62 protein-coding genes and 1 pseudogene are annotated in these 55,516 nt (G+C 67.4%); 17 read left to right on the top strand and 46 right to left on the bottom strand.

Annotated elements, in window-relative coordinates:
- Positions 1–119: 119 nt before the first annotated feature.
- From QRN63_RS03670 to QRN63_RS03660, 3 genes are all read right to left on the bottom strand, one after another.
- On the bottom strand, positions 120–1,253 hold the full coding sequence (locus tag QRN63_RS03670) for a YeiH family protein (RefSeq protein WP_267318960.1): 1,134 nt from the start codon (positions 1,251–1,253) through the stop codon (positions 120–122).
- 4 nt (positions 1,254–1,257) lie between these two features.
- Complete coding sequence (locus QRN63_RS03665; protein WP_267318959.1) at positions 1,258–1,383, bottom strand: hypothetical protein; 126 nt, start codon at positions 1,381–1,383, stop codon at positions 1,258–1,260.
- A gap of 90 nt (positions 1,384–1,473) precedes the next feature.
- The gene (locus QRN63_RS03660) at positions 1,474–2,064 is read right to left on the bottom strand and encodes a TetR/AcrR family transcriptional regulator (RefSeq protein ID WP_267318958.1); all 591 of its coding nucleotides are present in this window, start codon (positions 2,062–2,064) and stop codon (positions 1,474–1,476) included.
- Between the two features lie 94 nt (positions 2,065–2,158).
- On the opposite strand from QRN63_RS03660, the gene QRN63_RS03655 reads away from it, so the two are divergent.
- Positions 2,159–2,812: an FMN-dependent NADH-azoreductase gene (locus QRN63_RS03655; protein ID WP_267318957.1), complete on the top strand. Its 654-nt coding sequence runs from the start codon at positions 2,159–2,161 to the stop codon at positions 2,810–2,812.
- Complete coding sequence (locus QRN63_RS03650; RefSeq protein WP_267318956.1) at positions 2,809–3,129, top strand: DMT family transporter; 321 nt, start codon at positions 2,809–2,811, stop codon at positions 3,127–3,129. Before QRN63_RS03655 ends, QRN63_RS03650 begins: the two co-directional genes overlap by 4 nt.
- Before the next feature lie 13 nt (positions 3,130–3,142).
- Here QRN63_RS03650 and QRN63_RS03645 read toward each other — a convergent pair whose 3' ends face one another.
- The 16 genes and pseudogenes from QRN63_RS03645 to rpsJ form a co-directional block, all read right to left on the bottom strand.
- Complete coding sequence (locus QRN63_RS03645; protein WP_267318955.1) at positions 3,143–3,868, bottom strand: hypothetical protein; 726 nt, start codon at positions 3,866–3,868, stop codon at positions 3,143–3,145.
- Positions 3,869–3,877: 9 nt separating this feature from the next.
- A complete protein-coding gene (locus QRN63_RS03640; RefSeq protein ID WP_285029504.1) occupies positions 3,878–6,229 on the bottom strand; it encodes an arylsulfatase in 2,352 nt (783 codons plus the stop codon).
- A gap of 118 nt (positions 6,230–6,347) precedes the next feature.
- Positions 6,348–7,034, bottom strand: a complete 687-nt coding sequence (locus QRN63_RS03635) for an anti-sigma factor (protein WP_285029503.1) — start codon at positions 7,032–7,034, stop codon at positions 6,348–6,350.
- Positions 7,031–7,594 (bottom strand): ECF RNA polymerase sigma factor SigK, encoded by a 564-nt coding sequence (gene sigK / locus QRN63_RS03630; protein ID WP_285029502.1) that lies wholly within the window; start codon positions 7,592–7,594, stop codon positions 7,031–7,033. Before sigK ends, QRN63_RS03635 begins: the two co-directional genes overlap by 4 nt.
- 30 nt (positions 7,595–7,624) lie before the next feature.
- Positions 7,625–8,797 (bottom strand): annotated as a pseudogene (locus QRN63_RS03625) (cytochrome c biogenesis protein/redoxin); the annotation flags it as partial.
- 117 nt (positions 8,798–8,914) lie between these two features.
- The gene (gene rpsQ, locus QRN63_RS03620) at positions 8,915–9,211 is read right to left on the bottom strand and encodes a 30S ribosomal protein S17 (protein ID WP_020101408.1); all 297 of its coding nucleotides are present in this window, start codon (positions 9,209–9,211) and stop codon (positions 8,915–8,917) included.
- Between the two features lie 2 nt (positions 9,212–9,213).
- Entirely contained in the window at positions 9,214–9,444 is a 231-nt protein-coding gene (gene rpmC / locus QRN63_RS03615; RefSeq protein ID WP_267318951.1) for a 50S ribosomal protein L29, read from the bottom strand.
- On the bottom strand, positions 9,444–9,860 hold the full coding sequence (gene rplP, locus QRN63_RS03610; protein WP_020101406.1) for a 50S ribosomal protein L16: 417 nt from the start codon (positions 9,858–9,860) through the stop codon (positions 9,444–9,446). Before rplP ends, rpmC begins: the two co-directional genes overlap by 1 nt.
- Before the next feature lie 2 nt (positions 9,861–9,862).
- Positions 9,863–10,678, bottom strand: coding sequence for a 30S ribosomal protein S3 (gene rpsC, locus QRN63_RS03605; protein ID WP_267318950.1), 816 nt, complete (start codon positions 10,676–10,678; stop codon positions 9,863–9,865).
- Positions 10,678–11,175, bottom strand: a complete 498-nt coding sequence (gene rplV / locus QRN63_RS03600) for a 50S ribosomal protein L22 (protein WP_285029501.1) — start codon at positions 11,173–11,175, stop codon at positions 10,678–10,680. The genes rpsC and rplV overlap by 1 nt, the downstream gene beginning before the upstream one ends.
- On the bottom strand, positions 11,175–11,456 hold the full coding sequence (gene rpsS / locus QRN63_RS03595) for a 30S ribosomal protein S19 (protein ID WP_020101403.1): 282 nt from the start codon (positions 11,454–11,456) through the stop codon (positions 11,175–11,177). Before rpsS ends, rplV begins: the two co-directional genes overlap by 1 nt.
- 18 nt (positions 11,457–11,474) lie before the next feature.
- Positions 11,475–12,311, bottom strand: a complete 837-nt coding sequence (gene rplB / locus QRN63_RS03590) for a 50S ribosomal protein L2 (RefSeq protein WP_061002785.1) — start codon at positions 12,309–12,311, stop codon at positions 11,475–11,477.
- Positions 12,312–12,340: 29 nt separating this feature from the next.
- The gene (gene rplW, locus QRN63_RS03585; protein WP_029119743.1) at positions 12,341–12,643 is read right to left on the bottom strand and encodes a 50S ribosomal protein L23; all 303 of its coding nucleotides are present in this window, start codon (positions 12,641–12,643) and stop codon (positions 12,341–12,343) included.
- Positions 12,643–13,290 (bottom strand): 50S ribosomal protein L4, encoded by a 648-nt coding sequence (rplD, locus tag QRN63_RS03580; RefSeq protein WP_267318948.1) that lies wholly within the window; start codon positions 13,288–13,290, stop codon positions 12,643–12,645. Before rplD ends, rplW begins: the two co-directional genes overlap by 1 nt.
- Positions 13,290–13,943 carry a 50S ribosomal protein L3 gene (gene rplC, locus QRN63_RS03575; protein ID WP_267318947.1) on the bottom strand — a complete coding sequence of 218 codons (654 nt, stop codon included), beginning with the start codon at positions 13,941–13,943 and terminating at the stop codon, positions 13,290–13,292. Before rplC ends, rplD begins: the two co-directional genes overlap by 1 nt.
- 13 nt (positions 13,944–13,956) lie before the next feature.
- Entirely contained in the window at positions 13,957–14,262 is a 306-nt protein-coding gene (gene rpsJ / locus QRN63_RS03570; protein ID WP_003883485.1) for a 30S ribosomal protein S10, read from the bottom strand.
- Positions 14,263–14,948: 686 nt separating this feature from the next.
- Between rpsJ and QRN63_RS03565 the strand changes: the two genes are divergently transcribed.
- Positions 14,949–15,422, top strand: a complete 474-nt coding sequence (locus QRN63_RS03565) for a hotdog fold domain-containing protein (protein WP_285029226.1) — start codon at positions 14,949–14,951, stop codon at positions 15,420–15,422.
- Between the two features lie 8 nt (positions 15,423–15,430).
- Here the strand turns inward: QRN63_RS03565 and QRN63_RS03560 are convergent, their stop codons facing one another.
- Together QRN63_RS03560 and QRN63_RS03555 are read right to left on the bottom strand one after the other, a co-directional pair.
- Positions 15,431–15,784, bottom strand: coding sequence for a nuclear transport factor 2 family protein (locus tag QRN63_RS03560; protein WP_285029224.1), 354 nt, complete (start codon positions 15,782–15,784; stop codon positions 15,431–15,433).
- A gap of 122 nt (positions 15,785–15,906) precedes the next feature.
- The gene (locus tag QRN63_RS03555) at positions 15,907–17,544 is read right to left on the bottom strand and encodes a carboxylesterase/lipase family protein (protein ID WP_285029222.1); all 1,638 of its coding nucleotides are present in this window, start codon (positions 17,542–17,544) and stop codon (positions 15,907–15,909) included.
- A 126-nt stretch (positions 17,545–17,670) separates the two neighbouring features.
- On the opposite strand from QRN63_RS03555, the gene QRN63_RS03550 reads away from it, so the two are divergent.
- A complete protein-coding gene (locus QRN63_RS03550; RefSeq protein ID WP_285029220.1) occupies positions 17,671–18,921 on the top strand; it encodes a cytochrome P450 in 1,251 nt (416 codons plus the stop codon).
- Here QRN63_RS03550 and QRN63_RS03545 read toward each other — a convergent pair.
- Positions 18,887–19,528 (bottom strand): TetR/AcrR family transcriptional regulator, encoded by a 642-nt coding sequence (locus QRN63_RS03545; protein ID WP_285029219.1) that lies wholly within the window; start codon positions 19,526–19,528, stop codon positions 18,887–18,889. The two genes, QRN63_RS03550 and QRN63_RS03545, sit on opposite strands and share 35 nt — an antisense overlap.
- 82 nt (positions 19,529–19,610) lie before the next feature.
- Between QRN63_RS03545 and QRN63_RS03540 the strand changes: the two genes are divergently transcribed.
- A complete protein-coding gene (locus tag QRN63_RS03540; RefSeq protein ID WP_350224429.1) occupies positions 19,611–21,188 on the top strand; it encodes an MFS transporter in 1,578 nt (525 codons plus the stop codon).
- 49 nt (positions 21,189–21,237) lie between these two features.
- Here the strand turns inward: QRN63_RS03540 and mftG are convergent, their stop codons facing one another.
- The 7 genes from mftG to mftA all read right to left on the bottom strand — a co-directional run bounded on the left by mftG (position 21,238) and on the right by mftA (position 27,806).
- A complete protein-coding gene (mftG, locus tag QRN63_RS03535; RefSeq protein WP_285029217.1) occupies positions 21,238–22,644 on the bottom strand; it encodes a mycofactocin dehydrogenase MftG in 1,407 nt (468 codons plus the stop codon).
- A complete protein-coding gene (gene mftF, locus QRN63_RS03530; protein WP_267318940.1) occupies positions 22,641–24,059 on the bottom strand; it encodes a mycofactocin biosynthesis glycosyltransferase MftF in 1,419 nt (472 codons plus the stop codon). Before mftF ends, mftG begins: the two co-directional genes overlap by 4 nt.
- A 16-nt stretch (positions 24,060–24,075) precedes the next feature.
- Positions 24,076–24,846, bottom strand: coding sequence for a mycofactocin biosynthesis peptidyl-dipeptidase MftE (mftE, locus tag QRN63_RS03525; RefSeq protein ID WP_285029687.1), 771 nt, complete (start codon positions 24,844–24,846; stop codon positions 24,076–24,078).
- Positions 24,847–24,983: 137 nt separating this feature from the next.
- Positions 24,984–26,159 carry a pre-mycofactocin synthase MftD gene (gene mftD / locus QRN63_RS03520; protein WP_285029214.1) on the bottom strand — a complete coding sequence of 392 codons (1,176 nt, stop codon included), beginning with the start codon at positions 26,157–26,159 and terminating at the stop codon, positions 24,984–24,986.
- A 2-nt stretch (positions 26,160–26,161) separates the two neighbouring features.
- The gene (gene mftC / locus QRN63_RS03515; protein WP_267318938.1) at positions 26,162–27,364 is read right to left on the bottom strand and encodes a mycofactocin radical SAM maturase; all 1,203 of its coding nucleotides are present in this window, start codon (positions 27,362–27,364) and stop codon (positions 26,162–26,164) included.
- Positions 27,361–27,696 (bottom strand): mycofactocin biosynthesis chaperone MftB, encoded by a 336-nt coding sequence (gene mftB / locus QRN63_RS03510; protein ID WP_502888073.1) that lies wholly within the window; start codon positions 27,694–27,696, stop codon positions 27,361–27,363. The genes mftC and mftB overlap by 4 nt, the downstream gene beginning before the upstream one ends.
- A 2-nt stretch (positions 27,697–27,698) precedes the next feature.
- Positions 27,699–27,806 (bottom strand): mycofactocin precursor MftA, encoded by a 108-nt coding sequence (mftA, locus tag QRN63_RS03505; protein ID WP_267318936.1) that lies wholly within the window; start codon positions 27,804–27,806, stop codon positions 27,699–27,701.
- Positions 27,807–27,907: 101 nt separating this feature from the next.
- Here mftA and mftR point away from each other — a divergent pair, with 101 nt between their 5' ends.
- The 3 genes from mftR (at position 27,908) to QRN63_RS03490 (ending at position 30,436) form a co-directional block, all read left to right on the top strand.
- Positions 27,908–28,540: a mycofactocin system transcriptional regulator MftR gene (gene mftR / locus QRN63_RS03500; protein ID WP_267318935.1), complete on the top strand. Its 633-nt coding sequence runs from the start codon at positions 27,908–27,910 to the stop codon at positions 28,538–28,540.
- Positions 28,541–28,616: 76 nt separating this feature from the next.
- A complete protein-coding gene (locus QRN63_RS03495) occupies positions 28,617–29,159 on the top strand; it encodes an RNA polymerase sigma factor (RefSeq protein ID WP_267318934.1) in 543 nt (180 codons plus the stop codon).
- Positions 29,156–30,436 carry a VOC family protein gene (locus tag QRN63_RS03490; protein WP_285029209.1) on the top strand — a complete coding sequence of 427 codons (1,281 nt, stop codon included), beginning with the start codon at positions 29,156–29,158 and terminating at the stop codon, positions 30,434–30,436. The genes QRN63_RS03495 and QRN63_RS03490 overlap by 4 nt, the downstream gene beginning before the upstream one ends.
- Before the next feature lie 45 nt (positions 30,437–30,481).
- Here QRN63_RS03490 and QRN63_RS03485 read toward each other — a convergent pair whose 3' ends face one another.
- Together QRN63_RS03485 and QRN63_RS03480 are read right to left on the bottom strand one after the other, a co-directional pair.
- Positions 30,482–31,657: an NAD(P)/FAD-dependent oxidoreductase gene (locus QRN63_RS03485; protein WP_285029207.1), complete on the bottom strand. Its 1,176-nt coding sequence runs from the start codon at positions 31,655–31,657 to the stop codon at positions 30,482–30,484.
- Between the two features lie 76 nt (positions 31,658–31,733).
- Entirely contained in the window at positions 31,734–32,195 is a 462-nt protein-coding gene (locus QRN63_RS03480) for an Rv2324 family transcriptional regulator (protein WP_267318931.1), read from the bottom strand.
- 121 nt (positions 32,196–32,316) lie between these two features.
- Here QRN63_RS03480 and ddaH point away from each other — a divergent pair, with 121 nt between their 5' ends.
- From ddaH to QRN63_RS03465, 3 genes are read left to right on the top strand one after another with little or no spacing between them, the layout of a single operon-like run.
- Positions 32,317–33,195, top strand: coding sequence for a dimethylargininase (gene ddaH, locus QRN63_RS03475; protein ID WP_267318930.1), 879 nt, complete (start codon positions 32,317–32,319; stop codon positions 33,193–33,195).
- Positions 33,189–34,427: an ornithine--oxo-acid transaminase gene (rocD, locus tag QRN63_RS03470; RefSeq protein ID WP_285029206.1), complete on the top strand. Its 1,239-nt coding sequence runs from the start codon at positions 33,189–33,191 to the stop codon at positions 34,425–34,427. The genes ddaH and rocD overlap by 7 nt, the downstream gene beginning before the upstream one ends.
- Positions 34,428–34,436: 9 nt before the next feature.
- Positions 34,437–35,198 (top strand): hypothetical protein, encoded by a 762-nt coding sequence (locus QRN63_RS03465; RefSeq protein WP_285029205.1) that lies wholly within the window; start codon positions 34,437–34,439, stop codon positions 35,196–35,198.
- On the opposite strand, the gene QRN63_RS03460 is transcribed toward QRN63_RS03465, so the two are convergent.
- The 9 genes from QRN63_RS03460 to QRN63_RS03420 form a co-directional block, all read right to left on the bottom strand.
- Positions 35,199–36,050 (bottom strand): mycofactocin-coupled SDR family oxidoreductase, encoded by an 852-nt coding sequence (locus QRN63_RS03460; RefSeq protein ID WP_285029203.1) that lies wholly within the window; start codon positions 36,048–36,050, stop codon positions 35,199–35,201.
- Positions 36,051–36,142: 92 nt separating this feature from the next.
- Positions 36,143–36,973 (bottom strand): SHOCT domain-containing protein, encoded by an 831-nt coding sequence (locus tag QRN63_RS03455; RefSeq protein WP_285029686.1) that lies wholly within the window; start codon positions 36,971–36,973, stop codon positions 36,143–36,145.
- Between the two features lie 52 nt (positions 36,974–37,025).
- Entirely contained in the window at positions 37,026–37,745 is a 720-nt protein-coding gene (locus tag QRN63_RS03450) for a PP2C family protein-serine/threonine phosphatase (RefSeq protein WP_267318926.1), read from the bottom strand.
- Between the two features lie 165 nt (positions 37,746–37,910).
- Positions 37,911–39,101: an elongation factor Tu gene (gene tuf, locus QRN63_RS03445; protein WP_020101374.1), complete on the bottom strand. Its 1,191-nt coding sequence runs from the start codon at positions 39,099–39,101 to the stop codon at positions 37,911–37,913.
- Between the two features lie 94 nt (positions 39,102–39,195).
- The gene (fusA, locus tag QRN63_RS03440; RefSeq protein WP_061001887.1) at positions 39,196–41,298 is read right to left on the bottom strand and encodes an elongation factor G; all 2,103 of its coding nucleotides are present in this window, start codon (positions 41,296–41,298) and stop codon (positions 39,196–39,198) included.
- Between the two features lie 110 nt (positions 41,299–41,408).
- Positions 41,409–41,879, bottom strand: coding sequence for a 30S ribosomal protein S7 (gene rpsG / locus QRN63_RS03435; RefSeq protein WP_020101372.1), 471 nt, complete (start codon positions 41,877–41,879; stop codon positions 41,409–41,411).
- A complete protein-coding gene (rpsL, locus tag QRN63_RS03430) occupies positions 41,879–42,253 on the bottom strand; it encodes a 30S ribosomal protein S12 (protein WP_020101371.1) in 375 nt (124 codons plus the stop codon). The genes rpsG and rpsL overlap by 1 nt, the downstream gene beginning before the upstream one ends.
- Positions 42,254–42,551: 298 nt before the next feature.
- A complete protein-coding gene (locus QRN63_RS03425) occupies positions 42,552–43,688 on the bottom strand; it encodes a SecDF P1 head subdomain-containing protein (RefSeq protein WP_285029201.1) in 1,137 nt (378 codons plus the stop codon).
- A gap of 15 nt (positions 43,689–43,703) precedes the next feature.
- The gene (locus QRN63_RS03420) at positions 43,704–44,345 is read right to left on the bottom strand and encodes a TetR/AcrR family transcriptional regulator (RefSeq protein ID WP_267318924.1); all 642 of its coding nucleotides are present in this window, start codon (positions 44,343–44,345) and stop codon (positions 43,704–43,706) included.
- Positions 44,346–44,632: 287 nt separating this feature from the next.
- Here QRN63_RS03420 and QRN63_RS03415 point away from each other — a divergent pair, with 287 nt between their 5' ends.
- Both QRN63_RS03415 and QRN63_RS03410 read left to right on the top strand, forming a co-directional pair.
- A complete protein-coding gene (locus QRN63_RS03415; RefSeq protein WP_267319040.1) occupies positions 44,633–44,956 on the top strand; it encodes a DUF3060 domain-containing protein in 324 nt (107 codons plus the stop codon).
- A gap of 48 nt (positions 44,957–45,004) precedes the next feature.
- Entirely contained in the window at positions 45,005–45,436 is a 432-nt protein-coding gene (locus QRN63_RS03410; RefSeq protein ID WP_285029200.1) for a DUF3060 domain-containing protein, read from the top strand.
- Positions 45,437–45,439: 3 nt separating this feature from the next.
- Here QRN63_RS03410 and QRN63_RS03405 read toward each other — a convergent pair whose 3' ends face one another.
- The 6 genes from QRN63_RS03405 to QRN63_RS03380 all read right to left on the bottom strand — a co-directional run bounded on the left by QRN63_RS03405 (position 45,440) and on the right by QRN63_RS03380 (position 51,821).
- On the bottom strand, positions 45,440–46,204 hold the full coding sequence (locus tag QRN63_RS03405) for a crotonase/enoyl-CoA hydratase family protein (RefSeq protein ID WP_285029199.1): 765 nt from the start codon (positions 46,202–46,204) through the stop codon (positions 45,440–45,442).
- On the bottom strand, positions 46,201–46,926 hold the full coding sequence (locus tag QRN63_RS03400) for a PaaX family transcriptional regulator C-terminal domain-containing protein (RefSeq protein ID WP_267318922.1): 726 nt from the start codon (positions 46,924–46,926) through the stop codon (positions 46,201–46,203). Before QRN63_RS03400 ends, QRN63_RS03405 begins: the two co-directional genes overlap by 4 nt.
- 5 nt (positions 46,927–46,931) lie before the next feature.
- The gene (locus QRN63_RS03395) at positions 46,932–47,849 is read right to left on the bottom strand and encodes a crotonase/enoyl-CoA hydratase family protein (protein WP_267319039.1); all 918 of its coding nucleotides are present in this window, start codon (positions 47,847–47,849) and stop codon (positions 46,932–46,934) included.
- A 104-nt stretch (positions 47,850–47,953) separates the two neighbouring features.
- Positions 47,954–49,576 carry an acyl-CoA dehydrogenase family protein gene (locus tag QRN63_RS03390; RefSeq protein ID WP_285029198.1) on the bottom strand — a complete coding sequence of 541 codons (1,623 nt, stop codon included), beginning with the start codon at positions 49,574–49,576 and terminating at the stop codon, positions 47,954–47,956.
- A 51-nt stretch (positions 49,577–49,627) separates the two neighbouring features.
- Entirely contained in the window at positions 49,628–51,040 is a 1,413-nt protein-coding gene (locus tag QRN63_RS03385) for an amino acid permease (RefSeq protein WP_267318920.1), read from the bottom strand.
- Positions 51,041–51,071: 31 nt separating this feature from the next.
- Positions 51,072–51,821 (bottom strand): deoxyribonuclease IV, encoded by a 750-nt coding sequence (locus QRN63_RS03380; protein WP_267318919.1) that lies wholly within the window; start codon positions 51,819–51,821, stop codon positions 51,072–51,074.
- Between the two features lie 73 nt (positions 51,822–51,894).
- Here QRN63_RS03380 and QRN63_RS03375 point away from each other — a divergent pair, with 73 nt between their 5' ends.
- From QRN63_RS03375 to QRN63_RS03360, 4 genes are all read left to right on the top strand, one after another.
- Positions 51,895–52,953, top strand: a complete 1,059-nt coding sequence (locus tag QRN63_RS03375; protein ID WP_285029197.1) for a type III polyketide synthase — start codon at positions 51,895–51,897, stop codon at positions 52,951–52,953.
- 4 nt (positions 52,954–52,957) lie between these two features.
- A complete protein-coding gene (locus tag QRN63_RS03370) occupies positions 52,958–53,467 on the top strand; it encodes an isoprenylcysteine carboxyl methyltransferase family protein (RefSeq protein WP_285029196.1) in 510 nt (169 codons plus the stop codon).
- A complete protein-coding gene (locus tag QRN63_RS03365) occupies positions 53,464–54,480 on the top strand; it encodes an NAD(P)/FAD-dependent oxidoreductase (protein ID WP_285029195.1) in 1,017 nt (338 codons plus the stop codon). The genes QRN63_RS03370 and QRN63_RS03365 overlap by 4 nt, the downstream gene beginning before the upstream one ends.
- 123 nt (positions 54,481–54,603) lie before the next feature.
- Positions 54,604–55,503: a type IV toxin-antitoxin system AbiEi family antitoxin gene (locus QRN63_RS03360; RefSeq protein WP_285029684.1), complete on the top strand. Its 900-nt coding sequence runs from the start codon at positions 54,604–54,606 to the stop codon at positions 55,501–55,503.
- The last annotated feature ends 13 nt before the right edge of the window (positions 55,504–55,516 follow it).

Below are 55,516 nucleotides of genomic sequence, written 5' to 3'. Positions count from 1 at the left end.
ATATATGTTTGCCACGAACGGACCGTTCCGTCGTATTACGTGGTCTACGCCCCGAAAACGACGAAATGGTCGCTGCCGATTCGTTGGCAGCGACCATTTCGTCGTTTTCGCGGTATCGGTCAGCCGACGACACCCCAGCCCAGCACGCGCGACGTCAGCAGCACCAGCGCCAGCGACACCGTCGCCACCACGACCAGGCCGATCACCGCGACCACGAGCGGGCGCCAGCCGGTGCGCGCGATCTGCCGGAAGTCGGTGGACAGCCCGACCCCCGCGAAGGTCAGCAGGAACGCCCACTTGGACACCGCGGCCAGGTTCGCGATCTGTCCCTTGCTCAACAGCCCGGCGGTGACGACAGCCGAGACCGCGAGGAAGCCAAGCACGAACTTCGGGAACTTCTGCCAGACGAATGCGGCCTTGGCGCGCACGCCGGACGCCACGGCGTCGGCCTCGCCCTTGGCTGCCCAGTAGATGGCGAAGCCGAGGACGACGAAGCCGATCAGCGCGTTGCGCACCGACTTCACCAGGACCGCGGTCTTACCGGCCTCGTCGGAGAACAGGTAGCCGGTGGCCGTGGTCTCGGCGGTGTTGTCGACCGCGAGGCCGGCCCACAACCCGAACTCGTGGTCGGTCAGCCCGATGGCGTGGCCCAGCGGCGGCAGCACGAACAGCGCGACGGCGCCGAGCGCCAGGATCGAGGCGATCGCGTAGCTGACGTCGGAGTTGCGCGCCCGGATGGCGCCCTTGGCCGCGATGATCGCCGAGACGCCGCAGATCGACGTCCCGATGGCCAGCAGGGAGCCGAGCTTTCCGGACAGGCCGAACCAGCGGGCCGCGGCGATGATGATGGCGCCCGCGACCGTCATGTCGATCAGGATCTGCACGAGGCTGGTGGCGCCGAGCTTGAGGACGTCGCCGAGGACGAACCGCGCGCCCAGCAGGACGATGCCGACCTTGAGCCAGAATTCGTACGTGGCGACACCGGGGCGGAAAATCCGGTGCAGACCAACGGTATTGGTGATGATCAAACCGAAGACGATGGCCCACAGCACGTATTCGATGTCGGGTACGCGCCAGTGCTCATGCTTGGCCAGGGCCAGCCAGCCGATCTGGGCGTATTTGCCGGCCAAGCCGACCGCCACCAGCAGCAGGAGGCCGGGCAGGTAATCGAGGAATCTCCGGGCCCCGGTGGATTCGCTGTGATCGCCGCCCGATTCGACGTGGTCGGCGGTATCAGCCGCATCGACGGTCATCGCGTCACCAACCGATCTTCGGCAGCACGCCGGCCACGGCCAGTGCCGTCACGGCCAGACCCAATATTGTTGCCCACCAATCAGTCCCGACACGGCTCACCCAGCCGTGCGTCGCCTCGGTCTCAGTCATCACGCCTCTCCCGTCACCCGATGTCGGCTCATCGTTGCCGGTGCCGCGACGCCTGCACAGGGATCTGCTCGCGCTGAATCTGAAGAGTCGTCAGCCGAGCATCGCGTACGCCAGCCGGGTCAGCGCATCACTGATCTGGGTGACGGACAGTCCGCGTTCGCGTTGATGCAGGAAATTCTCGGCAGCCAATGGCGCCAACAGGATGTCCACCAGCGCGTCCGGATCCTCGACTTCGCCCTGCACCAGCAGGGCGCGAACGTGCGCGGCCCAGAAACCGTAGGCCCCGGTGCTGAAGCGGGCGCCGCCGACCTCAGCGCCGAGCGCGAGATCCACGTGGCGGTCGAGAAGGTCGACCATGGCGGCATAGAACGCCGAAAGCCGTTCGGCCGGAGCAGCTCCCGGTCCGAGCGGGGGTTCTCCGGAGATCAGTTGGCGCTGCAGGGCGCGTTCATGTTCGTCGAGCAGTGCGACGGCGATGGCCGCGGTGTTCGGGTAGCGGCGATAGAGCGTGCCCCGTCCGACGCCGGCCGCAATGGCGATGTGTTCCATCGTGACGCTGCGTGGGTCACGACCGGCGAAGACTTCCGCGGCCGCAGCCAGTATCCGGGCGCGGTTGCGTGCGGCGTCGGCGCGCTCGGCGCCGGCGTCGCCAGTGCCGAGCAGGTCCGCACCGATGTCCACCTCCGCACGATAGCTCACCAATGGAATAAGTGGACACAACGTCCGGTTGCTTCCATCATTAACCGGACATTGTGTCCATTTTGAGAGGATCATCATGACCACGTTGCTTCACCTCGATGCCAGCGCCCGGAACACCTCGATCAGCAGGCAGGTCAGTGCCGCGTTCGCGCAGGCCTGGCGTGCGGCGGCGCCCGACGGCACCTACCGCTACCGCGACGTGGCGGCCGAGCCGGTGCCGTTCATCGACGCCGGCTGGACCGAGATCTGCGATGCGGCACTTGCCGCCGGAGTCACCGACCTCGGCGAGTTGGCGGGCCTGGCACGCACCCCCGCCCAATCCGCGGCCTGGGCCGTCGTCGAACCATTGCTGACCGAATTGCGCTCGGCCGACGTCGTGCTGATCGGTACGCCGATGTACAACTATTCGATTCCGGCCGCCCTGAAGGCCTGGCTGGACCAGGTGACGTTTCCGCGAATGTCGTTGGCACCCAGACGGTTCGTGGTTGCCACCGCACGGGGCGGCGCCTATTCGCCGGGCTCGCCCAAGGCGGCCTTCGACTATCAGGAGCGATTCCTGCGTGACTTCTTCGCCGGGCATTTCGCCGTCACCGACACCGTGTTCATCAACGCCGAACTGGCCAACGCCCGGGTGGATCCCACACTCGCCCAGTTCCGCGACGGGCACGACGCATCCCTGACGGCGGCGCTGAGCACCGCGCGCGCGTTGGCCGCGGAGTATGCGAAATGAGCTGGCTGATACTCGCTTTGGCCGGCGGCGTGGAGATCGCGTGGTCCCAGAGCATCAAACCGACCGACGGGTTCACCCGGCTGCTGCCGACGATCGTCTGCGTCCTCGTCGGCGCGTTGTCGGTGTACCTGTTGTCGCTGGCGATGCGGACCCTGCCGGTCGGCACCGCCTACGCGGTGTTCACCGGCATCGGTGCCGTCGGTGCCATCGCCATCGGCGTACTGGTCCACAACGATCCGCTGAACATCGGCCGGGCAGTGGCCCTGTCAATGATCGTCGGCGGAATCGTCCTGGCGCGGTTGACCAATCCCGAATGATGAGCCGCAGCAGTCAGCCCATCTGGATACCGAAGTCCCCCAGCAGCACCGGCTTCGCCGCATCGATGCCCTTCGAACCGGCGGGTCCCTGCAACTGCAGCGCGATCAGGTAGTTCCCGTTGTTGGTCCACACGTGCACGATGCGGTCGACGTAGTCGCTGCCGCCGCCGGGCTTTTCGGCAAGGACGCCCATCAGCTTCTGCCCGCTGTAACCGCACAGGTCGCCGGACAGGATGCTGACGCTGTTGAACTCGTGGCCCGCGGTGCGCGCATCGGCGTACTGCTGGAACGCAGCACCGGCATCGAGGGGCGTCGGGCTGATCTTCACGGTGCCGGCGACGCCGTCGGGTCCGGCCAGGTTGAGAGCAACATCGCCCGATGCCGGCGCCCCTTGGCTGAATCCGTCGGGAACCGCGACGACGACGCTCGGCGAGCCGGGCGCTCCGGTGGTCGCGGTCATGGTCTGCGCCGGCGGGCCAGGCGGGTCGCAGACCTGCTCCCCTGCCGCGAGGGGACGTTTGGTGGTCTCGAGCACGCCGTACGCTGGCAGGTCGGGCAGCTTCGACCCGGACGCCGCCGTCGACGACGTAGCCGACGTCGACGACGAACTGATGGCCGTGGTCGTGGTGCCGTCGGATTTGGTTGTACTGGTTGGCTTCTCGTCGGCCTTGCCGCCACAGCCCGCCATCAGCATCGTCGCCGACAGCACGGCGGCGCACCGGATGATCGTTCCGCTCATCTCGGTCCCCTAGTCCTTGCAGAAGGCCTTGGCCAGCTCCTGTTCGACGTCAACATACGGCGTGCCCGAGATGTCGACGACGACTTTGGCGATGGTGCCGCCGACGAAGGGGTAGGGCGCCCGGTAGCGGTTGGACACCGGTTGGCCGGCGTTGCGCCCGACCGCGACGCCGCCACCGGCGAGGCCGAAGGTACCCGGGTGTGCGCGGACGTCCGGTCGGGCTGCCACCACTGCGTCGTCGATGCGCAGTTCGATTGTGCCGAGCGGTGTGTGGCTGCCGTCGACGGTGCCGGTCCGCTCGTATCGCACGCCGAAGACATGCCGCCCCAAGGGCAATGGATCGAGCGCGGATACCAACTGCTCGTCCTCGCCCATGAAGTTGTAGACGTACTGCAGCCGGCCATCCTGTACGAACAGCACGTGTCCGCCGTGGCCGGCGCCCTGTTTGAAGAGCACCCCTTCGGCGGCCGACGATTCGACGTCGACCTCTGCCAGCACCGAGAACGACTGTCCCCGCAATTCGACGCCGGCACCGATGCCCACCTCGGCGGTGCCCGGGTAGTAGGTGAAGGTCTTCCGGTCCTGCATGAGGTAGGGGCGGTCGCGCAGCAGCGTCTCGAACACGTTGAGGTCGGCCAGCGGCAGGCCGTTGTACTTTGCCGCCTCGGCGAACCAGAGTTCTTGCATTTCAGCGAGTTTCGCGGGATTCTCCGCGGCGAGGTCATGGCACTGGCTGCGGTCCGATTCGATGTGGAACAGCTCCCAGCGGTCCTTGTCGAAGTGCGACCAGCCCGACGGGGTGGCAGCGTGCACGGTGTTGGCGAACCAGCCGTCGTACCAGATGCCACGCGTGCCGAGCATCGCGTAGAACTGCGTCGTCTTGCCGGTGTCGGCAGCCGAGTCTGCCAGGGCCGCTTTGAAACTCACGCCCTCGAGCGGCCGCTGCGGCACGCCGCGCACCTCGGCGGGCGGTTCGATGTCCAGCAGGTCGTAGACGGTCGGGGTGATGTCGGCGACGTTGACGTAGTTGTCGCGCACTTCACCATGGGCGGGGATTCCGTTGGGCCAGCTGATGATTGCAGTGTCGGCGATGCCGCCCTCATGGGAGGCATAGCGCTTGAACAGCTTGTAGGGCGTGTTGAAGGCCATCGCCCAGCCGATCGGGTAGTGGTTGTAAGTGTCCGGCGAGCCCAGGGTGTCGAAGTACCGCATGCTCTCTTCGACGGTGTCGATATAGCCGTTGAAGAATTTGTTCTCGTTGACCGAGCCGTTCGGGCCGCCCTCGCCGCTGGCCCCGTTGTCGGAGATGACGACGATGAGCGTGTTATCCAGCTGTCCCGACTCCTCCAGGTAGTCGAGAATCCGGCCGATCTGCGCGTCGGTGTACGACAGGAAGCCCGCGAACACCTCGGCCATACGGGCGAACAACCGCTTCTCGTCGTCGCTGAGCCCGTCCCAGGGACGCACGGTGTCCTGCAATGGCCACGGCTCGCCGTTCGGGCCTTTGACGTCCAGATAGGGATTCATCGGCGAGAGCTCGGTGTCGGGCGGCACGATGCCGAGGCGCTTCTGGTTCTCCAACACCAGGTCGCGGTACGCCTCGTAACCCATGTCGAATTTGCCGGCGTACTTGTCGGCCCATTCCTTGAACACATGGTGCGGCGCGTGCCCGGCGCCGGGACAGACGTACGAGAACCACGGCTTGTCCGGTGCGATGACCTTCGCGTCACGGATGAACTCGATGGTCTTGTCCGCCAGGTCTTTTGACAGATGGTAGCCCTCTTCGGGCGTGGCCGGTGGCGCGACGGGATGGTTGTCGTACACCAATTCCGGGTACCACTGATCGGTCTCGCCGCCCATGAACCCGTAGAAGCGTTCGAAGCCGCGCGACAGCGGCCAGTGCCGTTTGGTGGACGCGAGGTTCGATTCCTCCAGCGGCGTCAGGTGCCACTTTCCGACGCAGTAGGTGTTCCAGCCCCGCTCGGCCAGCACCTCGGACAGGAGTGCCGTCTCAAAAGGTATGCGGCCGTGGCAATTCGGGAAGCCGTCGGTGAACTCCTCGATGGTGGCCATACCTACCGAGGTGGCGTTGCGCCCCGTCAGCAGCGACGCCCGCGTCGGCGAGCAGAGCGCGGTGGTGTGGAACTGCGACAACCGGACGCCCTTGTCGGCAATGCGGCGCATGGCCGGCATGTCGACGAGGCCGCCGAAGCAGTCCCAGGTGGCGATGCCGGTGTCGTCCCACACCAGGTACAGCACGTTGGGCGCACCGGGTGGGGCGGTCGGCGCGGCATACGGCGCCCAGTCGGGCTCCGAGTCGCGGATGTCGAGTTTGATCGTGCCCTGAAATTCAGTTGCCATGACGCCTCGTCCCAGTCAGCATTCGCCCGATATCGGCGACCCGCCCGGAGATTACACCCCGCGGCTGAGCCGCATCCGCGATATTGACGTTCACGACGAGTTCCGCGCCGGCCCAAGTCTAGGGCAGCACGACCCGCCCCACCATGTCGCCTGGAGGCGAATCCCCCGTACGCCCCACCGGCTCAACGGTCACGCCCAGCGCCGTCGCCCGCCTGATGTTCGGCACCATCATGGTGCGCAGGCTGGAAACCGCCGGCCCCGAAGCGACCGGGACACCGTCCATCATCAGCCAGACCTGATAGGCCATGCCCGGGGGCGGCGCGGCAGCCCCGTCGAACACCACCATCCCGTCGCCGCGCTGCCGCGAGTAGACGACGGTCGCCGTCCCACCGGAGCGCAGAGCCGTCGAAACGGAGCGAACGTCCGGTGCCGTCATCACCTGTTCGGCGACCGGCGGCGCCGACGGCGGGCGCAGCATCCAACCCGCGGCGAACGCGCTGCCGCCGACCGCGAGAACCGCGGCCGCCGCCAGAACTCCATTGCGCCAACGGTGTTCACGGACCCGGCCCCGATGGCCATGCAGAACAGCATCTCTGAGCGCCGCCGGCGGGTGGACGGCCGTGGCGTCCGACAGCGTCGCCAGCGTCTCCCGGGTCTCGGTCACCTGCCGGCGGAACGCGTCCGCGACGGACACCGGGGCACCCGCCAATCGCCGCTCGATGTCGGCGCGCTCGGCATCAGAGACGGCGTCCAACGCGTAGGGCACCGCAAGCTCGAGCAGTTCGAATTCGGACGGAACGCTCATGACTCCCCCAGACAATCACGGAGCTTGCGCAGCCCATCGCGCATCCGCGATTTCACCGTGCCGAGACTCGTGGCAAGCCGCTCGGAGACCTGCACATGGGTCAATCCGTCGTAGTAGGCCAGCTCGATCGTTTCACGCTGCGAGTCGGTGAGGGTGCCGAGACAGCCCACGACCCGACGACGGTCATCGCCCCGCACCGCCTCCTCCGCCACCACATCGGACGGCCGATCGAGATGCGTTGTGCCGTAGTCCCATTCACGCCGGCTGCTCGCGGCCTCCGCACGTACCCGATCGACGGCGCGGCGATGGGCCAGCGTCATCACCCAGGCCAGTGCCGAACCCTCGCCCGGGTCGAACGCGGCAGCGGACCGCCACACCTGGGCGTACACCTCCTGCGTCGTCTCTTCGCTGTAACCGCGGTCCCGCAGCACCCGCAGGATCAGACCGAAGACCCGGGCACACGTCGCGTCGTAGAACGACGCGAACGCGGCGGCATCCCCGTCGGCGACCCGGCGCAACAGGGCGCCGAGATCCGGAGTTCGCTCAGACGACGGGGCCATCGTCGAGCAGCCTAGCGGCATCGGTCAGTGCTTCGCCTGGGCCAGCAGCTCACGGATCATGCCTTCAGTGGCGTCGTAGTCACCTTCCCCGAATTTGATGTGCCGCACCACACCGTCGGCGTCGATCAGGTAGCTCGCCGGCCAGTACTGGTTCTGGTAGTTGTTCCAGGTGTCATATGAATTGTCCAGAGCGACCGGGTACTTGATGTGCAGGTCGGCCGCACCCTTGATGACGCCGTCGCGCTCGTGCTCGAACTGGTACTCCGGTGTGTGCACACCGATGACGGTGAAGCCTTGGTCCTTGTACCGGTCGTACCAGCCGGTGACGTGCTCGATCGCCCGTTGGCAGTTGATGCAGGTGTAGGTCCAGAAGTCGACCAGAACCACCTTGCCGCGCAAGGCTTTCAGATCGAGCGGTGCGTCACCCGGAGTGTTGAACCAGCTGTCGATGCCGACGATGTCCGGCGCGGTGCCGCAGTTCTGCAGGACGCTCGCGCCCTCCGCGCAATTCGCCAAGCCGACGCCGGCCGGCGCGATGCGCGCCTGCAAGGTAGCGGTGTAGTCGGGGATCTGCCGTTGCACCGTGGCGGGCAGGTTCAGCGCCAGGGCCACTGCCGCCACCAGCATGACCACCCCGGCGGCGACCCGAATCTGCCGCTGCCGGTGCTGAAATGCCTTGACCCGCTCGGCAACTCGCTGCCCACCCACCGCGAACAGCAACAACGGTAGTGCGGTGCCGACCGCGAATGACGCGGTCAGTGCGACGGTGTCCAGCCCGATATGACCGGTCGCCCCGGCCACGACGATCGCCGCCAGCACGGGCCCCGCGCATGGCGCGTAGAGCACGCCCAACGCCAGACCGAGGCCGAAACCCTTACGGCTGCCGGCGATGTCCCGTTGCGGGATGCGCGCGAACGGCGCCTCCAGCAGGCGCTCGACGCGCGGGAAGATCAAGCCGACACCGATGGCCGTGAGCGCCAGCAGGCCGACCCAGCGGATGATGTCGGCCGGTAGGTGCAACTGCTGCAGCACGACGGTTCCGACGAGGGTCACCACGCTGAAGCTCAGCACCAGTCCGGCGATCACCAGGTAGGGGCGGCGGCTGGTGCCGGAAAACAGAACCACGGGCAGGACCGGCAGGATGCACGGCGAGATGCCGGTGATCAGTCCGCCGAGGAAACCGATGAGGACGAGGGTGTGCATGCCCCGTATTCGGAGCCGACACCGATCCGGATTGGATTGCGGCGGCGGAATTCTCCGCGCAAGACAAAACTGCCCCTCTTCCGAAGAAGAGGGGCAGTTCCATGTCTGTCGAAAGCCTTACTTGGCCTTCTCGAGCACCTCGACCAGACGCCAGCGCTTGGTCGCCGACAGCGGACGGGTCTCCATCAGCGAGACGCGGTCGCCGATACCGGCATCGCCGTTCTCGTCGTGCGCCTTGACCTTGGTGGTGGTCCGGATGATCTTCCCGTAGAGCGGGTGGCTCTTGCGGGATTCCAGCTCGACCACGATGGTCTTTTCCATCTTGTCGGACACCACGTAACCGATGGCGGTCTTGCGGCTGCCGCGCTCGGTCTCGGTGGCCGGCGTGTGCTTGGGGCCTTTAGTTTCTGCCATGACTAATCCTTACCAACCGGCCCGGACGCCAGGCCCAACTCGCGTTCACGCAGGATCGTGTAGACCCGCGCGATCTCCTGCCGCACGGTGCGCAGCCGGCGGTTGTTCGACAGCTGACCGGTGGCCATCTGGAAGCGAAGGTTGAACAGCTCTTCCTTCGACTCACGCAGACGGGTGGTCAGCTCTTCCTCGGTCAGCTCGCGGAGCTCACCGGGCGTAGTTCCAACTGACATCAGAACTGCTCCTCTCGGGTGACGATCCGAGCCTTGATGGGCAGCTTGTGGATGGCGCGGGTGAGCGCCTCACGAGCGATCTTCTCGTCGGGGTAGCTGAGCTCGAAGAGCACGCGACCCGGCTTGACGTTGGCGACCCACCACTCCGGCGAACCCTTACCGGAACCCATGCGGGTTTCGGCAGGCTTCTTGGTCAGCGGGCGGTCCGGGAAGATGTTGATCCAGACCTTGCCGCCACGCTTGATGTGCCGGTTGATGGCGATACGAGCGGACTCGATCTGCCGGTTGGTGATGTAGGCGTGGCCCAGGGCCTGGATGCCGTAGTCACCGAAGCTGACCGAGGTGCCGCCGCTGGCGATACCGCGCTGCTCCGGGTGGTGCTGCTTGCGGTGCTTGACCTTGCGGGGAATCAGCATGCTTAGCTCTCCGTTGCTTCCGACGGCGCATCGCCGGCGGGGGCCTCAACAGCGACGTCCACAGCGCGGCCGGCCTCGGTGCTGGTCGCCGTGGTGCCCGACGAACCGCTGCGACGCGGACGGGTACCGGACGGACGATCCCGACGGGGACGGTCGGCGGCGGGAGCGGCGGCGGCGAGCTCACGCTTGCCACCGACGATGTCGCCCTTGTAGATCCACACCTTCACGCCGATACGGCCGAATGTGGTCTTGGCCTCGAACAGGCCGTAATCAATGTCGGCGCGCAGCGTGTGAAGCGGCACGCGACCTTCGCGGTAGAACTCCGAGCGGCTCATCTCAGCACCGCCGAGGCGGCCCGAGCACTGCACCCGGATGCCCTTGACGTTCGGCTGACGCATGGCCGACTGGATGGCCTTGCGCATGGCACGACGGAACGCGACACGGTTGCTCAGCTGCTCGGCGACGCCCTGCGCCACCAGCTGCGCGACGCTCTCGGGGCTCTTGACCTCGAGGATGTTCAGCTGAACCTGCTTGCCGGTCAGCTTCTCCAGGTCGGCGCGGATGCGGTCGGCCTCGGTGCCACGGCGACCGATGACGATGCCCGGACGTGCGGTGTGGATGTCCACCCGGACGCGGTCACGCGTGCGCTCGATCTGCACGTCGGCGATGCCGGCGCGCTCCAGGCCGGTGGCCAGCAGCTTGCGGATGGCGACGTCTTCCTTGACGTAGTCCGCGTACTGCTTGTCGGCGTACCAACGGGACTTCCATTCGGTGGTGATACCGAGGCGGAAGCCGTGCGGGTTGATTTTCTGGCCCACTACTCCGAGCCTCCCTTCGAGTCAGCGGACTTGGCAGCTGTGTCCGATGCCGCTGCCTTCGCAGCGGCCGAAGCCTTGCTGCCCTGCGCACGACGAGCACGCGCGGCACCAGCCGTTGCGCCCTTCGCGCCCTTGTCCTTGGCCGGACGGCTCTCGACGACCACAGTGATGTGGCTGGTGCGCTTGCGGATTCGGTACGCACGCCCCTGGGCGCGCGGCCGGATGCGCTTGGCGGTCGGGCCCTCGTCGGCGAAGACCGTGGCGACCACGAGGGTCGTCGGGTCCAGGCCCTCGTTGTTCTGCGCGTTGGCGGCAGCACTGGCGATCACCTTGGCGACCGGCTCGCTGGCAGCCTGCGGTGCCCACCGCAGGATGTCGAGCGCCTCTTCGACGCTCTTGCCACGGACCAGGTCGATGACCCGGCGGGCCTTGCTCGCCGACACACGCACGAAGCGCGCTTTGGCGCTCGCGGACGGGTATTCAGTAACGGTAGTCATTAGCGGCGCTTGCTCTTCCGGTCGTCCTTGATGTGACCCTTGAAGGTCCGCGTCGGGGCGAACTCGCCGAGCTTGTGCCCAACCATCGCTTCGCTGACGAACACCGGCACGTGCTTGCGACCGTCGTGGACGGCGAAGGTGTGGCCGATGAAGTCGGGGATGATGGTCGACCGACGGGACCAGGTCTTGATGACCTGCTTGGTGTTCTTCTCGTTCTGCGCGTCGACCTTCTTCAACAGATGGTCGTCGACGAACGGACCCTTCTTGAGGCTACGAGGCATCGTCTATTCCTTTCCGGCCTAGCGCTTCTTGCCGGTGCGCCGGCGGCGGACGATGAGCTTGTCGCTCGGCTTGTTCGGCTTGCGGGTACGGCCCTCGGGCTTGCCCCACGGGCTGACCGGGTGACGACCACCGGAGGTCTTGCCCTCACCACCACCGTGCGGGTGGTCAACCGGGTTCATCACGACACCACGGACGGTCGGGCGCTTGCCCTTCCACCGCATACGGCCGGCCTTACCCCAGTTGATGTTCGCCTGCTCGGCGTTGCCGACCTCGCCGACGGTGGCGCGGCAGCGCACGTCGACGCGACGGATTTCACCCGACGGCATACGCAGCGTGGCGTAGGCGCCTTCCTTACCGAGCAGCTGGATGCTGACACCGGCCGAGCGGGCCAGCTTGGCGCCGCCGCCCGGACGCAGCTCCACGGCGTGGATGACGGTACCGGCCGGGATGTTGCGCATCGGCAGGTTGTTGCCCGGCTTGATGTCGGCGTTGGGGCCCGACTCGACAACGTCGCCCTGCTTGAGGTCCTTGGGGGCGATGATGTAGCGCTTCTCGCCGTCCACGAAGTGGAGCAGCGCGATGTTCGCGGTGCGGTTCGGGTCGTACTCGATGTGCGCGACCTTGGCGTTGACGCCGTCCTTGTCATGGCGACGGAAGTCGATGACGCGGTAGGCACGCTTGTGACCGCCACCCTTGTGGCGAGTCGTGATGCGGCCGTGGGCGTTACGACCACCAGTGCCGTGCAGCGGACGGATCAGCGACTTCTCCGGAGTCGAACGAGTGATCTCGGCGAAGTCGGAGACGCTCGAACCGCGACGACCCGGGGTCGTCGGCTTGTACTTGCGAATTCCCATTATCAGTTAATCCCTTAACTCCCGGCCGATCAGGCCGGAGCTCCGAACAGTTCGATCGGCTTGCTGCCGGCGGACAGGGTCACGATCGCGCGCTTGGTGCTCTTGCGCTGGCCGTAACCGGTGCGGGTGCGCTTGCGCTTGCCCTTCCGGTTCGCGGTGTTCACCGAGTCGACCTTCACGTCGAAGATCTTCTCGATAGCGATCTTGATCTGCGTCTTGTTGGACTCCGGCGCCACGATGAACGTGTACGTGTTGTCCTCGATGAGCCCGTAGGACTTCTCCGAGATGACCGGGGCCAGGATGATGTCGCGAGGATCAGTCACGGTAGCCATCAGGCCGACACCTCCTCTTTCGTGTTGGCGGTGATGTAGGCATTGAGCGCCTCCACCGAGAACACCAGGTCGTCGGCGTTCAGCACGTCGTAGGTGTTCAGCTGATCCGGCGAGATCACGTGCACACCGGGCAGGTTGCGGACGCTCTTGGCGCCGACCACATCGCTGCGGCCGATCACGACGAGCACCTTCTTGTTGTCGGTCAGCGACGACAGGAACGACTTGGCGCTCTTGGTCGACGGGTTCTGACCGGCCACCAGCTCGGTGATCGCGTGGATGCGCTCGTTGCGGGCCCGGTCCGACAGCGCGCTGCGCAGGGCAGCAGCGATCATCTTCTTCGGGGTCCGCTGGCTGTAGTCACGCGGCTGCGGGCCGTGGACGACACCACCACCGGTGAACTGCGGGGCGCGGGTCGAACCCTGACGGGCGCGGCCGGTGCCCTTCTGGCGGTACGGCTTCTTGCCACCACCGGACACCATGGCCCGGGTCTTGGTGGCGTGCGTGCCCTGGCGAGCGGCGGCCAGCTGGGCCGTCACCACCTGGTGCATCAGCGCGATGTTGGGCTCGACGTCGAACAGCTCGGCGGGCAGCTCGACAGAGCCGTCCTTCTTGCCGTCCGGGGTCTTGACGTCAATCTTGAGAGTCATTACTTCTCGCCTCGCTTAACTGCGGTGCGGACAACCACCAGTCCACCGTTGCGGCCCGGGATGGCGCCCTTGATGAGCAACACACCGTTCTCGGCGTCGACCTTGTGAACCTTCAGGTTCTGGGTGGTGACGCGGTCACTACCCATGCGGCCGGACATGCGGGTGCCCTTGAAGACACGGCCCGGGGTGGCGCAGCCACCGATCGAACCGGGACGACGGTGCACAGCCTGAGCGCCGTGCGCGGCGCCCTGGCCCTTGAAGCCGTGACGCTTCATCGTGCCGGCGAAGCCCTTGCCCTTGCTGGTGCCGGTCACGTCGACGTACACGCCGTCGGCGAAGATCTCGGCGGTCAGCTCCTGGCCGACCTCGTACTCAGCAGCGGCGGACTCGTCGTCGAGACGGAGCTCGGCCAGGTGCCGACGCGGGTTGACGCCTGCAGCGGCGAACTGGCCGGTGACCGGCTTGTTCACCTTGCGCGGGCTGATCTCGCCGTAGGCGAGCTGCACGGCGCTGTAGCCGTCGCGCTCGGTGGTACGGATGCGGGTCACCACGTTGGGGCCGGCCTTCACGACCGTGACCGGGACGACTTTGTTGTTCTCGTCGAACACCTGCGTCATGCCCAGCTTGGTGCCCAAAATGCCTTTGCGTGCCATTTTTCTGGGTCTCCTACTGGATGTTGACGTCGACGCTCGCCGGCAGATCGATGCGCATCAAGGCGTCAACGGTCTTCGGCGTGGGGTCGAGGATGTCGATAAGGCGCTTGTGGGTACGCATTTCGAAATGCTCCCGCGAGTCCTTGTACTTATGGGGAGACCGGATGACGCAGTACACGTTCTTCTCGGTCGGCAGCGGCACCGGGCCGACCACGCTTGCTCCCGTACGGGTGACCGTCTCAACGATCTTGCGCGCCGAGGCGTCAATCGCCTCGTGGTCGTAGGCCTTGAGCCTGATGCGGATCTTCTGTCCCGCCACGCTTCTCCTACCTAACTTTCACGGGCCCGTGCTCGGGCCTGGTCTTCAATACGCACGCCTCGGGAATCCGAATGCGCGCGCTGGCTATGCCGCCGCTCTTTACGTTTCTGTGGTTCACCGACCCCCGCGCTCGGGCGTGTCGCCTTTGCGCACAGTCGTCCGCGCTGGAAATTCCATCGTGGGCGATGCTGGGACCGGATGCGCCCGTGATGGGCGCCGGTCGTATGCCCGCAGCGGGCGAACCCGGCGCAAGGCAACCCGAACAGTATGCCCCAGATCCGGGCTCGCTCCAAATCCGCTGGGGAACCGTTCGGCGCGCCCGGGTTCTGCGGCCCGTCCTGCGGTGATTCCGGTTCATTCTGCCTTGATTCTGCGGTGGGGCGCTGACGTCGCGCCCTGGTTAGCGAGTTGGCCGAGACGTCCGGTTGATCCCGCGGTGGTGGCGCAAAAAGTGCGAGTGGAGTGCGCCCCAGGTACAGGGTCAACGCGTATGCAGCCACGCCAGTCGTTGACTCTGTACTGGTGGCACAAAAGTGCGAGCAAGGAGCGCCCTGGGTACAGCCTCAACGCACGCCTAGCCGGTCCTCCCGTTGACTCTGAACTGGTGCCGCAAAAGGGCGAGTGGACCGGGCCGCCGACGCAGAATTGGCGTCGGCGCCGAACTTACTTCCGAGTAAGATAGAGCCATGTCGACACTGCGCCCCACTTACCGTGCCTGGAAGCAGCTCTCCGGACGGCCTGGCGGCAGTCTGATGTTCTCCGCGGCCGCCATGGTGCGGGTGCCGTACTTCGCGTCGGTGCTGCCCCGCGTGGTGACGATGGAGCCGGGCTACGCCGAGGTGGCGGTGCCGAAGTGGTTCTTCGTCTACAACCATCTGCACACCGTGCACGCGATCGCGTCGTGCAACGCGGCCGAAGCCGCGATGGGGATGGCGATGGAAGCGACGGTGCCGACGAGCCACCGCTGGATTCCCAAGGCCATGAACGTGCAGTACCTCGCGAAGGCCACCACGTCGCTGCGGGCGCACGCGCGGGTCGATGTCCCCGACTTCGGGACCCTGACGAAAGGCACCGACGTCGTGGTGTCGGTATCGGTGGTCGACGCCAGCGGCGAGGAGGTCGTCCACGCCGACATCACGACGTGGGTGACGCCCGCCTGATCGCGGCCTCAGTCGAGATAGGTGCCGTGGCCTTCGCGCACCAGGTCACCGTCGAAGATCAGCACCTCGTTGACCAACTGGCCGCGGTGGTTGCGGTAATTGATGACGAGCGTCTGCGTCCCTATATAGGTGGCCACGATCTCGAAGTGCAGCTCAGGGTGCGCCGTCAGCGCGGTGGTCCAGTACCGGCGGAGCGCGTCTTTCCCCCGCACCACTCCCCCGGATTCGGGCACGACACGCGCCGCGACCGGTGAGGTGAAGACGACGTCGTCGTGGAAATGCGACAGGACCGCCTCGACGTCGTGTGCGTTCCAGGCCGCGCACCACTCGTGGGCGAATCCGTCGGCATCGGGAAGCGTCATGCCGCCCCATCGAAGTGGACACGCGCCTGGATGGGCAAGCCATTTTCCGTGCGCCGAACGTGCGGCTTGCCGAGAAGACACGCCGTTGACGACACCAGGATCCCCCACGTTCGACGTAGCAGTCAGTGCTGCAGAGTCCCCCAGAACGCGCATTGGTGCACCTGGTCGTAGTCCGTGACCAATCGACTTCCGTCGGGACGCAGCGACATGCGGGGGTCGTGGTCGCCGCCGGCCAGCGGTGGCCAATCCGGCGCACCCTCCGCGCTGGGCCGACCATCGCGGACGAACGAGCTCCAGTAGTCGATCATCTGATCCGAGAGCGCGATCTGCGGCGGCGTCGGCGGTGGCGCTCCACCCATGTTGAAGATGTAGCGCAGGTCCAGCGAGTGGCTGGCACCAACAGGGAAAGGCAAGTGGCGCAAAGGATCCGGCGTCGGTGGCGCCGGATCGGCGAACTCGTACCCGTACACCGGCGCGTCGACACCCAATTCGTCGCCGATGCGGTCCGCCACGCACGCGAACGCCCCGTCGGTGACAGCCGTCGAATAGGCGACCGCGGCGCTGCCGCCGTAGCGGTCCAGCGGGTAGCGCTCGGCCACCGCACCGGCGTCGGCGCCGAATGTCGACTCCAGCAGGTGGGGGTAGGCGTCGGCATGAAACCGCTTGCCCGCGCGTAGATACTGCAGCGCCACGAAGAGGGTGAACTCGTCGCGGGTGGTGCCGATCATTACCGGAACCCGTGCCGCAGCACCGTCGCTGATGGCCCGCATCGGATCGACCGGCAGGAGCGTCGTCCCGGACACGGGCCCGCTCAGCATGTTCTCGCCGATTCCGTAGTACCACACCGGCTTTCGCAGTTTGTCGAGCGGCAGATTGCGTAGACAGTCCGCCGCGACTGCCGGATCGCCGCAGCCCGCGGCCTTCGCATAGGCCAGGCTGGCGCGGGTGGCCTCGGGCAGCGCGCCCTGCGCCTGGCACGGCCCACTGGCGATGATGGCACCGCGGAAGAGACCGGCCGAGTCGGGAGCGACGAGGTGGTCGCACACCGACATCCCGCCGGCGGATTCGCCGGCGATGGTCACCTTGTCGGGGTCGCCGCCGAACGCGGCGATGTTGTCGCGCACCCAGCGCAGCGCCGCCTGCTGATCGGCCAGTCCGTAGTTGCCGATGTCGGGTCCGGCACCCAACGCGGGATGGGCCAGGAAACCCAGTGCGCCGAGGCGGTAGTTGACGGTCACCACCACGACGTCACCGCGCGTGGTCAGCCGGGTCGAGTTGTAGATGCTGCTGGAGCCGTTGATGAACCCGCCGCCGTGGAGCCACACCAGCACCGGTCGACGTTCGCCGGAGGCCCGCACCGGCGGCGTCCAGACGTTGACCGTCAGACAGTCCTCGCTGGTGTTGCGGCCCATCTCGAGGTCGCCCTTGGGGTCCTGGATGCAGCGAGCACCCGGTTTTGCGCCGTCTCGCGCACCGTCCCACGCGAGCGCGGGAGCCGGCGGGCGGAAGCGCAGCGCACCCAACGGTGGTGCGGCATAAGGGATTCCACCGAAGAAACGGAGGTCGGGGTTGACCAGCCCGCGGACGGTCCCCGACGCGGTGTGCACAAGCGCCGGATCAGTTGTCACCGCGTCGGGCACGCCGGACGTGGCACCCTCGCTGTGGGAGTCCAGGCCGCAGCCGGCCACCAGTAGCACCGCGGCAACCACTGCTGCAGCGCGCTGCAGCAGTGTGCGCGGATGGGCGGACGACACGAGCACCCAGCGTACTGAACACCCGCCGAAATACAGCTCATAAATATTTCCGGCGACCCCCTCCCCATCGGACATCGAACGCCCTACACTCCACTTGACAGCTGTCAAGTTTGCGTCCGTGCGAGGAGTTCAATGACTGCACCCACCACCGACGAGGCCGCCAAGGTCCTTGCCGACCCCACCGCCTACGCCGACGACCACCGGCTCCACACCGCACTTACTCATCTCCGCGCAACCAATCCCGTTGCCTGGGTGGACAATCCGCCGTACCGCCCGTTCTGGGCAATCACCAAACACGCCGACATCATGGCCATCGAACGGGACAACAACCTGTTCATCAGCGAGCCCCGTCCACTGCTGATGCAGGCCGACGCCGAGGATCTGTTGAAGGCCCAGGCCGAGGCGGGCATGGGGCTGCGGACCTTGATCCACATGGACGACCCGCACCACCGCAAGATCCGCGCCATCGGCGCCGACTGGTTCCGACCCAAGGCCATGCGCGACCTCAAGGTCCGCGTCGACGAACTGGCGAAGCGGTACGTCGACCGGATGCGCGATGCCGGCCCGGAATGCGACTTCGTCGAAGAGATCGCGATCCAGTTCCCGCTCTATGTGATCATGTCGCTGCTCGGCCTCCCCGAGGAGGACTACGACCGCATGCACACGCTCACGCAGGAGATGTTCGGCGGCGATGACGAGGAGTACTCTCGCGGCCAGTCGCCCGAAGAGCTGTTCGCCGTGCTTCTCGACTTCTTCCAGTACTTCGCCGCGCTGACCGCATCCCGGCGCGCCAACCCCACCGACGACCTGGCATCGGCCATCGCGAATGGCCGTATCGACGGCGAACCCCTCAGCGACATGGACACCGCGTCCTACTACGTGATCGTCGCCAGCGCCGGCCACGACACCACCAAGGACGCCATCTCAGGTGGGCTGCACGCGCTGATCGAGAATCCCGGTGAGTTGGCCCGCCTGAAGGCGAATCCCGACCTGATGCCGACCGCGATCGAGGAGATGATCCGGTGGAGCACGCCGGTGAAGGAGTTCATGCGCACCGCGACCGCCGACACCGTCGTCCGCGGGGTGCCGATCGCTGCGGGCGAATCCGTCTATCTCGCTTACGTTTCCGGCAACCGCGACGAAGAGGTGTTCACCGATCCGTTCCGGTTCGACGTCGGGCGCGAGCCGAACAAGCACCTGGCGTTCGGTTACGGCGTGCACTTCTGTCTCGGCGCCGCGCTGGCGCGCATGGAGATGAACAGCTTGTTCTCCGAACTGCTACCTCGGCTGGACTCGATCGAATTGGCCGGCCCCCCGGAGCTTTCCGCGACGACATTCGTCGGCGGCTTCAAGCACCTGCCGATCCGGTACTCGCTGCGCTGACGCGATGAGTCGCGAGGAATCCGTCGACGGCGGCGACGGCGATCTCGCGGTAATCGAAGTCGGGCAGCGTACTGAGCTTGCCGAGCACGATCGGGCCGAGTAACAACGCCGCCGCGCGGACCCGGTCGACGTCACCCAACTCGGCGACGGCCTCGGGACTGGACAGCACCGCCTCGAACGGGACGGCGTACTGCTCGGCCACCCGCTCCCGCAGGTTACGGACCTCGGCGCTCTCGGTCGCGGCCGCGCCCCACGGCAGGTGTTCGAGATTGCCGCCGAGCGCCAGCCACGACATGGCCGCCAGGCTGACCGGCGCCTCGGCGATCAGTTCGGCCTGCGCGCGCACCAGCGCGATCAACCGATCGCGCAGCTCCCCCTCGGCGAGCGGCACGGGCGCCGGCGGGATGAGCGCGTGAAATGCCGCTGCCAGCAAGTCATTTCCGCTGGCATAGTGCCGATAGAGGGTGGCCCTGGCCACATTGGACGCACGGATCACCGCATCGACCGTCACGGCGCTGGGGCCGCCGGAACGCAGCAGAGCGGTCGCCGCCTCGAGAAGCCGCGCCCGCGAACGGGCCGGCCGCGGGTCACCATGTTCGCTGGACAACGCCAATCACCTCCGGGCGACAAACGAGACTGTTAGTCTCGTTTGAAGATCATCAGTCTTGAAACTACCGGAAGGTGACCGCATGGCCGACAAGGCGAGCGCGGTGAGCCCCGCCGGCGCGGACACCAACCCCGAGATCGCCCCGACGACGGACCCCGCACCCGCCTCGCGGCGCCGCGCCTGGACCCTCTGCGTGGCGTGTTGCAGTGTGCTGATGGTGATTTCGTCGATGGTGGCGCTCAACACCGCGCTGGGTGACATCGCCGTGGCGACATCGGCCAACCAGACCCAGCTGACCTGGATCATCGACAGCTACACGCTGGTCCTGGCCTGCCTGTTGCTGCCGGCCGGAGCCATCGGCGACCGCTACGGGCGGCGCGGCGCCCTGCTGTTCGGCCTGGCCGTCTTCGCGCTGGCATCAATCGTTCCGGCGCTGAGCACCGCGCCGACACACATCATCGCCGCCCGCGCGGTGGCCGGCGCGGGCGCCGCGTTCATGATGCCCGCGACCCTGTCCTTGATCACCGCGTCGTACCCGGCCGACGAGCGCCCCAAGGCAGTAGGTATCTGGGCGGGCATCTGCGGCTGCGGTGCGGTGGTCGGCATGCTGGGATCCGGTGTGCTGCTGCACTTCTGGCCCTGGCAATCGATCTTCTGGGCCTTCGCCGCCGCGGGCCTCACCCTCGCCGTCCTGACCACGACCATCACGAGCTCCCGTGACCCTGAAGCCAAGCCGTTGGATGTCGCCGGCGCGGTCGTCATCGCCGCCGCGGTCGCCGCGCTGGTCTACGGCATCCTGGCGGCGCCCGATCGAGGCTGGACGCATCCGGTGGTGCTGGGCGGCATCGCCGGCGGCCTGATCCTGGGGACGGTGTTCGCGATCATCGAGCTGCGGGCCCGGTACCCCCTGCTGGATGTCCGACTGTTTCGCGTTCGTCAGTTCGGCACCGGAGCCGCAGCCATCACGGTGCTGTTCATGGTGCTGTTCGGCTACTTCTACCTGGCGATGCAACTCATGCAACTGGTCATGGGATACAGCCCGATCGGCACCGCGTTCGCCTTGACGCCGCTCGCCGTCCCGTTGCTGATCCTGTCCCCGCTGTCCGCGTGGTATCTGCCCAGGCTGGGCTTGCGCGTCGTGGTGTTCACCGGCCTGTTGCTGCTGGCGACCGGCCTGTTGCTCACATGTCAGGTGCATGTCGACTCGTCCTACTGGTCGCTGGCGTGGCCCATGCTCGTGATCAGCACGGGAGTCGGATTATTCACCGCACCAACGACTTCAGCGATCATGACGTCCGTGTCCGATGACAAGCAAGGCGTCGCGTCAGCAGTCAACGACACCACCCGGGAGGTGGGCGCAGCCATCGGCATCGCGCTGACGGGATCGCTCCTGGCAGCCGGATACACCAAACACATCGGGCCCGCCGTTTCCGGTTTTCCGGCTCCGGTACAGGACGCCGCGCAGGGCTCGCTGGCCGGCGCGCTGGCCGCCGCGCCCCATCTCGGCCCGGTGGGTGGTCAGCTCGTGAACGTGGCCCGGGTGGCGTTCCTGCACGCCATGCAGACGTCCCTGGTGGTGCTGGCATCGATCACCGCGGTCGCCGGCGTACTGATCGCCTTCTGGGCTCCCGGCCGCGAGCACACCCCGCCCAACAGCTAACTGCGGCAAACGTTTTCGACGTTTCGCGCCAGAGCCGGCAGCTAGGCGGTCACGATGCGATGAACTGCGCGGCCCGGTGCGCCAGCATGACGATGGTCGCGTGCGGTCCCCGGCCGGTGATACCGGGCAGCGCGGCGCCGTCGGCCACCCACAGTCCGTCGACCCCGCGCACCCGGCACTGCGGATCGAGGACAGCGCGTTCGTCGCCGTCGGCGCCCATCGGGGCCGTGGCCGACAGATGCTGCGCGGTGGACCAGGCGGGCTCACCGCCGGCGACAGCGCCGCCGAACAGGTCGCGACACAGTTCGTGGCCGATGTGCAGCGCGGCGGCATCGGCCGGGTCCGCGTCGTAGCGGTGTTCGATGATGGGACGCACGTCTGGATCGTCCGACACCAGCAGTACCCGGCCCTGCGCGCGCGGCCGCATGAGCGAGATGCCTATGTGCACCGGGTCCGCGCCATCGGTGACCCCGCCGGTCATGGCCGCGAAACCCCAGGTGTAGGGCCGGATCTCCAATTCGCCGGTGGTGAGCACCAATTCGAGCGGCGGGCGCCCGGGCTCTGCCGGCCAGGTGGTCGGCACCACCCATTCCGGATGATCGGCGCACGCGGCTCCCACCGGCAGGTCCGCCACCACCGGTACGCCGACGCGCCGCAACTGCGCAGCCGGACCGATCCCGGACAGCAGCAACAGATGCGCGGATTCAATTGCCCCGGCGCACAACACGATCCGGTCGGCATACCGGTCGACCACGCCCTCGGGACCGAGACACCTGACACCCACCGCACGGCCACCGTCGAACAACACCCGCAGCGCGCGGGTGCCGGCAAGCACCGTCAGGTTGTCCCGGCCGCGCGCGGCCGTCAGGTAGACCTCGCCGGGACCGTGCCGGTGTCCGGTGTCGTCGATGTTGAGCGGCACCGCACCGAGGCCCGGCCGCACCCCGGCCGCGGCATTGAGATCGTCGATCCAGAGGTACCGGGCACCCGCCGCATCACGGAAAGCCTGTGAGGATGCTGCGAATTCGCTGATACGGCGTACGGGGACCGGCCCCGACGAACCGTGTTCGGTGCCCCCGAAGTCATGGTCCGTCTCGATGGCACAGTAGTGCGGCAGGACGTCGGACCAGGACCAGCCCGGCACTGCCCAGTCCGCGAAATCGGCCGGCCAGGCGCGACAGAAATAGCCGCCGTTGATGGCCCCGGAGCCACCCAGCACCCGCCCGCGCACGATGTCCACGGACCGGGCCGGATTCTGCGTCAGCGTCGTGCGGTGCTGTCGGGCCACGGCGCTGTCGACTCCGATGGGCAGCACCCAGCCCGGCTCCGGGCGGACCGTGCCGCCGGTCTCGAGCAGCGTCACCCGGCAGGCGCGATCGACCGAAAGACGCTCGGCCAGAACGCAGCCGGCGCTACCGGCACCGACGATCAGGACGTCGTCGTGGCGTGGCCTCAAGTCCGGATCTGCGGCTTGAGCGCACCCAGATTGCGCTCGCGCACCACGCCACCCCACAGCCCGAGACCGTAGGCGATGTCGTCGAGGCGCTTGAGCAGCAGGTAGGCCAGCAGGCCGACGCGCTGGGTGTCGTCGTCGACGGTGTGGTGGCGGCGGGCCCAGTCGACGACACCGTCCACAATCGCGGCGATCAGCACCACCTGCCGCCAGCGCCGGAAACACACCGCCAGCACCAGCGCCACCGGCCAGTAATGCCGGCACAGCGCCGCGGCGAGTTGCAGGGCCGCGGCCCACAGTCCCTGGGCGGCCACCGCGGCGACCTCGCGCGGTTCGGTATCGACCGATCGCAACGAGTTGGCGATGCGCCGGCCCGTGATGGCGGCGGCGACGGTCGACGCCAGGTAACCCACGCCGGACCCCATGGCCAGCAGCACCCAGACCACCAGGGTCCAGCCCGAAATGACCAGCGGCGCCGTCTTGCCCGGGTGCCGCACCGACAGCGGCGCGGCAGAGGAACCGTAAAAGGCCTTGCGGGCGAACCATTCTCCCAATGCGGTGCGGTGATCGTGGCCGACCAGCGCGATCGGTTCGTACCGCAGCCGGGCCCCGGCCTCGATGAACCGCCAGCACAGGTCCACGTCCTCGCCGGACTGCAGCGACTCGTCGAAACCGCCCACCTGGTCCAGCGCCGCGCGCCGGCAGATGATGGCCGCACTCGGGACGTAGGCCACCATGCCGTACGGCACCACCGGGGCTTCCCGCATCCCCAGGTCGAGAGACGAGCGCACGGCCTCGTAGCGCGCGATCAGGTTGTCGGGCTCGTGCAGGCCGACGATGCGCGGCGCGACCAACGCGACGGCCGGGTCGCAAAAGTGCCCCAGCAGCGCTTCCAGCCACCCGCGACGTGGCACCACGTCGGAATCCAGGAACGCCACGAAATCGGTCTCGCAGGCGGCCAGCCCGGTATTGCGCGCCGCGGCCGGGCCCCGGCTGACGTCGTGCCGGAGGACCCGGACATCGCAGTGGCCGGCCAGATCGCAGAAGTCCGCGGCCTGCAGCGGCACCACGGAGCCGTCGTCGACGACGACGACGCGCATGCCGCGCAGGGAGCGCACCAGCCGGGCGACGCCAACGGCGTTGTCACGTACCGGGACAACGACGGTCACGTCGCGGTGCGACGGCCCGGTCGCCGGCCGTGGGTGCGCCACCGTGGCGTCGAGCAGCGTGCGGGCCAGCTGCGCGCTCTGCGCGTCGTGGACCTCCAGGCGGCCGCGGTCGAGCATGGTCTGCGCCGCCGGAGCCAGCCGCAGCAGTCGTGTCGGCGAGCCACCGAGCAGCGCGGCGCCCTCACCCAGCACCTTGACCCGGCGATCTACTTGGACGGCAAAGCCGTCAGGCAGCCGCGGCCCAGTCACTGTCCCACCCCCGTCATCACGCGAGCATCCCCCCAGAGCTCGGCTGCCATGCGCTGATCCGGCGCACGGAGCCTTCGACCATTTCTGCAAAGATACGGGACCCATCGGCGGCGGTGGCAGTCGTCGGATCGCCCAGCACCCCCACCGGGCTTACCGCCGCCACTCCGCCGCGGCGCAGGGCCGGCAGCAGCTCCGGCAGCGGCGCGGTGTTGCCGACGACGCTTTCGTCGACCCAGACGTCGGCCGGTGAAAGATGCAGCAGTACAGACGTTTCGGTATGGCCCGCGTGGGCGTCCGCCCCGGCGGCGGTGCACGGGCACCAGGCCACGTCGCGCCCCTCGGCCCGCAGCAGCGTCGTCGCCGCCGTCAGCGCCGCCACATTGCCGCCGTGACCGTTGACGAACACGATCCGGCCCGCCCAGTTACCGGCCGACCGCCCGAATTCGACCAGCAGATGTTCCAGCGCGGCCAGGCCGATCGAGATGGTGCCGGGGAAGCTCTCGTGCTCACCGCTGGCGCCGTAGCTGATGGCAGACGCGACCAGCCATGTGGGCTGACCGACGCCGGGCGTCGCCTCACGCAGCCGGGCCGCCACGGACCGCGACACCGCCTCAGCGATCCGGGTATCGGTATCCAGCGGCAGGTGCGGCCCATGCTGCTCGGTGGAACCAACCGGGACGATCAACGAAGGCCGCATGGCTTGCAACTGCCTCGACGTCGAGTTCCCGAGCTCGCTGGGAAAAGGCACCCCGCGATGGTAAGCCGAATTTGCCCGCTGTGCGCCAATTGTTGCCGTATACGCAACAATTCGTAGCGAATGGTCAAATCGCCCCGGTTGTCAATACCCCGGCGACCATCACGTCAGCCACGTCAGCACCGCGCGTATCAGCGGACCCGTCGAATCCCGCCGGGCCGCCCGCAGGCTCAGCCGCCGAGCCGCCGCGTGAAGCCTTCCGGCACCAGGATGTCGTCCGGTCCGAGGTCATGGATCGAGGCCTTGCCCAGGCCACGCAGCGCGGAGTCGATACCGCCGTGCATGATGTCGAGCACGTTCTCGACGCCGGCCTGACCCTCGGCCGCGAGCCCCCACAGGTAGGCCCGGCCGAGCATGACCGCGCGGGCACCGAGCGCCAGCGCCTTGACCACATCGCTGCCGCGGCGGATACCGCCGTCCAGCAAAACCTCGACCTGGTCGCCGACGGCCTCGGCGATGGCGGGCAGCGCCCGGATGGACGCCGGGGTGCTGTCCAGGTTGTTACCGCCGTGGTTGGACACCGAGATGGCCGAAACACCGGCATCCACAGCACGTTTGGCGTCGTCGATGCGCATCACACCCTTGAGCATGAACGGCCCGCCCCACAGCTCGCGTAGCCAGGCGATGTCCTCCCAGGTCGGCGCCGGAGTGCCCATCCATTCGCCATAGGCCTGGAAGAACGGCGGCGGGGCCTGGCCGTTGACGGCCTGGTTCGGCACCGACAGAGCCGGCGGCCGCATGGTCTTGGCCCACTGCAGCAGCCAGCGTGGCTTGGTCATGACCTCGGGGCTCATCTTCACGATGGTCTTGAGATCCATCTTCTCCGGGATCTTGGGGCTGCCCCAGTCCCGGCCGTGGCTGAAGCTCCAGTCGGTGGTGACGATGAGGCCCTTGGCACCGGCGTCTTTGGCGCGCTGCGCCCGCGCGGCGATGTCGTCGCGGCTGCCGAGCCAGTAGATCTGGAAGAACGTCCTGGGGTTGGCCGCGATGACCTCTTCCATCGGCTTGCTCGCGAACGACGACAGGCCCATGGCAGTGCCGCGCGCCGCGGCGGCGCGCGCGACGGCGACCTCGCCGTCCGGGTGGATCGCCTGCACGCCGGTCGGAGAAATGATCACGGGCAGCGAAATCTCTTGACCCATAACCGTTGTGGCCATCTCACGCTTGTCCAGCGCGCCGATGACGTGCGGCGCGAAGCCGAGCTCGCCGAACGCCGCGACGTTGTCGGCGACCGTCAGGCCCTTCTCGCTCGCGGAGATCAGCGACGAGTAGGCGGACTTGGGGAGCCGCTTCTTCGCGCGCTCCTGCGCGATGGCGACGGTTTCGAACCAGGTATCACGGGCCATGATCAGACGGGGCTTTCGTTACAGAATTTCTGGGGAGCCTTGGCCGGCATGGCCAGGAGTTTGAGCGGGATGGGCCCCTTGCGGCCACCACTGCGCGAGTGGTCGAGGTGCGACTTGGGCTTGTCGCGATCGAGCGCCAGTGCGGGTTCGCCGTAGCCCTGCACGCACTCGGGGTCCGGGCCGTCCATGGGCAGGCCCGTGAAGAACTTGGCCGCCATGCAGCCGCCGCGGCAGCTGTCGTAGTGCCCGCAGCTGTTGCAGGCGCCGGCCGACTGCGGTTCCCGGAGCTCACGGAACAGCGGGGCGTTCTGCCAGACGTTCTGGAAGCCGGCGCCAAAACCGGTGTCGCTGAGGATGTTTCCGGCCAGGAAGCGCTCGTGGATGGCGAACGGGCAAGCGTACACGTCGCCCACGGGATCGATCAGGCACACGACGCGACCGGCGCCGCACAGGTTCAGGCCGGCCAGCGCACCGGGCTCGCCGAGGCCCGACAGGTGGAAGAACGAGTCTCCGGTGAGCACCCGCTCGCCCTTGGCGACCAGCCAGTTGTACAGCTGCACCTGCTGCTCGGCGGTGGGGTGCAGGTCGTCCCACACATCGGCACCGCGGCCGGACGGACGCAGCCGGGTGATGCGCAGGGTAGCGCCGTAGTTGTCGGCGAGGGCCTTGAAATCGTCGAGCTGGTCGACGTTGTGCCGGGTCACCACGACCGAGATCTTGGCGTCCTTGAAACCGGCGTTCTTCAAGTTCTCCAGCGCCCGGATCGCCATGGCGAACGAGCCCGGGCCGCGCACCGCGTCGTTGATCTCCGCGGTGGCGCCGTCGAGCGAAATCTGAACGTCCACATAGTCGCTCGCGGCCAACTTGGCGGCGACCGCCTCATCGATGCGCACACCGTTGGTGGAGAACTTGACGCCGACGTGGTGCTCGGTGGCGTAGTCGACGAGCTCCCAGAAATCGGACCGCACCGTCGGCTCGCCGCCACCGATGTTCACGTAGAACACCTGCATGCGCTCGAGCTCGTCGATGATGTCCTTGCACTGCTGCGTGCTCAACTCGCGCGGGTCGCGCTTGCCCGACGACGACAGGCAGTGCACGCAGGACAGGTTGCAGGCGTAGGTGAGTTCCCAGGTGAGGCAGATGGGCGCGTCGAGGCCGTGCTCGAACTGCTCGATCAGCCGGGGCACGGGTGCCGTTGCGGTCATGAAGCGGAGGATCCTTCGGGGCTGTTCTGGTCTGCCGGGATCAGCATCTTGGACTGGACCAACACGCCGAACGCGTGCAGATACGGCCCCTGCTGGTCATCGTCGATACCGGCGGCACGGCAGGCGCTGCGGACGTCCGGATGGTCGGCGAGCGAGTTGACGATCTCGACGATGATGCGATTCTTCAGGAACGAGAGTTTGCGCGTACCAAAGTGATACAGGAGGGCGCCGAACGGTTCCGGTCGGACGGCGACCTGGTGGTGCAGCTTCCAGCCGCGGTCAGGATCGAACGCCGCCTCGGGCCCGATCCGGGCCGCGGCTGGTGCAGACACGGTCAGTAGACCCCGCACATACCGTCGATCGAGACCTCTTCGACGAGCGTCTCGGTGACCAAGTGGCCGTCATGCGCAGTGTCGGTTCCAACTTGCTGATTCGAGTCCATGGATCGCCCCTTTCGCTACCGTGGCAGTTGCCGGAACTCGACAACTGTGATCCAGGTCGCAAGAATATGGCATCGAGTGCCGAAAAGGAAGGGCGGGTCTGATGAGGTCCGAGACTGAGCGTCCCGCGCGCGATGCCGGGACCGCCCCTCAGCACGGCCGGGTGGGCCGTCGCCGCTCCACCACGCGCGACCACATCACCCATGTGGCACTCGAGCTGTTCGCGACCCGCGGCTTCGACGACGTCAGCGTCGACGACGTCGCCCATGCCGCCGGAATCTCCCGGCGCACCCTCTTCCGGTACTTCTCCTCGAAGAACGCCATCCCCTGGGCCGACTTCGACGCGAGCCTGACCGACCTGCGGGACCTCTTGAATGCCGTCCCCCACAACGTCCCATTGGACGCCGCCCTGCGCTCGGCGCTGCTGGAATTCAACAGTTTTGACGAGTCCGAGACGCCCCGGCACCGGCGCCGGATGCAGGTGATCCTGCAGACCGACGCGCTGCAGGCCTACTCGATGACGATGTACGCGGGGTGGCGCGGCGTGATCGCGGCATTCGTCGCGCGCCGGCTGGACACCAAGCCGACGGCGCTGGTGCCGCAGACAGTGGCGTGGACGGTGCTCGGAGTGGCGCTGACCGCCTACGAACAGTGGCTCGCCGACGAGACCGTCTCCCTGCCCGACGCCCTGGGCGAAGCCTTCGACATCGTCCGCGAGGGACTTCGTTCGGTGTGATTTGTGCACGGTTTTCCGCGGTCAGCGCGGAAGACCGTGCACCAATCACAGAAATTTCCGTTTGGCCCGTCGGAAAATGACCGCCCGGCGCGACGATAAGGGTGTGAGGGGCGAATCAGACGGAGATGCTCCGCAGACACTGCTGGCGCTGTACGACTCGGCGTTACCTGTGGTCTACGGGTACTTCGTACGGCGCTGCGGTGATCGGGGCACCGCGGAGGATCTGACGTCAGAGACGTTTCTTGCGGCGATGGATGCTGCCCGTCGCGAAGCGCCACCGGCGATCTCCGTGCCGTGGCTGATCGGTGTGGCCAGGCACAAACTGGCCGATCACTACCGCCGCAGGCACGACAGATTCACCGTGCCCGTGGCCGAAACGCCCGAGCCTGCAGAGCCTTTCGACGACTGGGATGCCGAACTGGATCGCCTGGTCGCCGAGGCCGCGCTGGCCCGGCTACCCGAACAGCACCGGATGGTGCTGACACTGCGATATCTGGATGACCGCCCCGTGCCCGAATGCGCCGAGTTGATCGGACGCACCGTGCACGCCACCGAAGCCCTGCTGGTCCGGGCGCGGCGGGCATTCCGAACCGAATACCAGGACGGAGGTGCGTCATGACCCAGCACAACAGTCACGACCCGCTGACCGTTCTGGCCGGCGGTGAACTCCCCGTGCCGCCCGATCCGGTTTTCGCGGCCCGGCTGCGCGCGCGGCTGGAAGCCGCCCTCACCCTCCCGAAAGGAATCGACATGAGTGGAACAGACACAGCCATCGCCGAACTGAACACGCCTGCCGCCGCTGCGACCGAGCTGCCACGTCCGGCGGCTCTGCCCTACTTGGCCGTGGCCGACGCGCGGGCCGCGGTCGCCTGGTACGTCGACGCGCTCGGCGCCGTCCTGGTCGGGGATCCGATCGTCATGGACGACGGCCGGATCGGCCATGCCGAGCTGACGCTGGCCGGCGGCGTGCTGTACCTGGCCGATGAGTTCTCCGAGATCGGCCTGAAAGCACCACAGCCCCAGGCTGTTTCGGTGAGCCTGATGCTCGCGGTGCCGGACACCGACGCCGCTCTGGCGCAGGCCCGGCAACACGGTGCGCAGGTGCAGCGGGAACCCTACGAGGCCCACGGCTCGCGGACCGCGGTGGTGATCGACCCGTTCGGGCACCGCTGGATGCTGACCGGTCCGATCCCCGGACTCGCGGCACCCATCCAGCACGGAGATGTCGGCTACGTGTCGGTGCAGACACCGGACGCCCAGCGGGCCGCCGCCTTCTACGGGCACGTGCTCGGCTGGGTGTACGACCCGGCCACGCGCCAGGTGACCAACACCCGCCTGAGCACCGGCATCGTCGAAACCACCGGCCCGCAGACGTTGTTCTGCTGCTACGCGGTGCGCGACCTCGACACCGCACGGGAGGCGATCGTGGCCGCGGGCGGCCGCGTGGGCACGCCAGAGACCCACGAGTGGGGTGCGACGCTCGACGCCACTGACGCGCTCGGCACCGAGTTCGCGGTGTTCCAGCCGACGCCGGGTGTGCCCCGGCCGGAGCTCAATGGCGCAGGGCCAGGCGAACTTTCGTACCTCACCTATGAAGTCACCGACTCAGCCGCCTTCCGGGACTTCTACGGCCAGGTGCTTTCCTGGACGTTCGAGCCGGGCCGGATCGACGACGGCTGGGGGGTGCAAGGCTGCCACCCGATGTCCGGTGCCGCCGGCGGTGCGGCGCAGACCGTCGCCGTCCCGATGTGGGACGTGACGGACATCGACGCTGCCGTGGCGCGAGTCCGCGAGGCGGGCGGCACCGTCATCGACGAACCGAGCCGCCAGCCGTACGGCATGTCAGCGCTGTGCACCGACGACCAGGGCGCCCGGTTCTACCTCGGCTCCATGTGATCTGTGTACGAAAATCCGCGGCCGGCGCGGATTTTCGTGCGCGGATCACGGCAAAACGTCGGCGATCGGGACGGCGGCCGCGACCTTGGCGCGGTTCTTCATCACCTTGCCCGGCATGCCACCGCCGACCACGCCGCTCACCGCGCCGTCGCGCTCGTAGAACGCCAGGAACTTGCGGCCGTCGTCCTCGACGATGTGCACGGTGTCGCCGGCTTTGGGCTCACCCAGGCACTGGATCTTGACGTCGTACTGGTCGCTCCAGAAGTAGGGCACGACCACGGCGGCGGTGGCATCCTGGCCCAGCATCGCCGGCACGATCACCCGCGCCTGTTCGGCCACGTTGCTCCAATGTTCCACGCGCACTTGGTGTCCCGCCGCATCACGCCAGGAGGCGACATCACCGATGGCCCACACGTTCGGCACGCTGGTACGGCCAGCGGCGTCGCACACGACACCGTTGTCGACGGCGATGCCGCTGCCGTCGAGCCAGTCGGTGGACGGGCGCGACCCGATCCCGACGACGACGACGTCGGCGTCCAGTTCGGAGCCGTCGGCAAGCTGCACCTTCTCGACGTGGCCGGTGCCGGTCACGCCGGTGACCCCGACGCCGCACCGCACGTCGACGCCTTCGGCGCGGTGCAGCCGTGCCACCAGTTCACCGATCTCGGTACCGAGCACCGACGCCAGGGGCGTGGGCTGCGGTTCGACGATGGTCACCTCGACACCGATCTTGCGCAGGCTGGCCGCCACCTCGCAGCCGATGAACCCGGCGCCGATCACCACGGCGCGCTTGGCCGAACCGGCGTGCGCGCGCAGCGCCAGCGACTCGTCGTAGGTGCGCAGCACCCGGATGCCCTCGAGGTCCGGCAGCGACGGGATGGTGCGGGGCACCAGGCCCGTGGCGATGACCAGCTCCGCGTAGGCGACGACCTCGCCGTTCGCGAGGGTCACCGTCTGGGCATCGGTGTCGAGCTTGACCGCGCCCGAACCCAGCAGCAGCGTGATGTTGTTCTCGTCGTAGAACTCCGCGGGCTTGAGTGTCGTGTCGTCGACCTCGGCGCGCAGCACGTCCTTGGACAGCGGCGGCCGGTCGTACGGCAGATGGACCTCGTCGCTGATCAGCGTGATCGGCCCGGCGTACCCGGCTTTGCGCAGTTGCTCAGCGGTACGCGCGGCGGCCAGACCGCCACCGACGATGACGATGCCTCCGTTTGTAGTCACGTCGGCTTTCTTACACGATGCGGCCGGTGGGAGGTAGGCCACCCTGTGCTTGCCTGCTCAGCAGGCCGGCCGGGACTCAGGCCTGGCCCCAGCCCCCGACCCGGCGCTCGACGATGTTCGACAGCACCACGATGCTCTCGCTGCGTTCGATCGCCGCACTGCCCCGGATGCGCTCCAGCACCGCCTCCAGATGCCGCATATCTCGCGTCAACAGATGCAGGATCGCGTCGGACGTGCCGGTCACCGTGGCGGCCGAGACCACCTCGGGGATACCCTCCCAGGCCTCCCGCAGCTGCGCCGGCGTGATGGTGCCGTGACAGTACACCTGAACGTATGCCTCTGTGCCCCAACCGATCACATTCCGGTCGACGACGGTGGTGAAGCCACGGATGACGCCCGTGGCGAGAAGCCGGTCGACGCGCCGCTTGACCGCGGGCGCCGACAGGCCCACCCGCTCACCGATCTCGGCGAACGTGGCGCGCGCGTTGTCCGCCAACTCCGCCAGGATGCGCTCGTCGGTCTCGTCGACGCTTTCCACCGGCCGCACACCTCCGTCACGCAATAGATTGTTGAATCGCGGGCAATCAAACAATAGATCTGTTACATATGCGCAACAAGCATCGATTGCTTGCACGCGAGAGTGCTTCTACCATCGAATTATGACGATTACTGATGTCGTCAAGATGGCGACACCGAACTCAGGTTGGCGACCGGACCGGGTGGCCCGCCCCCGGCACTATGTGATGACCCGGCCGACGCATTTCGCCGTCGAATATGCGATCAACCCGTGGATGGACCCTTCCGCCCGCGTTGACACGGCGTTGGCGGTGCGGCAATGGGAGCAGCTGGTCCGGACGTACCGGAGCCTCGGGCACACCGTCGAACTGGTCGACCCGATTCCCGGACTGCCCGACATGGTGTACGCCGCCAACGGCGGACTGGTGCTCGATGACGGGTTCGAGAAGGTGGCCATCATCGCCCGGTTCGCCTACCCGCAGCGGACCGGAGAATCGGTGGCCTATGCCGGATGGATGATGGACCACGGCTACTGCCCGCTGTATACCGAGCACACCAACGAGGGCCAGGGCGACCTGCTGATCATCGGATCGCAAATCCTGGCCGGCTACGGATTCCGCACCGACCGCCAGTCGCACGACGAGGTCGCCAAGCTGTCCGGGCTGCCGTTGGTCAGCCTGCAGCTCGTCAACCCCCGCTTCTACCACCTCGACACGGCACTGGCCGTGCTCGACGACGAGACCATCGCGTTCTATCCCCCGGCCTTCGGCGCCACGTCGGTGGCGTTGCTGCGCAAGATGTTTCCGGGCGCCATCGAGGTTTCCGACGCCGACGCCCACGTCCTCGGCCTGAACGCGGTGTCCGACGGACTGAACGTCGTACATCCGGCCGCGGCCACCGGCTTCGCCGCGCAACTCGCCGCCGCCGGTTTCCGGCCCGTCGGTGTCGACCTGTCCGAGTTGCTCAAGGGCGGCGGTTCGGTCAAGTGCTGCACCCTGGAGGTGTACTCGGCGTCATGCTGAAAGCCGTTGCGGGAACACCGCAAAGCACGGCTCAGCTGATCGCCCTCGACGACCGCTACGCCGCGCACAACTACGCCCCGCTGCCGGTCGTCGCGGCGTCCGCCGACGGGGTGTGGATCACCGACCCCGAGGGGCGCAGCTACCTGGACTGTCTGGCGGCGTATTCGGCCGTCAACTTCGGCCACCGCAATCCCGAAATCCTGGCGACCGCACACGCCCAACTGGATGCCGTGACGCTGGTCAGTCGCGCCTTCCACTCCGACCGGCTGGGCCCGTTCTGCGCCGCACTCGCCCAGCTGTGCGGCAAGGACCTGGTACTGCCGATGAACAGTGGCGCCGAGGCCGTCGAGAGCGCGATCAAGGTCGCGCGCAAATGGAGCCGGGACGTCAAAGGGGTGACGGCGCCGAACATCATCGTGGCGCGGGGCAATTTCCACGGCCGCACGACGACGATCATCAGCTTCTCCGACGACGACACGGCGCGGCACGGTTTCGGCCCGTACACACCGGGTTTCCGGTCCGTGCCGTTCGGCGACACCGACGCGCTCGCGGCCGCCATCGACGACGACACCGCCGCGGTGCTGATCGAGCCGATCCAGGGCGAGGCCGGAATCATCGTGCCACCCGACGACTATCTGCCCCGGGTACGCGCGTTGTGCACCGAGCGCCGCGTGCTGATGATCGCCGACGAGATCCAGGCCGGCCTGGCCCGCACCGGCCGCACCTTCGCGTGCGATCACTGGGGCGTCGTGCCCGACGTGTACGTGCTGGGCAAGGCGCTGGGCGGCGGGGTCGTGCCACTGTCCGCCGTGGTGGCCGACCAGGATGTGCTCGGCGTGCTGCACCCCGGCGAACACGGCTCGACCTTCGGCGGCAATCCGCTGGCCACGGCCATCGGCACCACGGTGGTCAACATGCTCCAGCGCGGCGAATTTCAGTCCAGGGCAACCGAACTCGGTCGGCACCTGCACGCCCGCCTCACAGCGATGATCGGCCACGGCGTGACGGCCGTTCGCGGACTGGGCCTGTGGGCGGGCGTCGACCTCGATCCGGCCGTCGGCACCGGCCGGGAGGCCAGCCTGCGGCTGGCCGAGCGCGGCGTACTGACCAAGGACACCCACGGCCCGACCCTGCGGTTCGCCCCGCCGCTGGTGATCACGCGAGACGAAATCGACTGGGCGATGGACCGATTCACCGAGGTACTGGCCGAGCCGCCGGGCGTGCGGTGGTAGATCCATAGGATGCGCTTCAATCCGCCGCCCAACTGGCCGCCATTTCCGCCCGACTGGCGGCCGGGCCCGGACTGGCAGCCGGATCCGTCCTGGCCGCCGCCACCGCCGGGGTGGGCGCTGTGGGTCGACGACCAATACCGTTACGCACCAACAGAACCGGGCCCGCCGCACCGGTCCGGCGCGCGGAGATGGTGGCTCATCGGCGGTGCGGTGCTCGCGGTTGTCGTCCTGGTGGCAGGCGGCACGGTGATCGCCACCAAGGCCCTGCGCGACACCACGGCGTCGACGAACGGGACGACGACACCGTTCAACGGCCTGACCATCGTGCCGACGCACCCACCGGAGCCGACGGACTTCACCAGCTGGACCCGCGTCGGTGGCGTCGACGCCACATTCACCGACAACGGCCGGACCGTGCGCCTCGAGGCGAGTGCCCCGACCGCGTGGGCGGGACTGAGCCAATCCGGTGATCCCGCGTGCTCACTGCGATTCACCGGACGCGTCCGCACTGCGGCGGGTGGCTACACCGTCGGGCTCACCACCGCCGCCGGGCCTGCCGGCACCGATTCGGGCCCGATCCCGGCACCGCCCGGCAACGACTGGCACACAATCGATGTGACGATCACGAAGGCCGGCGAGGTCTCGGTGGACCTTGACGGTAAGTCCGCGTTCCGAGGCACGACGGCACCCGGCTGCGGCCGGCCGGCAATCAGAATCTCAGCGGGCGCAACAGAATTCACGGACGTCCTGGTCGGGCAGGTGGCCCCGTAGCTAGTACTTCATGACGCCGCGGTCGACGGCGATCTGCGAACCGGAGATGGTCCCCGACCCCGGCCCGGCCAACCAGGTCACCACGTCGGTGACTTCTTCCGGCGTCATGAATTCCTGCAGCCCGGCCTTGCCGTCATGCGAGACGGGCTTGTACGGCATCGGCGCGAAGCTGTGCAGGTAAGTGGGGTACTTGGAGAAGATCGCGCCCATGGCCTCCGGCTCGATCATCGGCGTCATGATCGAGTACGGGTGGATCGAGTTGACGCGGATGCCGAACTCGCCCACCTCGAGTGCCAGTGCGTTGGCGAGGCCGACGAGACCGAACTTCGAGGCCGCGTAGTGGCCGTTGCCCGGCGTGGCCTTGAGACCCGCCGAGGAACTGACGATGATGATCGACCCGCCGTTACCGGCCTCGATCATCGCCGGGACCACGGCCCGGATGGTGCGCCAGGTCCCGGACAGGTTGACGTTGACGACGCTGTCCCACTGATCTTCGTCCATCTCGAACAGGCGGCCCCAGCTCAGGACGCCCGCGTTGGCCACCAGGATGTCCAGCCGACCGAACTGCTCGACGGCGTCGGCGACGACCTGCTTCTGGGCGGCGAGGTCGCGGATGTCGACCTCACGGGCGAGGACCTTACGGCCTTCCGCCTCGACGAGCCGCGCAGTCTCGGCGAGGTCCTCCGACGTGGGCATCGGATAGGTGATGGTGTCCGAGACGGGACCGCAGATGTCGATGGCCACAACGTCGGCGCCTTCGCGCGCGAACCGGATCGCGTGCGCGCGACCCTGGCCCCGGGCGGCCCCGGTAACGAACGCCACTTTGCCTTCGAGTGCTCCGCCTGCCGCCATTGCCAGTCCTTCCATCACAGTTCGCGCGAGTTCTTAGCCAGGCTAGCAGCAAAACTGAAACGTGTTCTAGCAATGTCCGGACACCGGGATGGCTACAACTCCGCGATGATCTGCGCGCGTTTGGCGGTGTACTCGGCGTCGCTGATGGTGCCCATCGCGCGCAACGTCTCGATCTCCTGCAGCCGCTGTGCCGTCGACGGTGCCGGCGGCTGCGGTACGACGGGCGGCGCCGCCGCAGCGGGCGCCCCGGCCGGCTCACGCTCGGCGGCCGTCGCCCGCCGAACCACGTCCATGACCCGTTGCCGCACCGCCGGATTCGACCGGAGGTCGGCGATCCCCTCCAGCGGCACCCCGTTGACCTTGAGGATCTGCAGGATGTCCATGATCGGGCCCGCACGTCCGGTCAGGTCGTACGTCCGGCCGTCCTGCTCCGACGTGAGCCGGACCGGCATCATGCCCGACACCAAAGCGCTTCTCTGCCAGTCGATGTTGAACTTGTTGGTCGCCGGATCGACCAGCACGACGAGTTTGCGGCCGGTGAGCATCGGTAGCCGGCTCACCGATGCGAGCACCTTGTCCTGCGCGTCGAACGGGGCGAGACCCGGTCCAGAGATGTGCAGATTGAGTTTCACCAGCGGCTGGTCGTTGATACGGGTGCCGGTCTCGCCCATCCCGGTGACCTCGGCCAGCCCGAGCACACCGCTCGCTTCCAGGGTCTGCAACGCCGCCGACTGCTTGGCGCCGAAGCCCGCCAGCCCCAGCGCGACCAGGACGTCGATGGCGGTGACCAGCAGGCCCGCCCAGAACATCCACTTCAACAATTCGTCCTGCCCGGTGTAGAAGTACACCGCCAGGAAGATCGGGCCCACCAATCCGCCGCACAGCAGCACCATGACCTGAGCCTTGAGATAGCGCACCAACATCTCAGCCACGCTCCTTGATCAGCAGAACCGTTGCGAGAGACTCTAGTGCGCCTCAGTCTGCGAGGACGTCCAACAGGACGAACGAGAAATTGTCTGCGGCACCGTTGGCCCGGGCCGTCCCGATGATGATGGCCGAACCGTCGCCCCGGTCGTTGCACGCGGTGGCCGCCTGCAGGTCGTGATGCTCCATCTGACCGTGCACGCCGTCGGAACACATCAGGTAGCTACCGGGTTGCAGCGGCGTCGCGGTGAGGTGGGCGGCGATGGGCACGCCCTGTCCGAGCGACTGGGTGATGATGTTGGTGGGCCGGCCCGCGGCGTCGAGGACGGCGTCGTCGACCGACACCTGGGTCAGCGTCTCCCCGTCGACCGAGTACACCCGGCTGTCCCCGACATTGAAGACGATCACCTCGTCGGCGGTCAGGCAGACACCGGCGATGGTGGTACCCATCCCGGCCAGTTCGGTGTCGCGGCCCATGTCGTACAGCCAGTCACTGACGTACGACAGCGACGACGTGATGTCGTCACCACCGGTCCAGCCCGGCGACATGGTCGCGATCATGCTCAGCGCCGTCCGGCTCGCGACGTCGCCGCCGACGTGCCCGCCCATCCCGTCGCACACCGCGCAGACGAACGGGGACCCCGGCTGCATCCGCATCTCCACCAGGACGCCGTTGTGCGTCTGGCTGACCCACCCCCCGACCATCACGGCGTCTTCGTTGCGCTTGCGCCGTAGTCCGGTGTCGGTGAATGCCCGCACGTTCACCCGCACGACAGGCCACCCATCATCGCGTTCCCCTCCATCGCGAACGATCCTGCCATCTTTCCCGCAAGTACCACGCGTCGACACCTCTTTCTCGCGGCAAACGCACGTCTTAAAAAAGCAGAGCGCCGCCCACCCTTTCGGATGAGCGGCGCTCCGCTTGGAAAAACTAGATCACTTGATGATCTTGGTGACGCGGCCGGCGCCGACGGTACGACCACCCTCACGGATGGCGAACCGCAGGCCCTCGTCCATGGCGACCGGCTGGATCAGCACGACGGAGATGTCGGTGTTGTCACCGGGCATAACCATCTCGGTGCCCTCGGGCAGGGTAACCACGCCCGTCACGTCCGTGGTACGGAAGTAGAACTGCGGACGGTAGTTGTTGAAGAACGGCGTGTGGCGGCCGCCCTCGTCCTTGGACAGGATGTAGACGCTGCCCTCGAACTCGGTGTGCGGGGTGGTGGTGCCGGGCTTCACGACGACCTGGCCACGCTCGACCTCTTCGCGCTTGATACCACGAACCAGCAGACCGACGTTGTCGCCGGCCTGGCCCTGGTCGAGCAGCTTGCGGAACATCTCGACACCGGTGACGGTGGTCTTGGTCGTGGTCGGGCGGATGCCGACGATCTCGACCTCTTCGTTGACGTTGATCACGCCACGCTCGACACGGCCGGTCACCACGGTGCCACGACCGGTGATGGTGAAGACGTCCTCAACGGGCATCAGGAACGGCTTGTCGGTCTCGCGAACCGGGTCCGGGATGGACTCGTCGACGGCCTCCATGAGCTCCTCGACCGACTTCACCCAGGTGGCGTCGCCCTCGAGCGCCTTCAGCGCCGAGACGCGGACCACGGGGGCGTCCTCGTCGAAGTCCTGAGCGGCCAGCAGTTCGCGGACCTCCATCTCGACGAGCTCCAGGAGCTCCTCGTCCTCAACCATGTCGGACTTGTTCAGCGCGACGAGGATGTAGGGCACGCCGACCTGGCGGGCGAGCAGCACGTGCTCGCGGGTCTGCGGCATCGGGCCGTCGGTGGCGGCGACCACGAGGATTGCGCCGTCCATCTGGGCGGCACCGGTGATCATGTTCTTGATGTAGTCAGCGTGACCGGGGGCGTCCACGTGGGCGTAGTGGCGCTTGTCGGTCTGGTACTCAACATGCGAGATGTTGATGGTGATACCGCGCTGACGCTCCTCGGGCGCGTTGTCGATCTGGTCGAATGCGCGCGATTCGTTCAAATCGGGGTACTTGTCGTGCAGAACCTTGGTGATTGCTGCAGTCAGCGTGGTCTTGCCGTGGTCAACGTGACCGATGGTCCCGATGTTGACGTGCGGCTTCGTCCGCTCGAACTTCGCCTTCGCCACTTCTGTGTCCTCCTGGACTTGTTGGTGCTTTGGTTAAGCAGGTGTGTTAACAGTGTTCAGTTGTGTGGTCTGCCGCAGCAGAACGGGTCAGAGACTACTGGCCCGTCGCCTTGGCGATGATCTCCTTCGACACGTTCGCCGGAACTTCGGCGTACGAGTCGAACACCATGGAGTAGTTCGCCCGGCCCTGGGTCTTCGACCGGAGGTCGCCGACGTAGCCGAACATTTCGGACAGCGGAACCTGTGCCTTGACGACACGAGCACCACTGCGCTCCTCCATGGCCTGGATCTGGCCACGGCGGGAGTTCAGGTCGCCGATCACGTCGCCCATGTAGTCCTCGGGCGTGGTGACCTCGACGGCCATGATCGGTTCCAGGATGACGGGCTGCGCCGCAGACGCAGCCTTCTTCAGTGCCTGCGAACCGGCGACCTTGAAGGCCATTTCCGACGAGTCGACGTCGTGGTAGGCGCCGTCGAGCAGCGTCACCTTGAGGTTGACCAGCGGGTAGCCGGCCAGGATGCCGTACTGCATCGCGTCCTGCGCACCGGCATCCACCGACGGGATGTACTCACGCGGGATGCGGCCACCGGTGACCTTGTTCTCGAATTCGTAGGTCGCACCGTCTTCGCCGATGAAGGGCTCGACGTTGATGATGACCTTGGCGAACTGACCCGAACCACCGGTCTGCTTCTTGTGGGTGAACTCCACGTTCTGCACGGCCTTGCGGATGGTCTCGCGGTAGGCGACCTGCGGCTTACCGACGTTGGCCTCGACCTTGAACTCGCGACGCATGCGGTCCACCAGGATGTCCAGGTGGAGCTCGCCCATACCGCCGATGACGGTCTGGCCGGTCTCCTGGTCCAGGTGCACCTTGAAGGTCGGGTCCTCTTCGGCGAGCTTCTGGATCGCCGTGCCCAGCTTCTCCTGGTCGCTCTTGGTCTTGGGCTCGATGGCCACCTCGATGACCGGGTCCGGGAAGGTCATGGACTCGAGCACGATCTGGTTGCTCGGGTCGCACAGGGTGTCACCGGTGGTGGTGTCCTTGAGGCCGATGACCGCGTAGATGTGACCGGCAGCGGCCGACTCGACCGGGTTCTCCTTGTTGGAGTGCATCTGGAACAGCTTGCCCAGACGCTCCTTCTTGCCCTTGGTCGAGTTGATGACCTGAGCACCGGAGTCGACCTTGCCCGAGTACACGCGGACGTAGGTCAGCTTGCCGAAGAACGGGTGCGTGGCGACCTTGAACGCCAGGCCCGAGAACGGCTCGTCGGCCGACGGCTTGCGCGAGATGATCTCGTCTTCCTTGCCCGGGACGTGGCCTTCGGCGGCCGGCACGTCCAGCGGGGTCGGGAGGTAGTCGATGACCGCGTCGAGCATGGGCTGCACACCCTTGTTCTTGAACGCGGAACCACACAGCACCGGGTAGGCGGCACTGGTGACGGTCAGCTTGCGCAGGCCGCCCTTGATCTCGTCGATCGTCAGCTCTTCGCCGCCCAGGTACTTCTCCATGAGCTCGTCGTCGGTCTCGGCGACGGCCTCGATCATGGCGGTGCGGTACTCGTCGGCCTTCTCCTGAAGGTCGGCCGGGATGTCGATGGTCTCGTACTTCTCACCGAGCTTGGTCTCGCCGCGCCAGACCTTGGCCTTCATCTCGACCAGGTCGACGACGCCCTCGAAGTCACCTTCGGAGCCGATCGGAAGCTGGATTGGGATGACGTTCGCGCCCAGGCGGTCCTTCATGGTCTGGACCGAGAAGTAGAAGTCGGCGCCCAGCTTGTCCATCTTGTTGACGAAGCAGATGCGCGGCACGTCGTACTTGTCAGCCTGACGCCACACCTGCTCGGACTGCGGCTCCACGCCTTCTTTGCCGTCGAACACGGCGACGGCACCGTCGAGCACACGGAGCGAACGCTCCACCTCGACGGTGAAGTCGACGTGTCCCGGGGTGTCGATGATGTTGATCTGGTTGTCGTTCCAGAAACAGGTGGTCGCAGCGGAGGTGATGGTGATACCACGCTCCTGCTCCTGCTCCATCCAGTCCATGGTGGCCGCGCCGTCATGAACCTCACCGATCTTGTACGAGATACCGGTGTAGAAAAGGATGCGCTCGGTCGTCGTCGTCTTGCCGGCGTCGATGTGCGCCATGATGCCGATGTTGCGGACCTTGTTCAGGTCGGTCAGCACGTCCTGTGCCACGGCTAGATTCCCACTCTTTCAGTTGCTTTAAGTAAATCCGCGTCGCCCGGGAGGGCGGTCAGTTGTGAATCAGATGCGCCGGCCGCCGACATTGGCGGCCGGCGATTGAGTCACCAGCGGTAGTGCGCGAAGGCCCGGTTCGCCTCGGCCATCTTGTGGGTGTCCTCGCGTCGCTTGACGGCGGCACCCAGGCCGTTGCTGGCGTCCAGGATTTCGTTGGCCAGACGCTCGACCATGGTCTTCTCGCGGCGAGCCTTCGAGAAGCTGACCAGCCAGCGCAGCGCCAGGGTGGTCGAGCGGTCCGGACGAACCTCGACCGGCACCTGGTAGGTCGCGCCACCGACGCGGCGGCTGCGGACCTCGAGGGACGGCTTGACGTTGTCCATGGCGCGCTTCAGGGTCACGACGGGGTCGGTGCCGGTCTTCTCACGAGCCTGCTCAAGGGCGCCGTAGACGATGCGCTCGGCCAGCGACTTCTTGCCGTCCAGCAGCACCTTGTTGACCAGCTGGGTGACCAGCTGCGAACCGTAGACCGGGTCGTTGACCAGCGGCCGCTTCGGCGCGGGGCCTTTGCGTGGCATTAGCTCTTCTCCTTCTTGGCGCCGTAACGGCTGCGTGCCTGCTTGCGGTTCTTGACACCCTGGGTGTCCAGCGAGCCGCGGATGATCTTGTAGCGCACACCGGGGAGGTCCTTCACACGACCGCCACGCACGAGCACCATCGAGTGCTCCTGCAGGTTGTGGCCTTCACCCGGGATGTAGGCCGTGACCTCAACCTGGCTCGTCAGCTTCACGCGGGCGACCTTGCGCAGCGCCGAGTTCGGCTTCTTGGGGGTGGTGGTGTACACGCGGGTGCACACACCACGACGCTGCGGGCTGCCCTTGAGTGCCGCGGTCTTGACCTTGGCGGTCTTGTCGTGGCGACCCTTGCGGACCAGCTGGTTGATGGTTGGCATCTATCGGCTTTCTGTGTTGCGTTCGTACTTCGGTTTAAGTCTCTGTACTGCGGTTTTCGTCCGATCGCATACCCCGCGTCCGGGCGTGTCGCACGAGGCCAGGCACAAACCTTGCGGTGCACCACGGACATGCGAATTGGCCCGGCGTGCAGGCTTGCCCACAAACACAATGAATGTAAGCGCCCAGTCGGCCAGGCACGAACCACCACGATACCAGTACGGACCGCCACGATCCAAACCCGCACAGAGGACTCAAACCGCAGGTCAGAGCGGTGCAGCCGGGAGCGTGATCAACACCTTATCGGTGGCGCGGCCCCCATCGGGTCATCACAACCACTCCGAGGATGACCGCGAAGATCACCACCACCCCGCCACCGACCACTGCGATTCGCGATACCGACCAGAATGCCGGAGCGAGCTGATCCACCTGTACCGACTGTACCGATATCGGCAGCGGCAGGGCGCCGCCGGCCACCACCGCGGCGAACGACTTCGCCGAATCAGCGGTGAACTGCCCGTGGATCTGGGTGCGCCCGGTGGTGATGGGTTCCAGCAGCGCCGGCGCGCTGACGACCTGGGTATCGACCGTGAAGGCGGTCCGGGCGCCGGTGTTGGCCGCGGTGAATGTCGACCACACATCGGCGGCCTTGTCGTCGAAGGTGACGAAGACGACGAAGTCGCCGCGTTGCCCGCCCTGCCGGGCCGACGCGTCCTTGATCTGGTCGCCGCTGATGATCGACTTGTCCAGCAGATATACCTGCTTACCGTCGTCGGAGCAGGTGACGAGCGGCAGCGTGGGGTCGTCATGGTCGGCGAGCGCGTCCGGCTGACCGCAGCGCGTGGCCTGGAACTGCAGTGACAACACCTGAATCTGGGGCTGGGTGCTCTGCCGCAGCGCCTTTTCGTCGGCGATGCGCTGGCTGTCGGCCGCCTGCGGGGGCGCCGGGGCCCGCACCGGATACGTCGAATCGGGTTTCGCCGGAATCGTGTGGATGACCGGCCTTATATAGAGGCGGCCGATGGCGGTGACGCCGCGCAGCTGTGCCTCGGTCACGTCGGTGGCGTTGACCTTGAGGGTGTTCCCGTCCAGCGCCACCGCGACGTCGTGTCCACCGAGGTGGCCGATCCGGGATTCGACGACCTTGCGGGTCTGCGCGAGGGCGTCCGGCGCTGTGCCAGGTGGCGCCTCGATCTCGACCGTCGCGTGGACCACCGGGCGGGGCTCGCCGGCACGCCAGATGTCCCTGGTCACAAAGACCGTCGCGCCATAGCTGAGGATCAGCACCGCCAGCACCAGGGCGACGAGCCACCGGGGCACGCCGGACTGCGCGGCCACGGGCTGCTGCGGCGGCCAAGCGGGTGGCATTCCCGGTGGCGTTCCCGGCGGTAGGAAGCCCGGTGGGGGCGGCTGCCAGCCGGTGCGGTCGTCAGACATCACGCGCTCCCCTGATCAAGCCGAGTCGCGCTCGTTCATCCCTCGTGCGAGCCGTACCACCATGTCGGTGAACACCACGTCGGTGTCGACACCGTCCATCACGCCCGTCATCTCCAGCAATACGAAACCGTGCAGGGCCGACCAGAACTCCAGCGCCGCGTAGAAGGCGTTCTCCCCATCGAGTCCATAGGACGCCAGGACGGCGATCACCGGGCCGGCCGCCGCGTGCGTCGCCGCGGTGTACTCGGGGTCGTCACCACCCAGCGGCATCCGGGTGAAGGCCGAGTACCGGCCCGGGTGGTGATGGGCGTAGCTGCGGTAAGCGCTGGCCATGGCCATCACGGCGTCATCCCGGCTGCGGCCCTCGCCGACGGTATTGAGCATGCCGATGATGTCGTCGATGACGCGCATCCGAACAGTGCGGCGCAGGTCGTCGAGGCTCTGCACGTGGTTGTACAGCGACGGGCCCTTGGTGCCGAGCTGGTTGGCCAGGGCGTTGATGGTCAGGGAATCCCAGCCCTCGCGGTCCAGGAACGTCAGGGCCGCGCTGACGATAGAGTCCCGGCTGAGCTTGGTGGCGCGTGCCGTCGCCCGCGACCGCACCGGCGCAGCCGGTCGGGCATCCCCAACGGCTTGCGACTCTGGCCGAGGTGCCATCTGCCCGATCCTCCGGTGTTCTATCTCGAGTTCCACCGGCCGCGGCGCAGCCAGTTAACTAATGACTCTAACCTCTGGACGCTGCAGATACGTTGCCATTTGGGCGAATCTTGTAACCGCGTCTCATGACAAGTCCCACAGAACGGACCAACCTCCTCCGCAGCACCTACCCCGCAACGTAGGCTCCCAGATACCGCACCCCGGTGCACGTCATCGCCAGACCCAGAACGAAGGGGACCATCGTGATTCGCAAAGCGTGGGGAACCGCATTGGTTGCCGGCCTGCTGATGGTCCCACTCGCCGTCGGTGCACCCCACGCCGCCGCGGTCAACGACGACACCCACATCGTCGGCACGGGCATCACCCAGACCCTGGACTGCCACGGCGGCACCCTGTTCGTCAACGGGAGCGGCAACACCGTCACCGCGTTCGGCACCTGCTGGGCCGTCACCGTGCAGGGCTCGTCCAACACCGTCATCGCCGACACGATCGTCAATGACGTCACCGCTTACGGCTTCAATCAGACCGTCATATTCCACAATGGGGATCCGGCACTCATCGACGTCGGTCACCAACTGGGATTGGGCAACCGGCTCAACAAGATCCCCTGACCGGGTTCCGCTCCGGGTGCCGGTAACGCCGACTGGGAGGGACACCGAATGAACCCCAACCGAATCGCGATGGCCGCGGGCATCGTCGCCACTGCCGCTCTGGTGCTGACCGGCTGCGGTTCGCAGGACAGCAAATCGGGCGGCAACAGTTCGAGCGCCGCGGGCACAGCAGGCACCTCGGCCGCGCCGACGACGGCACAGGTCGAGGTGGGCAACACCATCAATTACAGCGCCGTCGGCACCACCCGGGAAATCGATTGCGGCACCGGCAAATCGCTGACCGTGGGCGGCGCCAACAACACGCTGACCGTCAAGGGCACCTGCGCGAAGGCCAACATCGGCGGCACCGACAACAAGGTGACGTTCGACAAGGTCGACCAGGAGCTCGACGTCGTCGGCATGCACGCCACCGTCACCTACAAGGACGGGTCACCGAAGGTCACCAACACCGGGACCGGCAACACCGTCACCAAGGGTTAGCCCTCAGGCCTGCGCGCCGTGCCGGCCTGCTCCGCCGGCGAACCGCTGCGCGCCCGCGAGCGACTCCTCGGCCACCTGCACCAGGCTGGCGAACTCGAAATCCATTGCGGATTCCTCGGATTCGCCCCACTGCCGCAGCGCGGACATGCGGTCGGCGCGCAGACACAACTGCGGCAACGCCGCCAGCTGATGGGCCAGTTCTTCGGCCTTCTCCCGGGCCTGCCCGTGCGGCACGACCCGGTTGGCCAGACCGATCTGCAGTGCTTCGGCGGCATCGACGGCACGCCCGGTGAGAATCAGGTCCATGGCGCGGCTGTGTCCGATCAGCCGCGGCAACCGGACCGTGCCACCGTCGATGAGTGGGACACCCCAGCGCCGGCAGAACACGCCGAAGGTCGCGTCCTCCTCGACGACGCGCAGGTCGCACCACACCGCCAGCTCCAGTCCCCCGGCGACGGCGTAGCCGCTGACCGCGGCGATCACCGGCTTGGACAGGATCATCCGGCTCGGGCCCATCGGCCCCGGCCCCGTGCGGTGCGTCTGATTCATCTCCGGGGTGCCGAACGCCTTGAGATCTGCGCCGGCACAGAAGGTTCCGTCGGCGCCCCACAGCACCGCGACGGCGGCGGAGTCGTCGCGGTCGAACTCGTCGAACGCCTGGTACAGCGCGGCTGCCGTCGGCCCGTTGACGGCATTGCGGGCGCCGGGCCGGTCGATGATGACCGTCGTCACCGGTCCGTTCTTCTCGACGCGCACGGGTTCGGTCATGATGCCTCCATCGGTTCGTCGCGCCGCGCCACCAGTTCGGCGGCGAAGTCTGCGTAGGCCTGCCGTAGCTGCTCGCCGGGCCAGTCGCGCGGGAGCAGGTCTGCAGGTAGTACGGGGTCGGCCAGCAGGTGCCGGACGATCGCGGCCGCGGCCACGAACCGACCGGGGATGTCTGGCGCCGAGCCGATTTCGTCGAGCAATTGCCGTGCGGTGGCGGCCCAGGCGGGCAGGTCCCACAGCAGGGCGGCCAGGCCGGCGGGGTCGTCGTCCCGGCTGGTCAGGAGGCGGGCGTTCGCCGTGATCTCTGCCGGAAAATGCGTGTCCAGATTGGCCGGGCGCAGCCACAAACCCTCGCGGAGCTCACCGAACCTGTTCTGCAGCAGGTCATTTCGCAGCTCGGCCCGGGTCCGGGCATCGGCGCCGACGGTGGTGATGACGACCGTCGTCCACTCGCCGCGCCATGGCCGGGTTTTCGGGTCGATGGCGGCATCCTGCCGTCGTTGCCGCGCCAGCAGGCGGTCGGCAAGGCGGTAGCCGTCGGCCGAGCGCACCAGGTCGCCGGCGCTGACCATCCGCGTCAGCGCCACCCGCAGCGTCTGCTCCTTGATGTCGAAATCCGAAGTGAGCCGGACCAACTCAGCCGCGGACGCCCACGCCGGGTGGGCACCCAGCAGAACGCTGAGCACCACCGACCGGGCGGTCATCCGCTTCAGATCAGGCATGGCCGTCAGACCCCGGAGGCCACCCGGCCTGCATCACCGAACGGATCGTCGCGGTGCCGCACCGCCTGCCGGAAGCCGTGCTCGACAGCGTCGGCGACGAAGGCATGCCCCTCGGGCGTGTGCCGCGCGATGCCGTCGAACACCGTGCTGACCATCCTGCTGGTCGCAATCCCCTGCTGCAGCAGCGAGGTGTTGCACGCGAGCTTCGCCATGATCAGCTGGTTGACCGGCATGGCCGCGATGCGCGCGACGAGCCGCTCGGTGCGTTCATCCAGGTCCTCGGGCTCCGGCGCCTCGACCGCCAAACCCCATTCGGCGGCCTGCGCCCCGGTGATGCAATCGCCCGTGAACAGCAGGCGTTTCGCGCGCTGGTCACCCAGCCGGTGGGCCCACAACCCGCCCGCCGGCACGCCCCACACCCGCATCGGCGGGTAGCCGATCTTGGCGTCGGACGCCGCGATCACCTGATCGGCGTGCAATGCGATGTCAGTGCCACCGGCCACGCAGTAGCCGTGGATCTTCACCACGGTCGGCTTGTCGCAGTGCATCAGGCTGGAGAAGCCACGGACGAACCGGCTCATCATCTGGTAGTCGATCATCGGATCCCAGGGCTGATTCGGCAGGTGGTTGACGGCCTGCGTCTTGCCGTCCAGCACCGTGCCCTGGTGCTCAGCTCCGCCGGCGGCCCCGGTGCCGTCGGCGTACGCGCTCAGATCGAAACCGGCACAGAAGCCTTCGCCCCGGCCGGACACCAGGATGACGTGCACGTTCGGATCGAGGTCGGCCCGCTCGACGCAGGCCGCCAACTCCAGCGGCGTGTCCGCGACGATCGAGTTGCCCTTCTCCGGACGGTTGAACGTGATCCGGGCGACGCGGTCGGCGACCTCGTAGGTCATGGTCTTCAGATTGTCGAAATCCACCAGCTCAGCCTTCCCGCCAGCAGACGCAAAACTGTCGAAAACCGCGGTTTTGGGACAGTTTTGCGTTCCCCCACAAGTGGGAGGTGCCCCCAGCTCGGATGTACAAATCAGCCCTTGACGAGGGCGCGTTCGATGATGGGCGCCAGGTCGAGGCCCGTCGGCAGCGTGCCGAATGCGCCGCCCCACTGGCGGTCGAGACGGCTGACGAGGAACGCCTCGGCCACCGCGGGGTGACCGTGCCGCACCAGCAGCGCGCCCTGCAGCGCCAGCGAGATGTCCTCGGCCACTTTGCGTCCCCGGTATTCGAGGGTCTGCGGATCGGTGAGCTGCGCCTTCAACGCGTTCACATGGGCGTCCAGCCGGGGGTCCTGCGCCTGCGTCAGTTCGTCGAACAGCACCTCGACGCACTCGGGCTTGGTGGCCATGGCGCGCAGGGTATCCAGCGCGCTGACGTTGCCCGAGCCCTCCCAGATGCCCATCAGCGGGGCCTCGCGGTACAGCCGCGGCATGCCGGATTCCTCGGCGTAGCCATTGCCGCCGAAGCACTCCATGGCCTCCGCGGCGTGCGGCGTCGCGCGCTTGCACACCCAGTACTTGGCCGCGGCCAGACCGATCCGGCGGAACAGGCTTTCGCGCTCGTCGCCGCGGACGGCGCGGTCGGTGGCACCCGCCATCCGCATCGCCAGCATCGTGGCGGCCTCGGCCTCGACGGCCATGTCGGCGAGCACGTTGCGCATCAGCGGCTGGTCGATCAGGTAGGCGCCGAACGCCTTCCGGTGCTGCGCGTGGTGCACGGCCTGCGTCAGGCCGGTGCGCATGCTGGTGGCGCTGCCGAGTGTGCAGTCCAGGCGGGTCAGGTTGACCATCTCGATGATGGTCGGCACACCGCGGCCCTCCTCGCCGACCAACCACACCGTCGCGCCGTCGTATTCGATCTCACTGGAGGCGTTGGCGTGATTGCCGAGCTTGTCCTTGAGCCGCTGGATGAACATGCGGTTGCGGGTTCCGTCGGGCAGGACGCGGGGCAGGAAGAAGCACGACAGCCCACCGGGCGCCTGCGCCAGAACGAGGAACACGTCGCCCATCGGCGCCGAGGTGAACCACTTGTGGCCGCGCAGCGAGTAGGTGCCGTCGCCGTTGGGCGTGGCCTGCGTGGTGCCGGCGCGCACGTCGGAGCCGCCCTGCTTCTCGGTCATCGACATGCCCGCGGTGATACCCGCTTTGGTGGCAGGCACTTTCAGCTCGGGGTCGTAAACGCGGCTGGTCAGCAGCGGTTCGTAGACCTTGGACAGGTCGGGGTTGAACCGCAGCGCCGGGACGACGGCGTAGGTCATCGAGATCGGGCAGACGTGGCCGGGCTCGGGGGTCCAGGCCGACATCTTCGCCGCGCGGACGACGTGGGCGCCGGGACGGTCGTCGGCCCATGGTGCGCCGTGCAGGCCGTGCGTCACGGCGGCGTTCATCAGCTGGTGGTAGGCGGGGTCGTACTCGACCTCGTCGACGCGGTGCCCGTACCGGTCGTGCGTGTGCAGGATCGGGACGTTGCGGTCCGCCAGCTCACCCCAGCGCTGCGCCAGCCGGCTCCCGCCGAGCGCGCCGACCTCGTGGACCTCGTCGACGCCCCAGTCCCCGCCTTCGCGAATCAGTGCCTCGGCGAGCGCCGGGAAGGTGGCGGGGTTGTAGTTCTCGAGTGGCGGAACCTGGTTCGTGACGACATGCGTATCACCCATGTCCCCACTATTACACTTTCACGACAGTCGCACAAGAACTGTATATAGCGGCTAGTGGCGCGTCACGACCTCGGTGGCGCGATCGCCGCGGTGCACGAAGTAACCCAGCGTCACGATGACGAACCAGATGGCACCCACCAGGATGGCGGTCCGCCCGTCGTCGGTGAAGAACAGCAGCACGACGACCAGCGCCAGGAAGCCGAGCGCCAGGAACGTCGTGTACGGCGCGCCTGGCAGGCGGTAGTCCGACGCCGGCAACACGCCCGCGGCGACCCGCTGGCGATAGATGAAGTGCGACACCAGGATCGAGCCCCACACGAAGATGATGCCGATCGTCGACACCGAGGTGATGTACGCGAACGCCTTGTCGGGCGACAGGTAGTTCACCAGGACGCCGACGCCCATGGTCAGGGCCGAGAAGCAGATGGCGAGCATCGGCACGTGCCGGCTGCTGAGTGTCTGCAGACCGGCCGGGGCATCGCCGCGCTGGGCGAGGCTCCGCACCATGCGGCCCGTCGAGTAGATACCCGAGTTGCACGACGACAGCGCCGCCGTCAGCAGGATGAAGTTCACGATGCCCGCGGCCGCCGGGATGTTGAGGTATTGGAACACCGCGACGAACGGGCTCTGGCCGGCGTGGTAGTGCCGCCAGCCCTGGATCGACAGGATGACGATCAGGGCGCCGACGTAGAACAGGCCGATGCGGAAGGGCAGCGTGTTGATGGCCTTGCGCAGCGTCACCTTGGGGTTCTCGGCCTCACCCGCGGTGACACCGACGAGCTCGACACCGACGTAGGCGAACACCACGATCTGCAGGCTCAGCAATGCCGAGCTGAAGCCCGTCGGGAAGAAGCCGCCGTCGTTCCACAGGTTGGTCAGGCTCGGACCGGTGGCCGGGCCGAATCCGGCGATCGGCAGCAGCACACCGATGCCGATGATGATCATGCCGATGATCGCGGTCACCTTGATCATCGAGAACCAGAACTCGGCCTCACCGAAGATCTTCACCGAGATCAGGTTCGCGACGAACAACACCACGAGGACGACCAGCGCCGTCACCCACTGCGGGACGTCATGACCCCACGGCCAGTACTGCACGTACTTGCCGGCCACGGTGATCTCGGCCATGCACGTCGTCGCCCACACCGCCCAGTACGTCCACCCGTTCGCGAACCCGGCGAACCGGCCCATGAACTCCTCGGCGTACTCCGAGATGCTGCCCGACACCGGGCGGTACACCAGCAACTCACCGAGCGCCCGCATGATGACGAAAACCGCCAGACCGGCGAGCAGGTACGCCAGGATCAGCGCGGGGCCGGCCTTCTCGATGGCCCCGCCGGCGCCGTAGAACAGACCGGTACCGATGGCCCCGCCGATCGCGATCATCTGCACGGTTCTGGCGGACAGACCACGCTCGTAACCGGCGTCGGGTGTCTCTGCTACCTCAGTGTTGGCGTCTCGCACCCGTGGTGTCTATCACAATTGGCGGCGGTGACTAAACATTGTCGCGGAGGAACGCGATGTCGTCTTTGCGACCGTCCTCGGACGTCTCGCAGATGACCGGAGCGTCCGCGGCGCGCACCACCGCTGCCAGCAACTGCGGGTCGATCTGGCCCGAACCGAAGTTGGCGTGCCGGTCGGCCCCCGAACCGGCGGCGTCGCGGGAGTCGTTGCAGTGCACCAGATCGATCCGCCCGGTGATGGACTTGATGCGCTCCACCGCGTCGACGAGCGCCTCGCCGGCCGCCCAGGCGTGGCAGGTGTCCAGGCAGAAACCGATGCCCTTGTCGCCGATGCGGTCCCACAGCCGGGCGATGGTGTCGAAGTGCCGCGCCATGGCGTGATCACCGCCGGCGGTGTTCTCCAGGTACACCGGCATGTCGGTCTTGAGCGCGTCGAGCGCCTTCACCCACCGCTCGAAGCCGGCTTCCATGTCGTTGTCGTCGGCATGCCCGCCGTGCACGATCACGGCCGTCGCACCGATCTCGGATGCGGCGTCGCACGTGTCCTGCAGGATTTTGCGCGACGGGATGCGCACCTTGTTGTTGGCCGACGCGACGTTGATCAGGTACGGCGCGTGCACGTAGAGCGGCACCGTGGACGCCCGCAGCACCTCGGCGTCCTCGCGCGGCGCGGGCTTCTTCCAGCTCTGCGGGTTGCCCAGGAAGAACTGCACCACATCGGCACCGTCGGCAGCGGCCGCGGCCAGTGGATCGGTGTTGTCGACGTGAGAACCAATCAGCATGTGGCCCAGCCTAGTTCGTAGCGGCGGTGAACCCGGCACGCCTCGATCTCGTGGTCTGGGCAGAGGAGGGAACATGAGCGTAATCGCAAGTGTCCGTAGCGAACTGCCGCCCCACCGATACACCCAGGAACAAATCACCGATGCGCTGCTGGAGCTGCCCGGCTACCGCGAGCACGAGGACGCGATCCGCAAACTCCACCGCAGCGCGAGGGTCGAAACCCGCCACACGGTGCTGCCGCTGGCGGACTATCCGGATCTGACGGACTTCGGCCGCGCCAACGACGTCTTCATCGAACACGCCGTGACACTCGGCTGCGCCGCGATCCTCGGCGCCCTGGACGATGCCGGGCTGACACCCGCCGACGTCGACATCATCTACACCACCACCGTGACCGGGGTGGCGGTGCCGACACTCGATGCCCGCATCGCCGGCCGGATCGGATTGCGGCCCGACGTTCGGCGGGTGCCGCTGTTCGGCCTGGGTTGTGTCGCCGGCGCCGCCGGGGTGGCGCGGGTCAACGACTACCTGCGCGGAGCGCCCGACGCCGTTGCGGTACTGCTGGCCGTCGAGCTCTGCTCGCTGATGCCCAAGACCCAACCCTCGATGGCGACCGTCGTCGGCTCCAGTCTATTCGGTGACGGCGCCGGCGCCGTCGTCATGGTCGGAGACCGGCGCGCCGCGACCATCGACGCGATGGGGCCGGAAGTGCTCGATTCCCGCAGCCACCTCTACCCCGACTCGGAACGGACGATGGGCTGGGACATCGACTCGAGCGGCTTCCGCCTGGTGCTCTCCCCCGACGTGCCGAAAGTCGTCGAGACCTACCTCGGCGACGACGTCTCCGGCTTCCTCGCCGCGCACGGCCTCGAGACCGCCGACATCCGCACCTGGGTCAGCCATCCCGGCGGCCCCAAGGTGATCGAGGCGATCACCACCACGCTCGGCCTGCCCGACGACGCCCTCGAGCTGACATGGCGCTCGCTGGCCGAGGTCGGCAACCTCTCATCGGCCTCGGTGCTGCACGTCCTGCACGACACCATCGCCAAGCGCCCGCCCGCGGGGAGTTTCGGGTTGATGATGGCGATGGGACCGGGGTTCTGCTCTGAACTCGTCCTGCTGCGGTGGCGCTGATCGCGTGGCCTGGTACCTGACGCTGATCGCGGCCGTCGCGGTCGAACGCCTCGTCGAGCTCGTCGTCTCCAAACGGAACCTGGCGTGGTCGCTGGCGCGCGGCGGCACCGAGCACGGCTTCGGCCACTACCCGGCCATGGTGGTGCTGCACGTCGGGCTGCTCGCGGGGTGTGTACTCGAACCCGCCCTGCTGGACCGCCCGTTCCTCCCCGCGCTCGGCTGGCCCATGCTCGCCGTGGTGCTGGCGTCGCAGGCCCTGCGGTGGTGGTGCATCGGCACGCTCGGCCCGCAGTGGAACACCCGCGTCATCGTCATCCCGGGTGCGGCGCGGGTCGTCGCCGGTCCGTACCGGTGGCTGTCGCACCCCAACTACGTGGCGGTGGTGGCCGAGGGAATTGCGCTGCCCCTGGTGCACACCGCGTGGCTGACGGCCACGGTGTTCACCGTGCTCAATGCGGTGCTGCTGCGCATCCGGCTGCGCGTCGAGAACACCGCGCTGGCGAGCCTGTCGTGATCGACCTGCTGGTGATCGGCGGCGGTCCGGCGGGACTCGCGACGTCACTGCATGCGGCGCGCGCGGGTCTGAAGACCGTCGTCATCGAGCGCCGGCCGGGCACGCTCGACAAGGCCTGCGGCGAGGGCCTGATGCCGCACTCCCTTGTCCAACTCGACCGGCTCGGCGTGACGGCGCCCGGCCCGACGCTGCGCGGGATCAGCTATCACGCGGGCACGACGCGGGTCGAGGCACCGTTCCGGGGCGGCGTGGGCCGCGGGATCCGCCGGACGACGCTGCACGCGGCGATGTCCGACGCGGCCCGCGCCGCCGGGGTGAAGTTCGTCCACGCCGCGGCAGGCGAGATCACGCAGGACGCTCGTGGCGTCTGTGCGGCGGGGATCGAGGCCCGCCATCTGGTGGCGGCCGACGGGCTGCACTCGACGATCCGCCGTGACCTCGGGCTGGGACGACCGGCGACCGGCCCGCGCCGCTGGGGTATCCGCAGGCACATCCAGATGGCGCCGTGGACCGACCACGTCGAGGTGCACTGGAGCCCCGAGGCCGAGGCGTACGTGACGCCGGTGGCCGACGACTGCGTCGGCATCGCGATCCTGTCCGCCGGTCGCGGGGGCTTCGAAGCCAAGTTCGCGGCGTTCGACGAACTGCGACAGCGCGTCGAAGGACATCACTTCGGGCCCGACCTGGCAGCCGGGCCGCTGCGGCAGCAGGTGCGTACCCGGGTTGCCGGCCGGGTGCTGCTGGTCGGCGACGCCGCCGGCTATGTCGACGCATTGACCGGTGAAGGACTCGGGTTGTCGTTCAGCGCCGCCGAGGCGCTGGTCGACTGCGTCGTCCACGACCGGGTCGACGAGTACGACCGCCGCTGGCGCGCCCTGACCCGCCGCTACCGACTGTTGACCGAGGCGCTGGTGCGCGCCGGCGCCGTCCCGGCCGTGCGGTCCCGCATCGTGCCCGCCGCCGCGGCACTGCCGCGCGTATTCGGTGCGGCCGTGAACCTGCTGGCGAATTGATCCCCGCGAGCAGACGTGAAAACCCCCAAAAATCGCCACATTTGGGGGTTTTCACGTCTGCTCGCCAAGTTATCCACAGGCTCCGGCGCTCGGGCATTCCACTTTGCCGCCCGGTCCGCAACCATGCGGCATGTGGGGGTTGACGATCTGCACGCGCTATTTGCGGCAAATGGTGGCGTGGTGGCCAAACAGCAATTGCTGACTGTCTTGTCGCCGAAGGCCGTTGAAGTCCAAGTCCGCGCCGGGCGGCTGATTCGGGTGCGTCGTGGCGTTTATGCGTTGCAGACGCCCGACCGAGCCCAGCGCCTGGCTGCGCTGGATGTTGCCTGCGGCAAAGAGATCGTCATGTGTATGCACACAGCCGCTGAAGCCTATGGATTCGCCACCGAGCCAGACGAGCGGCTCCACATCCTGGATCCGGGCGTTCGTGTTCGACCCATGCGTGAGCTGATGGTTCATCAGAGGATTGGTGCGCCCCTACAACGCGTCGACGGCCGGCTGGCGACAGCGCCGGCCTGGACCGCCGTCGAGGTGGCTAGGACGTTGAGGCGGCCGAGGGTGTTGGCAACGCTCGATGCGGCGCTCCGAAGTGGCTCCTGTTCGCGGGCCGAACTCGACGCCGCGCTTCGTGAACAGTCCGGACGACGTGGCGTCGTCAAAGTGCGTGAACTGTTGGCCCACGCTGACGGCCGGGCCGAGTCGCCGATGGAGTCCGAGATGCGGCTGGTCTTCATGGACTGGGGACTGCCGACCCCGGAATTGCAGCACGAGATCGTAGATCGCCACGGACAACTGTGGAGAGTCGATTTCGCCTGGCCCGACTACCGAGTGGCTGCCGAGTACGACAGTGTCGACTGGCACGCCAACCCGGAGGCCTTCAAGCACGACCGGATGAAGACGGCGCGCCTGCACGAATGTGGTTGGGTGTCTATCCCGGCAGTGATCGAAGACGTTCGGCGGTATCCAGCGGAATTGTGTGCGCGAATCCGACACCACCTGGACACCGCACTACTCGCGGGGTGAACAGACGTGAAAA

The organism is Mycolicibacterium sp. lyk4-40-TYG-92, from assembly GCF_030209435.1.
Taxonomy (GTDB): domain Bacteria; phylum Actinomycetota; class Actinomycetes; order Mycobacteriales; family Mycobacteriaceae; genus Mycobacterium.
Note: the sequence above shows the minus strand (reverse complement) of the source record. Positions and strands in the feature narration are given on the sequence as shown.

Coding starts and splice junctions, on each gene's coding strand:
- QRN63_RS03670 (WP_267318960.1), bottom strand. CDS start 1,253: ATGACCGTCGATGCGGCTGATACCGCCGACCACGTCGAATCGGGCGGC.
- QRN63_RS03665 (WP_267318959.1), bottom strand. CDS start 1,383: ATGACTGAGACCGAGGCGACGCACGGCTGGGTGAGCCGTGTCGGGACT.
- QRN63_RS03655 (WP_267318957.1), top strand. CDS start 2,159: ATGACCACGTTGCTTCACCTCGATGCCAGCGCCCGGAACACCTCGATC.
- QRN63_RS03650 (WP_267318956.1), top strand. CDS start 2,809: ATGAGCTGGCTGATACTCGCTTTGGCCGGCGGCGTGGAGATCGCGTGG.
- QRN63_RS03645 (WP_267318955.1), bottom strand. CDS start 3,868: ATGAGCGGAACGATCATCCGGTGCGCCGCCGTGCTGTCGGCGACGATG.
- QRN63_RS03640 (WP_285029504.1), bottom strand. CDS start 6,229: ATGGCAACTGAATTTCAGGGCACGATCAAACTCGACATCCGCGACTCG.
- QRN63_RS03635 (WP_285029503.1), bottom strand. CDS start 7,034: ATGAGCGTTCCGTCCGAATTCGAACTGCTCGAGCTTGCGGTGCCCTAC.
- sigK (WP_285029502.1), bottom strand. CDS start 7,594: ATGGCCCCGTCGTCTGAGCGAACTCCGGATCTCGGCGCCCTGTTGCGC.
- rpsQ (WP_020101408.1), bottom strand. CDS start 9,211: ATGGCAGAAACTAAAGGCCCCAAGCACACGCCGGCCACCGAGACCGAG.
- rpmC (WP_267318951.1), bottom strand. CDS start 9,444: ATGTCAGTTGGAACTACGCCCGGTGAGCTCCGCGAGCTGACCGAGGAA.
- rplP (WP_020101406.1), bottom strand. CDS start 9,860: ATGCTGATTCCCCGCAAGGTCAAGCACCGCAAGCAGCACCACCCGGAG.
- rplV (WP_285029501.1), bottom strand. CDS start 11,175: ATGACTACCGTTACTGAATACCCGTCCGCGAGCGCCAAAGCGCGCTTC.
- rpsS (WP_020101403.1), bottom strand. CDS start 11,456: ATGCCTCGTAGCCTCAAGAAGGGTCCGTTCGTCGACGACCATCTGTTG.
- rplB (WP_061002785.1), bottom strand. CDS start 12,311: ATGGGAATTCGCAAGTACAAGCCGACGACCCCGGGTCGTCGCGGTTCG.
- rplW (WP_029119743.1), bottom strand. CDS start 12,643: ATGGCTACCGTGACTGATCCTCGCGACATCATCCTGGCCCCGGTCATC.
- rplD (WP_267318948.1), bottom strand. CDS start 13,290: ATGACTCTCAAGATTGACGTCAAGACCCCGGACGGCAAGAAGGACGGC.
- rplC (WP_267318947.1), bottom strand. CDS start 13,943: ATGGCACGCAAAGGCATTTTGGGCACCAAGCTGGGCATGACGCAGGTG.
- QRN63_RS03565 (WP_285029226.1), top strand. CDS start 14,949: ATGTCGACACTGCGCCCCACTTACCGTGCCTGGAAGCAGCTCTCCGGA.
- QRN63_RS03560 (WP_285029224.1), bottom strand. CDS start 15,784: ATGACGCTTCCCGATGCCGACGGATTCGCCCACGAGTGGTGCGCGGCC.
- QRN63_RS03550 (WP_285029220.1), top strand. CDS start 17,671: ATGACTGCACCCACCACCGACGAGGCCGCCAAGGTCCTTGCCGACCCC.
- QRN63_RS03540 (WP_350224429.1), top strand. CDS start 19,611: ATGGCCGACAAGGCGAGCGCGGTGAGCCCCGCCGGCGCGGACACCAAC.
- mftD (WP_285029214.1), bottom strand. CDS start 26,159: ATGGCCCGTGATACCTGGTTCGAAACCGTCGCCATCGCGCAGGAGCGC.
- mftC (WP_267318938.1), bottom strand. CDS start 27,364: ATGACCGCAACGGCACCCGTGCCCCGGCTGATCGAGCAGTTCGAGCAC.
- mftA (WP_267318936.1), bottom strand. CDS start 27,806: ATGGACTCGAATCAGCAAGTTGGAACCGACACTGCGCATGACGGCCAC.
- mftR (WP_267318935.1), top strand. CDS start 27,908: ATGAGGTCCGAGACTGAGCGTCCCGCGCGCGATGCCGGGACCGCCCCT.
- QRN63_RS03495 (WP_267318934.1), top strand. CDS start 28,617: ATGACCGCCCGGCGCGACGATAAGGGTGTGAGGGGCGAATCAGACGGA.
- QRN63_RS03490 (WP_285029209.1), top strand. CDS start 29,156: ATGACCCAGCACAACAGTCACGACCCGCTGACCGTTCTGGCCGGCGGT.
- ddaH (WP_267318930.1), top strand. CDS start 32,317: ATGACGATTACTGATGTCGTCAAGATGGCGACACCGAACTCAGGTTGG.
- rocD (WP_285029206.1), top strand. CDS start 33,189: ATGCTGAAAGCCGTTGCGGGAACACCGCAAAGCACGGCTCAGCTGATC.
- QRN63_RS03465 (WP_285029205.1), top strand. CDS start 34,437: ATGCGCTTCAATCCGCCGCCCAACTGGCCGCCATTTCCGCCCGACTGG.
- QRN63_RS03460 (WP_285029203.1), bottom strand. CDS start 36,050: ATGGCGGCAGGCGGAGCACTCGAAGGCAAAGTGGCGTTCGTTACCGGG.
- QRN63_RS03455 (WP_285029686.1), bottom strand. CDS start 36,973: ATGTTGGTGCGCTATCTCAAGGCTCAGGTCATGGTGCTGCTGTGCGGC.
- rpsG (WP_020101372.1), bottom strand. CDS start 41,879: ATGCCACGCAAAGGCCCCGCGCCGAAGCGGCCGCTGGTCAACGACCCG.
- rpsL (WP_020101371.1), bottom strand. CDS start 42,253: ATGCCAACCATCAACCAGCTGGTCCGCAAGGGTCGCCACGACAAGACC.
- QRN63_RS03425 (WP_285029201.1), bottom strand. CDS start 43,688: ATGTCTGACGACCGCACCGGCTGGCAGCCGCCCCCACCGGGCTTCCTA.
- QRN63_RS03420 (WP_267318924.1), bottom strand. CDS start 44,345: ATGGCACCTCGGCCAGAGTCGCAAGCCGTTGGGGATGCCCGACCGGCT.
- QRN63_RS03415 (WP_267319040.1), top strand. CDS start 44,633: ATGGTCCCACTCGCCGTCGGTGCACCCCACGCCGCCGCGGTCAACGAC.
- QRN63_RS03410 (WP_285029200.1), top strand. CDS start 45,005: ATGAACCCCAACCGAATCGCGATGGCCGCGGGCATCGTCGCCACTGCC.
- QRN63_RS03405 (WP_285029199.1), bottom strand. CDS start 46,204: ATGACCGAACCCGTGCGCGTCGAGAAGAACGGACCGGTGACGACGGTC.
- QRN63_RS03400 (WP_267318922.1), bottom strand. CDS start 46,926: ATGCCTGATCTGAAGCGGATGACCGCCCGGTCGGTGGTGCTCAGCGTT.
- QRN63_RS03390 (WP_285029198.1), bottom strand. CDS start 49,576: ATGGGTGATACGCATGTCGTCACGAACCAGGTTCCGCCACTCGAGAAC.
- QRN63_RS03380 (WP_267318919.1), bottom strand. CDS start 51,821: ATGCTGATTGGTTCTCACGTCGACAACACCGATCCACTGGCCGCGGCC.
- QRN63_RS03375 (WP_285029197.1), top strand. CDS start 51,895: ATGAGCGTAATCGCAAGTGTCCGTAGCGAACTGCCGCCCCACCGATAC.
- QRN63_RS03360 (WP_285029684.1), top strand. CDS start 54,604: ATGCGGCATGTGGGGGTTGACGATCTGCACGCGCTATTTGCGGCAAAT.